Below are 53,786 nucleotides of genomic sequence, written 5' to 3'. Positions count from 1 at the left end.
CCCGGTGCCGGACAGCGTGCGCCCGGGCGACGCCCTGGAGGTGTCGGTCCGCCCGGAGAAGATCGGCCTCAGCCGCGACGAGCCTGCCGGCGCCGGGAACAGCACCCTGACCGGGGTGGTCGCCGACGTGGTCTATCACGGCACCGCCACCAGCTACACCGTGAAGACCGGCACCGGTGCCGACCTTGTGGTCTTCGGTCAGAACACCGCCTCCGCGGCGGACCTGGCCGGACCCGGCGACCGCGTCTTTCTCACCTGGAGCCCGCAACACTCGTACCCGATCGGAGTCCGATGACTCAGCACGACCTGCCCCGCCCCGCCCTGCTCCGCGGGCTGACCCGACGGCGGTTCGGCCGGCGCGCCGCCCTGTCGCTGGCCGGGTTGTCGGCGCTCGGCCCGGCCCTGGCTGCCTGCGGCGTCAAGGGCAAAGGCAGGCCCGCTGCTTCCGCGTCGGGTGCCGCCACCGAGTTCTGGAAGGGCCGCACCGGCACCGGCACCGGCACGGTCCGGTTCGCGAGCTGGCCGCTCTACATGGACCCGGCACACCCGGAGCTGACGAAGTTCACCGCCGAGACCGGCATCAAGGTGGACTACCAGGAGGTCATCCCGGAGATGGGTCCGTGGTTCGCCCGGATCCAGCCGCAGCTCAAGGCCGGCCAGGACATCGGCTTCGACCTGATGATCATCACCAACGGCGTGCAGTTCCGGCAGCTCGCCGACGCTGGGTTCCTCGCCCCGCTCGACCACAGCCGGCTGCCGAACTTCGCCGCCCAAGCCGGCCCGGCGTACCGGGAGGAGGCCTTCGACCGCGGCAACGTGCTCACCATCCCGTGGGCGTCCGGGATGACCGGGATCGCCTACGACCGCAAGAAGACCGGCCGGGACATCACCAAGCTCGCCGACCTGTGGGACCCCGCGTTCAAGGGCCGGGTCGGCATGCTCGCCGACCCCGCCGAGCTGGGCAACGCGGGCATGCTCGCCCTCGGCATCGACCCGGTCACGTCCACGCCGGACGACTGGCGCCGAGCCGCGAAGAAGCTCCAGGAGCAGAAGGACGCGGGCCTCGTCCGCAACTACTACGACCAGAGTTACATCGACGCCCTCGGCAAAGGCGAAGTGTGGGTCACCCAGGCCTGGTCCGGCGACATCTACCAGAAAAACCTTTCCGAGGGTACGGACTACACGTTCGTGATCCCTGAAGAAGGCGGCACCCTGTGGACCGACAACCTCGCCATCCCGGTCACGGCACGCAACCCGGTGGACGCGCTCACCCTGATGGACTTCTTCTACCGGGTGGACAACGCGGCGTCGCTGGCCGCGTACATCGCCTATGTGTGCCCGGTGCCCGCGGCGCGCGACCAGCTCGCCAAGGACGCGGCCAAGGCCAAGGGCGACGACCGCGCCGAATGGGAGGCGGCAGCCCGCAGCCCCCTGGTGTTCCCCGCCGCCGGCGACTACTCCCGGCTGCATTACTTCCGCGATTTCGCGACCGTCGCCGAACAGCAGGAATACCAGCGCATCTTCGACCCCATCGTGCTCGGCTGACGTGCTGCGCCGCCGACTCGCGCCGTACCTGCTGGTTCTGCCCGGCGGGTTGTGGCTGCTGCTGTTCTTCGTCGTCCCCACCGCGACGATGCTCTCGCTGTCGCTGCAAGAGGGCGACATCGTCGGCGGGTACGTCTTCACCGGCCACTGGCAGACGTACGCCGACGTGCTCGGCACCTACCGCACCCAACTCGTCCGGTCCCTCGTCTACGGGGTGATCACCACGCTGCTGCTGATCGCAGTGGCGTTCCCCGTCGCCTACTGGATCGCGTTTCACGCAGGGAAGCGCAAACCCGCGTACCTGCTGCTGGTCCTGTCGCCGTTCTTCGTGTCGTTCGTGCTGCGCACGATCTCGTGGCGTCAGATCCTCACCGACGAAGGCATCGTGTTCGGGCCGCTCCGGGACGCCGGGCTGCTGCCCGCCCAGTTCCACGTCCTCGGCACCCCGGTAGCCGTGATCGGCGGCCTGGTCTACAACTTCCTGCCCTTCATGGTCCTGCCCGTCTACGTCGCCCTGGAACGCATCGACCCACGCATCATCGAAGCCGCCCGCGACCTGTACGCCGGACCCGCCGCCGCCTTCCGCCGCGTCGTCCTGCCGCTGGCCCTGCCCGGCGTCTTCGCCGGCGTGCTGATGACGTTCGTGCCGGCCAGCTCGGACTACGTCACGTCGGCGGTGCTCGGCGGCCCGTCCACCACCATGATCGGCCAGGTCATCCAGGCGCAATATCTCACCAACACCGACTACCCGGCCGCCTCCGCCCTGTCCTTCACCCTGATGGCGGTCCTCCTCGCCGGCGTCTTCGCGTACGCCCGCGCCCTGGGCACCGAAGACGTGCTGCGGGTGGCGGCGCGATGAGCGGGCGGCTGCTGCGGGCGTACACCTGGGTGGTGATCGGTTGGTTGACCCTGCCGGTCGTGGTCATGGTGCTCTTCGGCTTCAACGACACCGCCGGCCGCTACAACCAGTCCTGGGAAGGTTTCACCCTCGCCTGGTACGGCCGCATCCTCGAGCTCGACGAACTGACCCGTGCCCTGGGCACATCGCTGCTGGTCGCGCTGACGACGATGCTCGGCGCCGGCGCGTTGGGCACCGGCATCGGCTATGCGCTGGGCCGCTACCGCTTCCGCGGCTCCGGCCCCCTCGACCTCGTCATGTTCGCCGCGGTCTGCTGCCCCGACCTGGTCCTGGGCGCCTCCCTGCTCACCCTGTTCGTGACGGTCGGCGCCGCACCGGGCACGGCAACCGTCACGATCGCGCACATCGCCTTCTCGATCTCATTCGTCGCCGTCGTCGTCCGCGCCCGGGTGCTCACCCTCGACCGCAGCCTGCTCGACGCCGCCGCCGATTTGGGCGCCGGCCCGTGGACCGCCTTCTGGCGCGTCACCCTGCCCCTGATCGCGCCCGCGGTGGTCTCCGGCATGCTGCTGGCCTTCGCCCTGAGTATCGACGACTTCGTGGTCGCCAGCTTCACCGCAGGCACGACCACGACGTTCCCGCTGTGGATCTGGGGCTCCACCCGGGTCGGCCTGCCTCCCCAGGTCAACGTGATGGGCACTCTGCTCTACCTGACCGGCCTCCTCATCGCCGTCCTCGCCGCGGTCCGCGCCCGACCCACCCGGATCCGCCCCCTCGACCGCTGAGGCCCGACCTCCCCGCAACCCACCGCGCCGAACGTCGGTGGGAAGTCCCTCGCGATGCGCTAGCCGGTCATGGCGGCGCCGACTCCCAGACCCTGGATGTGCGCAGCGCGCCGGGCGAGCCCGACGACGGTATGACCGTCACGCTCGATCTGTCGGAGCCGTCCTCGCCGGTGCGTTATGGGCCGGTTACGCCGCCCGCCGGCGACAACGTGCCGATGGGAGGCTGAAGCCCGGCTCCGTCAGCAGCGCCACGATCGCCGAATGGTTGTGCTCCACAGCGATATCGAGCGCGGTCTTGCCGGTATGCGCGTCGCTCCGAACAGACCGGTGCGGGACGGCGCCGGCGGCGAGGAGCAGCGCACCATATCGGCCTCTCCGCTGACTGCCGCCGCCATCAACGCGGTGCAACCGTCGTTCGTCGCGTCGTCGACGCCGAGGCCTTGCGCGAGCAGGAACTCGACGGTCCCTTGGTTGCCCGCGCCTGCGGCCTCCATTAGCCTGCGCCCCAATCAGCCGGAACCACGTGCCGTCCTACGGTCACGGGCCGCCCGTCAGTCATGTGTCTGAGTGGAGGCGGGCAGTCGCGGCGGCACGTACCGTGGCCGCCTCGAACGGGCCGCCGGCCAGGTAGCGCAGCTGCTGGCGGGTGGAGTCGTCGACTTGGACGTGTTCGACGGCGATCAACCGAACGCGCTCCTCGCAGTCACGCAGCCCTTCTTTCAACCGGAGGTCCAAGCGGTCGTGCGCGAACGCGAGCCCCGCGCGCAGCACCGAGGGCCGTTCAAAAGTGTGCGGGGTGAACCACAACCGCCGCACGTACGGTTCGGCGACACGGGCTGCGTCGTTGCCGCCGATGCGGGCCAACCCCGTCGAGCAGCACGTCGTAGCCGCACCACGTCCGCGCGTCATCGAGCATGCGCAGTCCCACCCGCGATCGCCGGCACGTCCCGCGCATCGCCGTGCTCGGCCAAGAGGTCCAGTGCGTGCTTGCGCAGCCGGTGCCCCACGGTGACCGCCCACCGGCGCGCCTCGGGCAGTACCATCTCGACGTCAAGCCGACCGATCCACGTGATCAGTCGCGTCGTCAGCGGATGGTCCGCGTAGCGCAGCACGATCGGGTCGGCAGGCCGCCGCCGCAGCTCACTGCGCCACGGTGCGGTCTCCATCGCGGTCAGGAGCCTGCCGATCAGTTGCTCTACGGGCAGGTCAGCATAAGGACGCGTGGTCTCCAGCGGAGGCTCGACCATTCGCGCGGCGACACGCGGATCGTCGGTTGCCCAAGACTGCCACGGCTCGCCGCGCCAAGGAAACGAGCGGTCCTCAGTCAGCATCCGCCGAGGAGCCGTCTCCCGCAGCTCGCCGGCATATCCGCCGGCCTGCGCCGCGGCGAGCGCCTCCTCCCAGTACGGACCCTCGCGCACCTGCCGCGCGAGGGCTTCCCGCTCGCCGAGCAGGCCCAGGATCTCGCACGGCAGCTCGGGATCATGGTCGTCGTCCAGCCCGGGGGCGTCGAGCACGTCGACCACCGGCCCACGCGGCAGGCTGCCGTCGCGGATCAGACGCACGAGAAACACCGCCCGCTCGTCCACCTGCCAGTCCCACCGCGGATCGACTTGCAGAAACCCGAACACCGCCGCTGGGCCGAGCTGCTCCATCGCGCCCCGTCCCAGGCCGAGCCGGACCGCCCTACTCATCTCCACCGCGTCACCATCGCGGCGATCGTAAATCCGTAAACGGACACCAGCGACCGGATTCGGCCGTCAGCCCGCGTGCAGTACCGGCGACGCGCCTCGGCCAACTACGACACCGGGTTACGAGACGTCGTAGTCAGCGTGACGGCCGGTCCGCTGGCTGAGAGCACTACTCGTACAGAGGGGAGGTGTCGTGTGTTCGGGGTGCGGACGGTGCGCCGGTTGCAGTCCAGGCGGCATCCGGATCGGGTCGAACAGCGGCGGTCCCGGGAACGGGACGGCCGGTGCTGTGGCCGCACGGAGTGAGAGTTTAGAGGCGTCTGGTGAGGAACAGGGTGGTCCCGTAGACCTCGACCACTACCTTCCGGTCGGTCTCGATGAACCCGAGCTTGGCCAGCACGCGGCGAGAAGCGGTGTTCCAATCCCAGACCGTGGCCCACACACGTTCGTATCCCGACGATTTAGCCCAGTCCAGAACCGCGTACGAGGCCTCGGTTGCGTATCCCTGTCCCCAGTATCGGCGTAGTAGCTCGAACGCCAGTTCCGGTTCTCCTTCCGGCACTTGTCCGCTGTCGATCAGCCCGCAGTACCCGATGACGTCACGAGCGGCGTTCCGCTCGATCGCCAGCAACCCGGTCGACGACGGCGGGTTGGTGCCAATCCAATCCTCGAGTTCAGCGACCGTGGGGTGTCCATCCGCGTCGATTCGGCGTCGCGGCGGCACCCGTGGATCACGTTCGGTCCACAGCTCCCGATGGACGACGGCCTCGGCCACCCGCGATGGCCTGAGCAGCAGGCGACCCGTCTTGAGTGCAACCTCGCGGCCCGACGTCAATTTAGCTCCCATGACAGCAACTCTCTCACGGGCAAACGCATCGTCGGGCCGCGCTCCGCGCCTGCCGAGCGCCAGCTTCACCCGGAGCGCGTCATCCCGAGTCTGACCGCGTTGTCGCCGGCGCGAGGCGTACGTGTCCCAGGTTGCTCCGGTCAGGATGGCGAAGACTTGTGTCACCGCGCCCCATCATCGTTGACAATTAGGGACTTCGGCCTGAACTCGTCGTGCCGCCGACGTCCTCGCCTCCATCGACCAGGTCCGGTCAGGGTGCAACGGCATCGCCGCGCGGCAGCGAATCGCCTTGAGCGGCGGTGAGTGCCCGCCATCTCTCCCATCCGCAGCCCGGATCGGCGGCTTCGAGCGCATCCGCCAGGCGGCGTTGGATCGACGCGGTGTAGGGACTGCCGGCTTATGTACCGCCGGGGTCTTCGAGTTTCGCCTCGAAAAGGAACCGGTGCAAAGTGAGCATTTCGCGGTCGCCTTCGAGTCGCCAGCGTTGCGACTTCGTCGACAAACTGAACCTGATGGCCGCGTCCCACTGTGGGCGCGGCCATCGAGGCTGTTCAGGTCACTTCTTCCAGGTGCCGTTGGTGCCGTGCTGCCAAGCCGAGCCGGACCACCCGCGACCCGACCAGGGCGCGCCGTCGACCAGCGTGTTCGACCAGCCGCGGCCGTTCCAGGTGGCGCCGGCCCAGGCGATGTCGGACCAGCTGCGGCCGCTCCAGTCGGTGCCGGACCAGCTGCGGCCGGCCCAGTTGGCCTGACCGTATTGGGTGCCGGACCAGCCGGTGCCGGTCATCGGGCGGCCCATCCACGAGCCGCCCTGCCAGGCCACGCGGGCCGAGCTGGCCGCCGCCCAGACGGACGACTTGAGCGGGCCGAAGATGTCGCGTTCGCCGACGAGCGGTACGCCGTTGAGGGTGACGATGGAGGTGCCGCGGGCGGCTTGGATGCTGCCGGTGCCCTGGGAGCCGGGGCCGAGGGCGAAGCACAGCGAGGGGAACGTCGTGGTCGCCTTGTCCAGGTCGATCGACTTGCCGCCGCTCTTGGCGCCGCCGAGGAAGCTGCCGGACTGGCGCAGCGTGCACTTGAGTGAGTCGGGGTTGAGCCAGGGGTAGCGGTCTAGCAGCACGGCGGCCGCGCCGGTGGCGACCGCTGCGGCCTGGGAAGTGCCGCTTCCGACGAAGTAGCGTTCGCCAACCCGGGCGTTGGGGTTGGCTGCGTCCACCATGGAGCCGGGGACTCGCAGCGACACGACGGAGCGTCCCGGGACCAGCAGGTCGGGCGTGCGGGAGGCTGTGCCGACACTGGTGAAGGACGCCACCTGGTCGTCGGCGGGGGAGGTGGTGCCGCGCATGTCGGTCGCGCCGACGGTGATGACGTACGGGTCGTAGGCCGGGTTGGTGATGGCACCGCCGGTGTTGCCGGAGGCCACCACGACCGCGATGCCGGCCCGGTAGGCGTTCTGCACCGCGTGCGACAGCGGGTTTTTCTGCCAGCTCAGCACGCCGTCGGTGCCGTACGACAGGTTGAGCACCCGGATCGGGTATTTGCTGTCGTCGTTGCGGTGCTCGACGACCCAGTCGATGGCGGCGATGACCTGGGTGACGTCGACGGCGCCGTTGGCCGCGCCGACCTTGAGGGACAGCAGTTTCGCGTCGGGCGCCAGGCCGCGGAATCCGGTGGTGTCGCGGCCGGCGATGATGCCGGCGAGGTGGGTGCCGTGGCCGTACGTGTCGCGCCAGCGCAGGTTGGTGATCTGGCTTTCGAAGGACAGGTCGGGTCCGTTGGCGACGTTGCCGGAGGTGAGGCCGTCGACGGGGGCGACGCCGGTGTCGATGAGGGCGATGCCGATGCCTTTGCCGGTGTAGCCGCGCTGGCTGGCGACGTCCGCGCGGGTGATCCGGCGGATGTCGGTCAGGGTGGCGCCTGCGGCGTCGAAACTGTAGTCGGCCGGCGCGGTGGCCGCCTGTGCCGGCGTCACCCCGGTCAGGGCTGTCGCCATCGTGGCTGCGGCGGTCATCGCCGCCGCCACCGCGTAGTGCCGCATCCGTGCTTTTCTGGCCGTCATGGCCAGGGGCATCGACTGGGATGGGTGGGACCTGAGAACTCTCGACGGTCAGGTTGCTGCGCGGGACGCCGTATGGTGCGATTCTGGAGCAACTTTCGCTCTGCGTAGCTATGTGATTCCTGTGAGTAGCGGATCAGATCAGCACGACTCGGGGCGGCGCGAAACCGTTGAACCGGGACGCGTACACGCTGGTGTAGGCGCCCGCGGAGCCGATCGTGAGCTCGTCTCCCTCGCGCAGGTCTGCCGAGAGCAGGACGTCGCGCGCGAACGTGTCCTGGCTGTCGCACGTGGGTCCGGTCAGATGGAAGCAGCGCCGCAGTCGGGTCCCGCGGGTGTCGTGGATCGGGTAGCGCAGCTCGCCGCCCGACTCGAGGACTTCCATCAGGCCGTGAAACACCCCGAGGTCGGTGTGTGCCCACCAGCCGGACGGCCGCTCGGCGACGCCGATCACCCGGCAACGAAACGTGCCGGCCTCGGCGACCAGGCACCGGCCCGGTTCGGCAAGAATCTCCACCGGGTACGGCAGCTGCGCGATCCCGGCCGCGGCGGCCCGCCCGAAGTCCGCTAACGCGGGCACCGGCTCGTCGTACGTCGCGGGAAAGCCGCCGCCGATGTCGACCATCTCGAGTCGGACCCCGGCCCGGAAGAGGCGGTCCATCGCGTGGGCCACGTCTTCCAGCGGTCGCCGCAGTGCCGCGGGCGCCAGCGACTGCGACCCCATGTGGAAGGTGATTCCGTACGGGGTCAGCCCCAGCTCCCGGGCCTCCAGCAGGAGCCGGACCGCCCCGGTGACGTCCACGCCGAACTTGCCTTCGCTGGGCACGACGCTGTCCTGGTCGTACGTGATGAGTCGGGCGTAGACCCGGGCGCCCGGCGCTTCTTCGGCGAGCCGGTGGAGTTCCTCGGTGGAGTCCACGCTGAACCGGTCGACCCCGACTGCCGCCGCGCGGGCGGTCTGCTGGCGGGCGCGGACCGGGTTGCTGAAGATGACCTCGGGACCGCTGACACCGATGCCGGCCAGCACCTCGATCTCATTCGTGGAGGCGACCTCGAAATCGCAGCCCGCGTCGCGCAGGGTGCGCAGGACGCCGGGGTGGGTGTTGCATTTGGTGGCGTAGTAGGGCCGAACGCCGGGGAAGGCGGCCCGGAAGGTGTCCAATGCGGCGACGATGCGCTCGGCGCGCATCTCGAGCACGGGTCCCGGACGGGGTGGCGTGATCGGGGCAATGGTGATGAGGCGCGACGACGATGACGGGCGCAACGGGAATCCCCTTACGCTAAGTATTCGATCCAATGCAGAGCGTGCAATTCAGTATGCATGGGATCCGGGAGGACGTCGATGACCTGCGCGCATGGAGATCAATGGGTGATCTCGGACGGTGCGCCGGGGAGTGGACGCGGTTCGGGGCGCCCCGCAAGGCGCCCCGAACGCGTGGTGGCCGAGCCTGATCAGGACTCTTTCACCATCTTGAATTAGATCATGAACCCCGGGAAGTTGACTTTGTTCATCCACTTCCCATCCGTGCGGACGGATCGGTAATCTCTCAGCGGTTGATATCGAACTGGCCACTCTGAAGCGAGTTCACAAACTCGATCCAGTGCGCTGATTCGAAGAAGAGAGCGGGACCGGAAGGGTTCTTGCTGTCGCGTACGGCAACGGCTGTGTCGAGGACTGCGACCTCGACGCAGTTGTTGCCGCCGTTTCCGTTGCTGCGACTGCTCTTTTTCCACGCGGCAGCGTCGAGATGGTGCGCTGGCATGCCATGCACCCCCCTTCGATATGCGATTGTGCGTGCCGGCCCGCTACGCGCGTAGCAGGCTTTCGATCATTTTGAGGCTCAGGCGCGGTTCCAATGCCCGTGCACTCAACGCCTCGAACTCCGCACGGTAACGTGCGACCTCTGAATGTTGCTCTTCGTAGAGGTCACCCGCAAGACCCTCTAGGTAAACTACATCCAAATGAGTGGTCTCGCGGAACTCCAAAAGCGCTGCTGAACCGCCGAGGAACGGATGTTCACCGGCATCGAACGGCAAGATCTGCACGGTCACGTTCGGTAATTTAGCCCTGTCGATGAGTTGGCGGAGTTGTCCGTCCATCACTGCGGGGCCGCCGACGACGCGCCGCAGCACCGACTCGTCGAGGATCGCGAGCAGTTGCAGCGGGTTGGCGCCGGTCAGCCGGCCCTGCCGCTTGAGTCGTAACGCGACCCGCCGGTCGATGTGCTGCGGGGTGTCCGTCGCCCGCCCCGTACGCAGCAAGGCGCGGATGTAGGCCTCGGTTTGCAGCAGGCCGGGCACGATGATGGGGTTCCAGTCGCGCAGCGACGACGCCTCGGCCTCGAGGCCGATGAAGTTGCCCGGACGCATGATGTCGCGGTAGTCCGTCCACCAGGTCTTCTGCCGCGATGAGCGGGCCAGTTCGAGGAGGGCCTCGCGGTACTGCTCGTCGTCGACGCCGTAGAGGACCAGCAGATCCCGGACGTCGCGTGGCGTGACTGCGACCCGGGCTGTCTCGATCCGGGTGACCTTGGCGGCGTGCCATTCAAAATGACGCGAAACGTTTTCCTGGGTCAGGCCGGCCCGCTCCCGGCAGCGTTTCAATTCGGAGCCCAGCCGGCGTCGGCGCAGCGTAGGTCCCTCGTCCATGGACACGATGACTCCCTCGATCTTGCCGGTGGCGGCGTCCCGTTGCGTCGTTTCATGATCCATTGAGGACGATCGGGACCGCTGCGAGTCTAGTACTTCTTGCATTGACCTTCCGGTGCGGTACATGATGCTTCGAACAGCGAGTTTATTGCCTTCTATACGGGTAGTTACCCGCCGAAGTATCGGGACATTTGTCTAAGGAGTGGCGGCGTGCTGGCTGACCAGTTCTTCTTGATCGCACACGAGGACCGGACCGGCCGGTCACGCCTGCATCCCCGGGCCACCGGTCTCGGTCTCGCCGCCGCACTACTCGGCGAACTGATGCTCGAGGGGCGCTTACGCATCTTCGATGGAGATCTTTACATCGAGAGCCGACAACCGCCACGAGATTCGCTGTCACATTCCGTACTGGAATTGCTCATCGCGCAACCACAGCACCGCGAGGTACGCACCTGGCTCGCTTATCTCTCGCAGGACGCCGCCGAGCGGGTGGGGGAGCGGCTGATGCGCGTCGGCGCCGTGGAATCAGTGACTCGACGCCGGATGCTGAGCACCCAGACTTTCTACATGCCCAACAACGAGGCCCAACGCAATGCGGCCGCGTGGGCGCCGATGCGGCTCGCCAACATCATGGTGCGCGGACTGCAGATGTCGGTCAGCGACCGGCTGCTGGCCGGCCTGGTCGTCGCGACCGGCCTCACCCGGCACGTCCTGTGGGACTTCGAGGTTCATCGTCACGCCCTGACCCAGCTGCCCACCGCCATCGGCACCCTGCCCGAGGACTTCCGTCAGCTCATCGAGCAAACCGAGGGGTCCGTGGGCTCGGTGCTCGCCGTCGGCCGCAGGTGAGTGCCGTCGGCCGTCACCACCGCCGCCGGGACAACATCGATCAATGGGCTGGGAGGCTCTTGATGGCGCGTGACCGCTCCGAGCCGGACATCGTCTCCACCGCTCTGGCCCGTAACCGGCTCGGCGTCCCGTCGGTGGTCTTCTTCGGGGTCGCGGGCGCTGCCCCGCTCACCGTCGTCATCGGCGCCATCACGACGATCTATGCGGTCGTCGGCAACACCGCCGTGCCCGTGGTCTACCTCGTCGTCGCCGCCATCCTGTCGATCTTCACGGTCGGCTTCGTCGCGATGAGTCGGCACATCGTCAACAGCGGCGCCTTCTACTCGTACATCAGTCACGGGCTGGGCCGGATTCCCGGCGTCGGTGCGGCCTTCGTGGCACTGCCGGCGTACGCGTTGATGCAGATCGGTCTGTTCGGTCTCTTCGGTGTCGTCGCGTCCGGCGTGCTGGCCGGGCTCGGCCTGGCGGTCGGTTGGTTCACCTGCGCCATCGTCGCCTGGGTGCTGGTCGCCGTGCTCGGCCTGCTGTGGGTGGATCTCAGCGGCAAGGTGCTGGCCGTGCTGCTGATCGCCGAGATCGTCATCGTGCTGGTCTACGACGTGGTGATGGTCGCCAACCCCGCGGGCGGCTCGGTGTCCTTCTCGACGCTGGCCCCGGCGCAGGTCTTCACGCCCGAGGTCGCCGCGATGATGGTGCTCGCCATCGGTGGTTTCGTGGGTTTCGAGGCCACGGTCGTGCTCTCGGAAGAGGCGAAGGACCCGCGCCGGACCATCGCCCGGGCCACCCACTGGGCGGTCATCCTGGCTGGACTGCTGTGCGGGCTGTCGGCGTGGGCCATGTCGGTGGGCGCCGGCCCAGGCAACATCGTCGCGGCCGCGCGCACCGAGCAGACCGATCTGGTCTTCACCCTGGTCGGTCCGCATCTGCCCGCGGCGCTGATCAACCTCGGCTACGTCCTGTTCATGACCAGCATTTTCGCCGCGCTGCTGGCCTTCCATGCCGCGGTGTCGCGCTACCAGTTCGCGCTCGGTCGTGAGGGTGTGCTGCCCCGTGCCTGGGGTTACACGCATCCTCGCACCGGCGCGCCCATCGTCGGCTCGGTGTCGCAGAGCCTGCTCGCCCTGGGCGTGCTCATCGTCTACCGGATCACCGGCGCTGACCCGCTGGTCTACCTCTTCGCCTGGCTGACGGTCGTGGGTGGCCTGGGCGTCCTCGTCCTGATGTGGAGCGCGTCGGCCGCGGTCATCGCGTTCTTCCTGCGGCACCGCGGGAAGGAGAACGTGTGGCGCGCCCAGGTGTCGCCGATCATCGCCTTCCTGCTGCTGAGCATCATTCTGTTCGCGACCATCTACGGCCTGGGTGACCTGCTGCAGGTCGAATCCGGCTCGATCTTCCACTGGCTCTTCCCGACCGGCTACGCCGTCTTCGCGGTCGTGGGATTCATCTGGGCCGTCGTGATGCGCGCGGCCCGCCCCGAGGTGTATGCCGCGATCGGCCGCGGCGCGGACGGCGGATTTGTCGCGGACGCCCCGCGCCTCAAGGGTTCCCACACCGAGCCGATCAGCGCCCGCGCGATGCTTGCCGCCCACGATGTCGCACCCGACTCGGCCCCGCCGTGGGACGACGGACCGCAGTGGCAGAGCGCTGAGGGCGACCCCGGCCCCTGGCCGCCCGCGCCGGCCGACACCGAGCAATGGCAGATCCCGTCCCAGGCGACGCCGCACTGGGACAGCCCGTCCCCCGCCACCCCGCCGTGGGAGGACGCGCCACAGCCACCCCGGGACGGCTCCTCCCCGCCGTCCTGGGGCGGCCCGCCGACGGCCTCGTGGAATGCGCCCACCGCGCCGTCGTGGGGTCCGACCGCTGGCCGACGCGAGCTGCCACCCGAACAACCGTGGGAGACCCCGCCCGAACCCTCCCGCTGGAGATAGCCCTCCCCACGAACGCGCCCACTGTCCCGCAGGAAAGGAGGTCACCGAGCCGGCCGGACCGTCAGCCCCCCAAGAGCGCGGATCCGGCCGGTGGGGCGTGTGTGCTCAGGCCGCCTGCGGGAAGCGGTAGAGCCAGAACTGCTGCGCGTCCATCAGTTCGGCCTCGCAGTTGCCGGAGAACCGGTGCAGCATCAGGCGAATCACCCGGCTCATCTTGCGCTTCTCGTCGTTGTGCTGGCAGAAGTCCAGCCCGATGATGCCGTTCTGCGCGGCCGCGAGGAGGTACATCGCCTCGACCAGGTCCGAGAAGGACGAGCCGGCCCGGTCCTGCGGCAGCACCGCGACGAACCCGCAATACCAGATCTTGCGCTGGGCATAGAGGTCCGGCCAGCGCCGCTCGAAATACTGCGGCGAGATCAACGGCATCGCATCCAGATCATTGGTGTACGTGGACAGCCCGCACAGGTAGCCCTCGTCGTCGAGACTGAGGTACTTCTGCACCCGGCCGTCGCGCATCACGTCCTCGAACTCGTGCCGGAACATCAGGTGCCGCTGGACGGCCAGGGCGTTCAGGCCGCGGAACGACTCCTCGTACATCTTCCACGCGGTTTCGATGAGCTCGTCGTCGTTGATCTGCTCGACCACCTTGATAACCATACGAAGCTCCCCGATTCGCTACAGGTGCGCGCCACCCCGCCGGTTGCACTCACGCCGATCGATGGTCTTTCTGACCACAGCGTACGGAGCGTATTTGTCGGATTACAAGGCGTGATTCATGCCAAGGTCAACGTGTCCTGAAATGACAATTTCCGGTGCTCAGTCCGGTGGGGCGGCTCGCGTTCCCGCTGGTAAGGGCGCGGCAAGCGATCGAGCCCCGACGCGGCAGGTGGCGAAACGGTCGGGGCAAAACCGGTGTCCACAACGCCGAGTTCAGGCCTCGTGACCGTTTCTGCACAGCCTGATCGATCCCACGTATCGATACACAGCGATAAAGTGTGGCTCCGATCCCAAGCCCGGAGGTCCGATCCACCATGCGAAACTCCCGGGGCGCGGCGCGGCTGACCGCCGCCTGCGCCGTCCTCACCGCACTCATGGCCGCGGCGCCCACACCCGCTGTCGCCGCGGCACCACGCGGCACCGAGCCGACCTACGACTACACAAGTGCGATCCGGGAACGGGTCTGGGTACAGGTGCCGGTGGACAGCGACGCCGACGGAAAACCCGACCGGGTCGCCGTCCGCATCATTCGACCCCGGACCCCGGACACCACGAAAATCCCGGTGATCTTCCAGCCCAGTCCCTATTACGCCGGGCTCAACGACGTACCCAACCATGACGACATCGACCGCGACGGCGCCGCCGCGCGTCGCCTTGCCGCTCCCGGCACGGACCGGGCGGAGACGATTGTCTTCTCCGGCTATCTCGACAACTACTTCGTGCCCCGCGGCTACGCGGTCGCCTTCGCCGACAGCCTCGGCAGCGGCGGCTCCACCGGCTGCCCCACTTCGGGCGGCCGCAACGAAACGCTCGGCATGAAGGCCGTCGTGGACTGGCTCAACGGCCGCGCGGAAGGCTTCGACGAGACCGGCGCCGCGACCCGGGCCACCTGGTCCACCGGCAACACCGGCATGATCGGCGTCTCCTACAACGGCACCCTGCCCAACGCGGTCGCCGCCACCGGCGTCCCCGGCCTCAAAACCATCGTCCCCATCGCCGCCATCTCCAGCTGGTACGACTACTACCGCGCCAACGGGGGAGTGGTCGCCCCCGGCGGCTTCCAGGGCGAAGACACCGACGTCCTGGCCAAGGCGGTTCTCACCCGAGAGAACTCCGAAGTCTGCGCCGACGTCATGGCTGACCTCGAACGCGAGCAGGACCGCGAGACCGGCGACTACAGCCGCTACTGGTCCGAACGCGATTACACCCGCGACGCCGGCAAGGTCCGCGCCAGCGTCCTGCTGGTGCACGGCCTGCACGACAACAACGTCCGCACCCAGCAGGCCGGCCAATGGTGGGACGCCCTCGCGAAGCACGATGTGCCCCGCAAGATTTGGCTGCACCAGGCCGCACACACCGACCCGTTCAGCATCCGCCGCGACGCGTGGCTGACCACCCTGCACCGCTGGTTCGACCAGTGGCTCTACGGCATCGACACCGGCATCATGCGCGACCCGATCGCCGACATCGAAGTCGCCCCCACCCAGTGGCGCACCTCGACGACCTGGCCCATCCCCGGCACGAAGCCCACCACGTTCACCCTCGGCGGCCCGTCCGCCGACGGCCGCCCCGGCACCCTCGAGGCGACCTCCCGTCGCCCCGGTGCCCGACAGACCTACGTGGACGACCCGTCCCGCACCGCCGAGGACCTGGTAGCCGAGGAACTGACCACCGACCCGGCCCGGCTGTCCTACCTGACCGCCCCACTGACCACCGAAACCCGGCTCTCCGGCACGGCATCGGTCTCGGTCCGCGCTGACATCACCGGCAAGTCTCCCTACCTGACGGCACTGCTGGTCGACTACGGACCCGCCGACCGCTACGCCGGGGTCCGCACCATCCCCGGCCAAGACTGCATCGGCCCCGGCATCCCCGAGGACCCGGGCTGCTTCAACCGCCGCGAGTACGTGACCGCGCAGACCCCGTACGAAATCGTCAGCCGCGGCTGGCTCGACGCCCGCAACCGGCTGTCCCCGTCCCGCACCACACCCATCGAGCCGGGCAAGACCTCCACGTTCACCTGGAAGCTGCAAACCCAGGACCACGTCTTTGCCCCAGGCCACCGCATTGGTCTCGTCCTCACCTCCACCGACCGCGACCACACCCTGCGCTACCCCGCCGGCACCGAGGTGGGCGTCCGCCTCGGCGTCTCCAAACTGGTCCTGCCCCTAGCCGGCTGATCCCGATCATGCTGCGCCGCCCCACCACGAGGCGGCGCAGCAGGAGGCTGGCGCTTCGCGAAAGGCGGAGCGCGTGCGGCGGATCGCAGTTAGTTCGGCCTTCCCGCGCTGCCCTTCTGATCAGCGGCGGAGCTGACATGTTGACCGCACCGAAGCCGCGCATCCGGGCCGCCGCCATAGGGTCCGCGGCAGCGCTGACAGGCCGCACTTGCTGGTCTTCGACCACGCCGATGACCAGCTACCGGGTCACGCCGCCGGATCGAAGGCGATGCCGGGCGGCATGGCCTCGGTGATGAGGCCAACGAAGGAGGAGTCCTTGAGCCCGAAGTGGGCGCTGCCGAAGTCGTAGGTGCTCAACGTGTCCCGAATGCCTGCGGACGGGTATCCGTTCCACCCCACCAGAACTGGTTGCTGCCAAGCACCGGACGCGTTCTCGGGCGGTTCGTCGCCGCCGTTGGCGAGGCGGAACGCGTGGGTGCCCAGGCCGTCCTTGTGATAGACGACCTTGGGATGGTTGCCGCTCCAGCGAACCTTGCTGCTCGGCTGGATGACGAAGTCGCCGTGCGCGGAGGTGGCGACGTACTCGGCGACGTCATCGTGCACCCAGACCACCACGTGTTCCCAGTCGTGCCGGTGCCCGCCGATCGGGATGTACGGCACCGCCTGGTCTTTCTCGAAGTAGAGCGCGTAGGCGATGGCGCACCAGCCGTTGTTGCACTTGTGCCGGGCGTACCCGTTGGTGTTGTTCAGGTCTGACACGTCGTGGCACCCGCCGTGCAGCGGCCCGGTGGGTTTGAGGCCGCCGTTGATCTCTCCGGATGGGCCGATGGCGGGCGTCGGGTAACAGCCGTCGGGGTCGTAGTCGTACGCCGGCTGCCACTTGCTTTCGACAGCCTCGGCATTGCCGGGTAGCTGCATCGGCGGCGCTGCGAGTGCGGGCGTGGAAGCGGCGAGAAGCAGCACGAGGGCAGTGCCCGCCACAGTGACCGTCCGGAGGAACGACCGGTTTCCCGGTGGTCTGTCGGCGGCGGCGCGGCGACTGGTACGCAGGGCCATGAGCTGCTCCTCAGGACTGGTGGGGACCGGCAGTTGGTCCATCATGGAGCACGACGATGCCCTATGTCACCACCGCTACGGTGCTGATATCACCGCGATCGGCGTGCCGACCGGGGCGGTCTCGCCGGCGGCGACCTGAATCTCGCGGAGTACGCCGGAGGTGCCAGCGGGTATCTCCACCGCGGCCTTCGCGATGGCGATCTCGACCAGGGGCTCGCTGGCGTGGACCGGGTCGCCGACCCGCTTGAGCCACCGGGTCACGGTTCCCTCGCAGACATCTGTCCCCAGCGAAGGCATCGTGATGAAGGTTGCGGGGCTGTCGTGGTGCGTAGTGCGCGTCGCCGTGTCTCGTCGGCGTTCGCGGTGGTGCTTCACGAACTGGACGACGGCAGCCAGGGCGAGTAGGAGGGCGGCGACGCCTTTCCATTGACGTTCGGCCATCGGTCGGTGCTCGCCGAATGCGGCGTCCCCGGCCAGCATGAGCCATAGCAGGGCGGCCAGGCACAGGAAGGGCCGGGTGACTGGCGCCGGCCTGCCCCGGCTCAGCACGGCGGCGATCAGCACCCCGAGGCTGACCACCAGCACCGCTGAGCCGACAAGATCCACGCTCGCAGTATGCCGTTTTGTCAGGTGGGTCGGTCGTGGGTTCGAGCAAGCGGCTGTTGCTCAGGTCGCGCAGTCACTTCGCCTTATCAAGTCGATAGCGTCAGGTAGGTGCTGTTCGGGTCGTTGGTGTAGTCGCCGAACGGCGGGCAGGCGACGAAGCCGTGCCGGGCGTACAGGCGCCGGGCCGCGGCGAAGTAGTCGTGTGTGCCGGTCTCCAGGCTGATGCTGCGATATCCGCGCCGCCGGCTTTCGGCGATGAGGAACGCGAGCATGTGGGCGGCCACGCCGCTGCCGCGCGCTTCCGGCCGGGTGCGCATCGTCTTGATTTCTCCCGCGTACGGACCCAGCTCCTTCAGTGCCCCGCAGCCGAGCAGGGTGGCGCCGTCCCACACCGTCCAGAACGACACTCCGTCGGCGCGGAGGGCGCCGGGGTCCAGGGCGTGCACGCTTTCCGCGGGGGAGGTCGCGTGCATGTCGGCCAGGTGTTCGGCGATCAGGTGTTGTACTTCCGCTCGGCTGAGGTCGTCGGGCTCGATCCGCATGATCATGGCAGGAAGTCTCTCATCAGGCCTGGACCGTGAAAGCCGAGATATGGGAGCCCTCCGCCGAGCCGGGCCGGCCACCCCGACACCTGTACCGGCTGAGCAGCGACGGCCTGGTCCTGGCCCGCCAGCGGTTGGCCGATCGGGCCGCGGCGAACGCAGCCGCCGCCCGGCGTCGCCCCGGCGTGATTGCCCAGGCTCGCACCGCCGGCGGTGCACTATGAGCACGTCCACCACGAGCCGTGACGAGACAGCGGTCCGCCGGTTGGCTTACCGGGTGCTGACCGCGGCGGTACGGGGGCGCCGCGGCCGGCCCGGTGGGATATGGCCTGCTCTATCTGCTCAGGTGACCACCGTGCGGTGTCCCTCGATTCTCGGAACGACGTCGCCTATCGCGCGGACGACGTCCAGGGTCGGATCCTCGGGCGGGTGTGGCCGACCGCCCGATGATCAGGCCGCGCGGCGGGTCCTGATGAGGATCGCGATGGCGGCCGCCGCGGCGAGGAGCAGGACGCTGCCGGCCGTGGTGGCGAGGGCGAGTCCGTCCGTGAAGGCGAACCGGGCGGCAGTCAGCATCGCAGTCGCCTGTTCCGGCGGCAGCGCGCCAGCCACCTGCGCGGCACCGGCCAGCGAGTCCTGTGCCGTCGCGGCGAGTTCGGTGGGGATCCCGGCGGGCAACGTTACGTCCCGGTACACGCCGGTGACGACCGTACCCAGTGTGGCGATGCCCAGGGCCATGCCAAGCTCGTACGCCGTCTCCGACACCGCCGACGCGGCACCGGCTTGCCGCTCCGGCACGACGGTGAGGATGACGTCGCTGGCAACGGTGAACGCGAGGCCCATGCCGGCACCCATGAGGAACAGGGCCACGCCGAGCAGGGCGTACGGTGTCGCCGGGTTGATGGTGCTGAGCGCCGCCATCGACAGGCCGGTCAGGGCCATCCCGCTGCCGAGGACCGTGCGGACCGAGGTGCGCCGGGTGAGTGCCCCGGCCAGAACGCCGAGCAACATGGAGCCGATCGCGGCGGGCAGCTCGGCCAGGCCGGCCTCGAGCGGACCGTAGCCCTCGACGAGTTGGAAGTACTGGGACAGGAAGTACAGCAATCCGGAGAGACCGAGGACGGACAACATGCCGGCCGCGATCACTGCGCTGAAGGAGCGATTGCGGAAGAGGCGAACATCGATGAGGGGATGCGGCAGGCGCAGTTGCCGCCGGGCGAAGGCGATGAGGGCTACCGCACCGACGACTGCGGCGATCGCCGTGTCCACACCGAGCCCATGCGCGGCAATTTCCTTGATGGCGTAGACCGTGCCGAACATGCCGGCCATGGACAAGGCGACGCTGGACAGATCCCACGGGCCGGGTTCGGGGTTCTTGGACTCCGGCAGCAGTGTGCCGCCCAACAGCAGCAGGACGGCCATCACGGGCGCGTTGATGAGGAACGCTGAGCCCCACCAGAAGTGCTCGAGCAGAAAGCCGCCCAGAACGGGCCCCAGTGCGGCGCCCGCGGACATGGCGGCGCCCCAGATGCCGATGGCGGTGCTGCGTTCGCGGGCGTCGGGGAACAGTGTGCGGATCAACGCGAGCGTGGCGGGCATCAGGGTGGCGCCGGCGACGCCGAGCAGGATCCGGCCCGCGATGAGCCATTCGGCGCTGGGGGCGTACGCAATGGCGGTGGAGACCAGGCCGAAGCCGGCGGCGCCGATGAGCAGCAGTTTGCGGCGGCCGATGCGGTCGCCGAGGGTCCCCATGGTGACCAGCAGTCCGGCGAGGACGAAGGAGTAGACGTCGCCGATCCACAGCATCTGGGTGCCGGTGGCGCCGAGGTCCTGGCTGATCGAGGGCATCGCCAGGGCGAGGACGGTGCCGTCCACCGACACCAACAGCACGGCGAGGATCAGCGCGCTGAAGCCGAGCCAGCGCCTCATGACGTCGCCTCGGTGCGGACGGCGCCGTGCAGCAGCAGACCGGTGATCATGTGCGGGAAGTCGCGGGCGGCGGCCCGGCCGGTCTGTACGGACCAGGCCGCGCCGGCGGTGAGGGTGTAGAACGCGTCGGCCAGCCAGGCGGGGCTGAGGTCGAGGCGGAATTCGCCGGCTTCCTGGCCGCGGCGGAACAGGGCGGCGATCTGTTCGTCGAGCTCGGCCCAGGCCGCCTGGGACTCGTCCGGGTCGTATTCCTGGCTCTGGCTGTACATGAGGGCCAGGTAGGGGGCGGCGGTCTGGCTGGCGGTGACGAGGCGACTCAGCGCTGCCGTCGCCGAGCCGTCGGCGAGCCGAGCGCTGTCGAATGCCTCGCGCATCTGTGCCACGGCGAGTTCTTCGAGGGCGGCGAACAGCGCGGTCCGCCCGGCGAAGTGCCGGTGCAGGGTTGCCCGGCTGACTCCGGCGGCCTTGGCGATCTCGTCTTGCGTGGCGTTCGGGCGGCGACCCAGGAACTCGGCCGCCGCCCGCAGGATGCCGTCTCGTTGCGTCATGAGACGAAGATAGCTCGCATGAGACAAGTTTGTCTCATGCGAGTGGAAACTGTCACAGCATGCCCTGGCGCGCACCCTCCCACAGGTCCACCGAGGCGGACGTGGCGTCGAGGATCTTGTCGATGGTGCTCAACTCGTCGTCGGTGAAGGCCAGGTTGTCCAGGGCCGCCACGTTCTGCTCGAGCTGCCCGACACTGCTGGCGCCGACCACCAGCGACGTCACCCGCGGGTCGCGCAGCGCCCAGGCCAGCGCCAGTTGGGCCAGGTTCTGCCCGCGCGAGCGGGCCACCTCGTCGAGCTCCCGCAGCCGGCCGAGCATCGTCTCGTCGATCGAGTCCGGGTTCAGCGATTTGCCCTGGGTCGCGCGGGAACCCTCCGGGATGCCCTTCAGGTACTTGCCCGTGAGCAGCCCCTGGGCCAGCGCGGTGAAGCCGATGACCCCGGCGCCCACCTCGGCCGCCGTGTCGAGCAACCCCTCGGTCTCGATCCAGCGGTTCAGCATCGAGTACGACGGCTGATGGATCAGCAGCGGCGTGCCGAGCCCGCGCAGCAGCTCTGCCATCCGCCGGGTGTGCTCGGCATCGTAGGAAGAGATGCCCACATACAGGGCTTTGCCCGAGCGTACGGCCGTGTCCAGCGCGGCGGCGGTCTCCTCGAGCGGAGTGGTCGGGTCGTACCGGTGCGAATAGAAGATGTCGACGTAGTCCAAACCGAGCCGGCTGAGCGACTGGTCCAAGCTGGCGAGCACGTACTTGCGCCCACCGCCGCCCTGGCCGTACGGGCCGGGCCACATGTCCCAGCCGGCCTTGGTGGAGATCACCAACTCGTCCCGGTAGGCCCGGAAGTCCTCCCGCAGCAACCGGCCGGCGTTGACCTCGGCCGCGCCATACGGCGGTCCGTAGTTGTTGGCTAGGTCGAAGTGGGTGACGCCCAGGTCGAACGCACGCCGGGCGATGGCCCGCTGCGTCTCGTACGGCTTGTCGTCGCCGAAGTTGTGCCAGAAACCGAGCGAGAGCACGGGCAGATCGAGGCCCGAGCGCCCGGTGCGGCGGTACTGCATGCCAGAGGTGTAACGGTCCGAAGCGGCGACGTAGATCATGAAGCCACTATGACGGATCAGTGGCCGCGGCCCTCGCGGACGGCATTCTTGACGGCGTCCACGTCACGCTTCGCGCTGTCGACCGCGGCCGTCGGCGCCGGGGGAACCGCCTGCTCCACCTGCTTCTTGCCGATCAGCGCCGCGATGCCCGCCGCGGCGAAGACCACGACCATCACCGTCAGGGCGGCCAGCCACACCGGCCACACCAACGCCAGCGCCGCGCCCGCCGTCAGCAGCAGAGCCGAGACGCCGTAGAGAGCGAGCACGCCCGCGCCGCCCAGCATGCCGATGCCGGTTCCGGCCCGTTTGCCCTTCTCCGCCATTTCGGTACGCGCGAGCGCCAGCTCCTCGCGGACCAGGGTGGAGACCTGCTCGGTCAGCTGGGTGACGAGCACCCCCGCGGGCGCCTCGGAGCCGTCCTGCCGCATTCTCGTGTCGCTCATGCGATCCCGGTTACCCCAGCTCAGCAGAGGTTATGCGGGGGTACTGCTCAAGTCGCCCGATCGGCGGCCGATGCCTGCAAGCACGCCGATGATCAAGGGCGGGGATGGCCGGCCCGGGTAACTGGCGTCACCCGGGCCGGTGCCCTTGTCACTCGTAGGTGTACCAGGCGGTGTGCGAGAGCAACTCGCTCGGCTTCATGGTCGGCACGGTGAAATTGTCGGGAATGACCTCGCCGACTTCGTTCCTCCGCTCCGGCGGCGCCATCGCCTTGTCGAGGTGCACGATGTTGTCGCGGTTGTCGCGGTTGGTGCGGGGATCGCGGTTGTCGAAATCCCGATCCAGCTCGGCCTTGGTCGTGTACGACACGTTCGGGTTCGTCTGCTGCCAGTCCGACCAAATCTTGTCGATGAAGCAGTGGTGTAGCCAGAAGACCGGGTCGTTCGGGGAGGCGCCGCCGGCCATGTTGCCGCCGACCCAGACGTGCACGGCGTTGTGCATTGCGGAGGGTTGCGGCCGTGGACGCCAACCCTCGAGCGCGTTGCGGAAACCGGTGGTGAAGGAGGAGGCGCTGTTCCACGGCGTGACGTCGTAGGTCTTCAGAGCTTTCACTCTGTCCAGGTCGGCGACGGTCGGCAGGGTGCCACCGACACCGAGGGAGCGGCGCAGGCGTGGGTTGCTGTCGGTCGTGCGGGTGATGTTCCACTTGCCCTTGCTGTGGGCGAACGGACCGTTGGTGACCCGGCCATCGGTCCGACGGTCGCCGTTGCCGCCCATGAAGTCTTCATTCCAGATCGGCGCGCCTGCGGTGCGGTCGACGGTCCAGTTCCAGTACGGCAGGTTGACGGTCGGGTCGATCGTCTGTAGCGCACGCTCGAATGAGCGCAGGTACTCGCGATGCCAGGGCAGGAACGACGGCGAGCGGTGGCCGATCCGCCTACCTTGGTCGGTGTCGCTGCCGATGAACCTGTTGTGGGTCAGCACGAAGTCGTCGTACCAGATCCTGACGCCGTCGAGGACAACTCCGTCGTTCTTCAGCTTGAGGACTGCGTCGACGAACGCCTTCCGCTCGGCGGTGGTGAGCTTGCTTTGGTCCTTGCGTACGCCCATAGTGGGTGCGGTCGCCTTTCGCGAAGAGGAGGGAAGGTCAGCCGTGCTGGATCGGCAGCAGGCGGGCGTTGCCGAGCGAGTCGACGGCCGCGCGGGCGACCTCACGCAGGGACGTGAAGGTCTCGTAGTGGTTCTGGATGCTCGTGTAGCTGCCGTCGGCGTTCTGCATGATGTGCAGCTCGACGCCGTCGATCTTGACGGCGGTGGCCGACGCGTGGGCAGCGCTGTCATGCTGGGCCAACATCCGGCCCTGCGGCGCCGGCGTGGTGGCGCCGATCTCGATCTTGCGGCCGCGGTAGGTCTCGCTGAAGCCTTGCGGGCCTCCGGCGGGAGCCTTCGGGCGCTCTGCGGCCTGCGCGGCCTGCGAACCGGCGGTCGTGACCTGCATGATGAGCGCACCGGTGCCGGCCGCGACGGCGGCCGCACCCGCGAACTTCAGAAGTTCGCGGCGATTGGTGGTAGTCATTTCCTCCCCCTTCTCCGCGCACCGGGCACAACAAAACTTCACGCGCAATGGCGTAAGGGATGAAGGATTTGTTGTGCTGCTCGGCATTTCCTAAGTTTTTCCGGCGCCGGAAGCGGGGGGAAGGTAACAGCGGTGCTCGATGCGGAGCAAGGCGAGCGACGGCCGCATGCCGGGTGCAGCTTCGCGGAGAGTGATCTTGCACCGACGGTGCAGGAGCGGCTGCGCAGGGATTGGCCTCGATAAGATCAATAACTGATCGTCAACTCTCGATGGGGGACGTGCGCACTGCGTCATCGCCACGACGGCGGGGGTGATGTGGTTCATATCGGCGGCCGGGAACTAGCCGCGTTATCGCAGGCTGAGCAGGTGTGACGCGGATTTCATCGCACTGTCCGATGTGGACATTCAGAGTGCCAGCCGTCACATCGAGCAACTTCTGGAGATCATCCGTTCGGCCGATCCGGGCCACCGTTTCGGTGGTCAGCGGTAACCGCGTCGGCGAGGGCGGGTGGCCGCTCGGAGGAGCGACCGGCTGCCACTCATCGAGTGCAAGGCGAGTCGTGCGGCCGCCATTCGAGGCAAGCGGCACCGTTCACCATGCAGCGAAAATGGCGCCTGACTAGGTATGCAGACGGTCGGGATTAAATCCGGTGGTACCGCGGCGCGGCACGATCGGAAAGACGCTCGAATGCACCTGCCACGACGGCGGCGCCGGGGGCTCGCGGCGGGCAAGTGCCCGGTCGAGGGCGCGGAGCTGGTCCTGCACCGCTTCCTGCAGACGCGGATCGATGCCGACGCCGCCGGCGGCCGCATGTGGTCCGAGGGGCACCCGAATGCACGCCGGCTTCAAGACCCGGGCTTGGGCATACTCCAGCACGGTCTCCAACGTGGCCAGGGCGGCTTGGTCCTGCGCAGCGGGGCTCAGGGAGAGCCAGGCCGCCGGCTTACCCGCCAGATCACCGCTGTCCACCAGCCAGTCGAAGAGGTTCTTGAGGCTGCCGGGCAGCGACCCGGCGTACTCGGGCGTGCTGACCACCAACGCCTCCGCGGTCGCGGCCCGATGCCGCAGCAATGCCACGGCGGGTGGCGGCACCGGCTCACCGGGCACGAACGCCGGCAGTGTCCGCAGGCCGTCATACAGCGTCGCGGCGATGCCTGCGGGCGCGTTCCGGACCGCCATCCGCAGCGCGGACGTGTGCAGGGCTCCCTCCCGGGTGTCGCCCGAGATCAGCAGGATGCGCGTCATGACGCAGACGATAGAACCCCGAGCGCGCCTCAGCCCGCCCGTGCGTCCAGAACCCCGCGTCGCGCATGTCGATCTCGCTCCGGCCGTTCCCGGCAGCCGTACCGAGTCGTTGCCGCCCGCGACCCGGGCGGCTCAGCCCTCGAGGATGCCGTACCGGGTCATGATCGCCGCCCGCCGGGAGTGGTTCACCGCGCGCACCCGGCGCCCGACGACAACCACGTCGAGCAGCGTCCACACGCCGAGCCCGCCGAGTGTGAAGAGCATCGCGATGGAGCGCGCGGTGTCGCCGAGATAGAACCGGTGGCCGCCGATGATCCCGGTCAGGCACCACAGTGCGTACGCGACCCGGGCGTCTTTCTTCACCGAGTCGTATTCGGCCTCGGCCTGACGCACGCGCAACTGCTCCCACTTCGGCAGCGCACTGGTCTCCACCGGCGCCACGATAGCCGTCTGGGATCATCGCCGCATGCGCCTGCTGCGAGCCCTCCACGACCCCGCGGACGATGAGCGCGCCGTCGTAGCCGCCGGATCGGTGCTGTCCCGGCACGAGTTGCTGGGCCGGGCCGCCGCACTCGCCGCCGAGCTGCGCGGCGTACCCATGGCTGCTGTGCCTGCCGTCGCGACCGAAGCGACCATCGTGGCGGTGACCGCCGGGCTGCTTGCCGGTGTGCCGATCGTGCCCGTGCCGCCGGACGCCGGCGAGCTGGAACGGGCACACGTGTTGCGGGACTCCCGGGCGACGGTGCTGCTCGCCGACGATCCACACGCCGCCGACGACAGCGGCCTGCCCGTCGTACCCGTCTCCGGGCATGCCGGCGGGACCGTTCCCGCCGAGCCGGACCCCGACAGCGCCGCTCTCGTGCTCTACACCAGTGGTACGACCGGTCTGCCGAAGGGTGTCGTGCTCGCTCGGCGGGCGATCGCGGCCGGGCTCGATGCGCTCGCCGACGCGTGGCAGTGGACGGCGGGGGACACCCTCGTGCACGGGTTGCCGCTCTACCACGTGCATGGGCTCGTGCTGGGCGTGCTGGGCGCGCTGCGGACCGGGTCGCGGCTCGTGCACACCGGAAAACCCACCCCGCAGGCGTACGCGCAGGCCGCCGGCAGCCTCTACTTCGGTGTCCCGACCGTCTGGTCCCGGATGTGCGCCGACCCCGCTTCGGCTCGTGCCCTGCGCGGCGTCCGACTGTTGGTTTCCGGCAGCGCCCCGCTGCCCGTGCCGGTCTTCACCGAGCTGGCGGCGCTGACCGGTCACGCCCCGCTCGAGCGGTACGGCATGACGGAAACCCTGATCACGGTCAGCGCCCGCGCGGACGGTGAGCGCCGGCCCGGCCGCGTCGGCGTGCCCGTCGCTGGCGTGGAAACCCGGCTCGTCACCGACTCCGGTGCACCGCTGCCCGCCGACGGCGAGACCATCGGCCACCTCGAGGTCCGTGGCGCGACGCTCTTCGACGGTTACCTGCGCAAGGACGGCGCCGCGGACCGGGAGCTTGCCGCCGGCGGGTGGTACCGCACCGGCGACGTCGCCACGATCGGGCCGGACGGCTGGCACCGGATCGTGGGGCGCGCTTCCACAGACCTGATCAAGACCGGTGGCTACCGGGTCGGCGCGGGTGAGGTCGAGGACTGCCTGCTCGCTCACCCCGGTGTCCGCGAGGCCGCGGTGATCGGCACCCCGCATCCCGACCTGGGCGAGCAGATCACCGCCTTCGTGGTTGCGGACGGCGGCACCGCCGACTCCGACGAGTTGATCGCTTTCGTCGCCACCCGCCTGTCCGCACACAAGCGGCCCCGTGCGGTGCACCTGGTCGCCGAGCTGCCCCGCAACGCCATGGGCAAGGTCCAGAAGGCCCGACTGAAGGGAACCCCCCAACCATGATCACCCTCTCCGACGTCCGCGACGCTGCCGAGCGCCTCCGCGGGGTCGCCCACCGGACGCCGGTGCTGCGCTCCCGGACGCTCGACGCCCTCGTCGGCGCCGAGGTGTTCATCAAATGCGAGAACTTCCAGCGGGTGGGGGCCTTCAAATTCCGCGGCGCGTACAACGCCTGTTCGCGGCTGAGTCGCGAACAGCTGGACCGGGGCATCGCCGCGTATTCGTCGGGCAACCACGCGCAGGCTGTCGCGTTGGCCGCCCGTGAGCTCGGCAGCTCAGCGGTGATCCTGATGCCCGAGGACACCCCGGCCTCGAAGGTCGCCGCCGCCGAGGGCTACGGCGCCGAGGTGCGCACCTACGACCGCTACACCGGGGACCGGGTCGCGCTGGGTGCCGCGCTGGCCGCCGAGCGGGGCGTCACGCTGATCCCACCGTACGAGCACCCGCACGTGATGGCGGGTCAGGGCACCGCGGCGCTGGAACTCATCGAGGAAGTCGGCGAGCTCGACGCGCTCGTCGTGCCGGTGGGTGGCGGCGGGCTGATGGCCGGCTCGGCGACCGCCGCGAAAGCACTGCAGCCGACCATCCGGATGGTCGGCGTGGAGCCGGAGGACGGCGACGACACCCGGCGTTCGCTGGCGGCGGGCGAGCGGGTGAGCGTGCCAGTGCCGCGGACCATCGCCGACGGCCAGGCGGCCGCCATCCCGGGCGAGCTGACCTTCGCGGTCAATCGGCGGCTCGTGGACGAGATCGCTCTGGTCAACGACCACCACATCCGCGACGCCATGGGTTTCGCCTTCGAGCGGATGCGGATCGTCGTGGAGCCCAGTGGCGCCACGGGAATCGCCGCACTGCTCGCGGGGCGCACGCGTATCACCGGCCGGGTGGGTGTGATCGTCTCCGGGGGCAACATCGACACCGCCCGATTCAATGAAGTACTGTCTCGCTGACCGTGGCGGCGGCGAGTTCGGCTGAACGGACCCTTGTGTCGGGAAGCCGCCCGGAGGCTGGTCAACCACGGCGATCATCAGCAACGTGGACGACCGACGGGGAAATTTCGGGGGCTGGGGGGCCACCATGACCACGACGACGACTTTCGACCGCATCGGTGTGCAGAGCAGTGCCCAACTCCTTCGCGAGGAACGCCGGCGGCTCGCGCCCGACGAACCCGGGCTGGTGCCAGCCGGCCAGGGCTGGGCACCAGCGGCCCGCGAAATGGCCGAGCTCTGCGCGGACTGCCCGCAGACGATCGGCGAGGTCCTGCGCATGTTGACCCGGGCGCAGGAGATCATGAACGAGCTGCCGCCGCCCGCGAAGAACCGGGTCGCCGCCTTCAACTCGCTCTACTTCACCATCACCGACCGGGTCGCCACCGCACTACGCGGCACGAGCGTGCGCGACGGCGACTTCCTAGAACTGCTCGACATCGAGTTCGCCAAGCGTTACTTCGACGCGCTGCGCCTGTGGGGCGAGGAGAACCAAGCCACCCCGGACGCCTGGGAGGTGCTGTTCCGGCGCGCCCAGGACCACCGGATCAGCAAACTGGCGGCCGCCATGCTCGGCGTCAACGCCCACATCAACCACGACCTGGCGCTGGCTCTCCTCGCCACCTGGGACCAGCTCGGCCCGCCGCGTGACGACCTGGTGCACCCGGACTACCTGCTGGTCAACGAGATCTTCTACGCGGAGATCCCGCCGCTGCGCCGCCGCTACTCCACCCGCTGGCAGCTGCGCATCGACGGCCTCGTCGGCGACCTCGACGACTGGAGCCAGAGCGTCCTCGTGGCCGCGACCCGCGCCCGAGCCTGGGAACAGGCCGAACGGCTCTGGGCCCTGCGCGCCGACGAGGAAGACCTGGCCCGGGCGCTGCTGGTGATGGACCGCGCCTCCGCGTACGTGGGCGAGCTCCTCATCGCCGGTGACAGCGTGGTCAACCGGGTCGGCGCGGTCCTGCGCGCCGGCCGTGACACCGCCCGCTCCGGCTTCAGCCGCCTCCTGCACCGCGACCGGGTGAGCTGAGCCGGACCCTTCGACACAGGCCGCCGGAGCGTTCGGCGAGGATGGCGCCATGTCCTTTCTCGCCGACCGTTCCGGCCGCCGTTACACCTTCGACGAGCCGCGGTGGCGCGGCGACGACGGCTCGCCGCTGGCCGTGGCGCCCCTGCCCGGCATCACGCGGGCCGACGTCAACTCTTCCGTACGCTCGCAGTGGCGCTACGCCGCTGCCCTCCCCGTGCCGATCGAGCGGCCGGTCAGCCTCGGCGAGGGGCTGACTCCGCTGCTCGACGTCGAGCTGAATGGCTTGCCGCTGCGGGTCAAGCCGGAATGGATCAACCCCACCGGCAGCTTCAAAGACCGGGGCACCTCAGTGCTGGTCTCCTTTCTCCGGCAGCAGGGCGTCACCGAGATGCTGGAGGACAGCAGCGGCAACGGCGGTTCCTCGATCGCCGCGTACGCGGCTGCCGCCGGAATCCGCGCCACCATCCTCGCCCCCGAAGCCACCTCACCGGCCAAGATCCAGCAGAGCCGGGTGCACGGCGCCACCGTGGAGCTCGTGCCAGGCAGCCGGCAGGACACCGCCGACGCCGCCGTGCAGCGCTCCGCCTCCGTGTTCTACGCCAGCCACAACTGGCACCCGTTCTTCTTGCAGGGCACGAAGCTGCTCGCGTACGAAATCTGGGAAGACCTGGATTTCACCGCGCCGGACGCTGTCCTGCTGCCGTGCGGTGCCGGCAGCCTCGTGCTGGGCCTGCACCTCGGCTTCGGCGAGCTGCTCGCCTCCGGGGCCATCACCCGCCGGCCGCGCCTGCTGGTCGCCCAGCCGAGCCATTGCAGCCCACTGGTGGCCGCCTTCGCAGCCGGCGCCGCCGAGGTGACACCGGGACAGTGGCGGCCCACCATCGCCGAAGGCACAGCTATCGCCCGCCCGGTGCGCGACCGTGAGGTGCTCGACGCGATCCGGGTCTCCGACGGTGACCTCGTGGCGGTGGCCGAGTCGGACATCGCCCCGGCCGCCTTCGAGCTGGCCGGGCGCGGTCTCTACGCCGAGCCGACCAGTGCCATCGTGGTGCCGGCCGCCCGCGAATTCCTGCGCCGCGGCACCCTGCGCCGCACCGAGACCACCGTGACCATCCTGACGGGATCCGCCCTCAAAGCCGCCGACACCGTCGGCCGGCTCCTCGCCGAAACGCGCCTAGCCAGCGACGACAGATAGACGCCGTGTTTGCGGAAGGCTGCGGGTGCCCATACCAATGCTTCCATCCGCTTGGATGGCAGAGCGGAAGGGAACCATTCGAGGAACTCCCAGAGGTGCTTCCACCTGATCTTGTCGTCCTGGGTGCGTCGCAGGCGTTCGGCGAGGTCGGCCATCGTCATGGGCGGATAGGCCATGCTGCCTCACCCCGGTTCAGGTATCCGCTGGATCCGATGGTCCTGATCATACGAGGCCGGATGACCTGCGGGTCGTCGGGCGTGTGCCGCCCGGCTGATCGCCGGGCTCAGGCTGGCCGGTGTTGTGCCGATGGGACGGGTGTGGCGTTGGTGGATGACATCCGGGACCGGCTGGCGGAGATCACCGGGCCGGAGCCGGCCGATGCGGAGCGGGCGTTACTCGTCCGGCTGCTGACTTCGTACACCACGAAGACGCCGCCTGGGCTGGACCGGCTTGCCGTGGCCGTGGCCGCCCAGGACGTTGAGGCTGTCCGGGACCAGGCCCATGCCTTGAAGGGCTCGGCGGCCAATGTCGGTGTCAGCACGGTCAGCCACCTGTGCGGCACACTCGAGGATGCGGCTCGCGCAGGGGCGGTCGACGGGGGCAAGGCGATGGTGGACGACATCCGTGCGGCCTATGCGCAGGCCGCGCCGGTCTGCGTCGCGCTCGCCGCGGAGCTGACCGCTCAGTAGTCGGAGGCAGCCTGCGGGGAGCTCGGCAGAACGCCTTGCACGAGATTGGCCAGCACGTTGGGCTGGGCCGGCTTTTGCAGGTAGGGCGCTTCCGGCCGGACGAGGCCCTGGGACAGGGCAACGTGCCGGGGGATCGCGCTGACGTACACGACCTGGATTTTCGGGTACGCGGCAGTGACGTCCCGGGCCAGGTCTCCCCGGCTGTCCCCGGGCATGGAAAGGTCGGCGACCAGGACATCGATCTTGCCTTGCTGCGCGTGACAAATTTCCATCGCCGAGGCACTGTCGAGTGCCGTGTGCACACGGAAACCGCGGACCTTCAGCATGTGGGCTGTGGTGTCGAGGATGTCGGGGTCGTCGTCGACGACGAGCACACCGGGTGCGTTTGACAGGGGACTGGTCATCGCTGCCTCCTTCCTCCCACCGTACGGCAGCGGATCTTGCCGGGGTCGAGAAGCGGAGGAATCGGGTCCGGGCGCATTATCGGCCGCGTACCGTACTAAAAAATGAGGAAGCTGGCGGTGACGGTCCGCCGCAACCCGCTTATCGGGTGGCTGTCGGATCGCAGTGTGAACGTCAAGGGCCTGCTCGCTGCGGGGGTCACCGCGGTGGTGGCGCTCGGCGTCGGTGCGCTGTCGGTCAATCGGATGTCGGTCCTGAGTGACGACCTCGGCACGACGACGAGTGTGCACGTCGCGAGCATGAAGCACCTGGGTGACCTGCGGGGCGCCCTGGGCGACATGTACAGCGGCTTGCTGCTCTACAGCCATGGGGACCGCGATCCGGCGCTGCGTACTCAAGGTCGCAAGGACGTTGCCGCAGCCGATGCACAGGTTGACGCGGCGCTGGGTGCGTACACGCAGCTGGTGCTCTCCGGCCCGCAGGGCGGACACGGACACACCGGCAGGGTGGCAGAGCGCCAGGCGGCGGTCCAGACGTTGACCAAGGCGATCGCGGATTACCGGCTGATGCGCGACACGCTCGACTTCGGTGATCCGCCACCGGCCGGGTTCACCCCGCCGCCGACCGGGCAGATATCCGTGGTGTTCGCCGACATCGCGAAACGCATGGCCGACTCGATCGCGACTCTGCGCAGCGCCGAGGACGCGGCCGCGGCTGCGATGGCGCGCGGTGCGGACGGCAAGTACCGGGGCGCCACAACCGTCACGATCGCGGTCCTGCTGCTCGGTTTGATCCTCGCAGCAGCGGTGGGAGTCACCGTTGCGCGATTGATGGCACGGCAGCTGCGGGTCACCTCTGTCGCCCTGCAAGCCGTCGCCGCAGGGGATCTGACCCACCCGGCGGAAGTCCGCTCCCGCGACGAGCTGGGCCGGATGGCCGCGGCGGTCAACGAGGCCAGGGACGGTATCCGGCGCACGGTCGAGACACTCGCAGCCGGGTCCCGCACCTTGGGCGACAGCTCCCAGCGGCTCTCCGGCGTGACCGGCCGGATCGCCAGCAACGCGCAGGGATCCGCCGACCAGGTCAACATGGTCGCGGCCGCCGCGGACGACGTGTCGGGCAACGTGCAGACTGTCGCTTCCGGGTCCGAGCAGATGCGCGCCTCCATCCGGGAGATCGCCCAGAACGCGCAGGACGCCGCCCGGGTCGCGGCGGACGCGGTCGGGGTCGCCGACGTCACCAACAAAACCGTCGCCCAGCTCGGCGAGTCCTCCGCCGAGATCGACAACGTGGTCAAGGCGATCACGTCGATCGCCGAGCAGACGAACCTGCTGGCGCTGAACGCCACGATCGAGGCGGCCCGCGCCGGCGAGTCGGGCAAAGGCTTCGCGGTCGTTGCCAGCGAAGTCAAGGACCTCGCCCAGGAAACCGCCCGGGCCACCGAGGACATCTCGCGGCGGGTCGAGGCGATCCAGGCCGACACGGTCAAGGCCGTCGACAGCATCGGCGAGATCGGCCGCATCATCGCCCGGATCAACGACTATCAGCTCACCATCGCCGCCGCGGTCGAGGAACAGACCACGACGGCCGGGGAGATGTCCCGCAGCGTCACCGAGGTGGCCGGCGGCGCTTCCGAGATCGCCGCCAACATCCGCGGCGTCGCAGCGTCCGCCGAACTGACCACGTCGGAACTGACCGAGGCGGACCGTACGGCAGCGGAGCTGGCCCGGCTCGCCACCGACCTGCAGACCGCGGTGGGGCGATTCCAGGTCTGAGTTCGCAGCGCGCTCACCACGTTGTCGTGGTTCTGCGGCACACCACGCCTAGGCGAGATGGTTGTCCACGGCCGTTGCCACCATGGGCCACAGCGGAAGGCGGGGGCCGAGCGTGGCCTGGAAAGCGTGGTAGAGGTCGGCTTTGCCCGGCCACACCGTCGCGACCGGCCGGTTGGCCGGGTCGAGCTGGTGGAACCACGACCCGTGCTCGTGGTCGATGAGGTGCTCGTCGATGTAATCCCACCACGTGCGGTACCACTGCGCGTAGGACTCGGCCCGGGTGTACGCATGAAGCGCCGCGGCGGCGTGCACTCCTTCGGCGGCCACCCAGTGCATGCGGTCGCGGACGACGGGGCGGCCGGTCCAGTCGGTGGTGTAGACGAAGCCGGGTTGACCGTCGACCGCCCAACCGTCGGCGACGGCGCGGGCGAACAGTTCCTTGGCGGCTGTGGTGAGCCAGGTCGATTCCCCGACCGTGGGGGCTGCGGCGGTGTGCAGCAGCAGGCGGGCCCACTCGAGGCCGTGCCCGATGGTGGCCCCGTACGGCTTGAAGGGGTGGTCGGGTTCGTCGCGGTGGTAGTCCGGTAGCGGCTGCCAGGCGGCGTCGTAGTGTTCGGGGATGCGCCACTGGTGTGCTTCGGCGACGGTGACGACGAAGCGGCAGATCCGCAGGGCACGGGAGATCCAGGCGGGGTCTCCGGTGACGCTTGCCGCGGACAGCATCGCTTCGACGGCGTGCATGTTGGCGTTCATCCCGCGGTAGCCGTCGAGCGCCGTGAACGTGGTGTCCCACGTGTCGGCGCACAGCCCGGCTTCTTCGTCCCAGAAGCGGTTCAGCAGCACCGCTGCGGCCTCGTCGAGCAGGTCGGTCGCTCCGGGCAGTTCGGCCTGGACCGCGGTGGATGCCGCCAGCAGGACGAAGGAATGGTCGTAGGCGGTCTTGCCCGGCTCCGGGGTGCCGTCGGTGTGGACGGCCGGGAACCAGCCGCCATGCCGGGCGTCGCGGAGCCGTCCGGTGAGCCCGGCCATCGCCGTCGCGGCGACGCGGCCCGCGCCGGGCACTCCGAGCAGCGCGCCGATGCCGTACACGTGGGTCATGCGGCTGCTGATCAGGGTGGAAAGCGGGCGGTCCGCCATCGGCTCGCCGAGGTTGTCCAGCCAGCGGGCGCCGCCGCCGGGGTCGGCGGTGCGGCGCCCGAAGGCCAGCAGGTCGCGGCTGTGCTGGTCGAGCCAGCGGTGGTGGGCGGGACTGCTCGGCCAGGCGGACATGTGGATCACTCTAGGTCAGCCGGGCCGGGGCTCTCCTCAGGTACGGCTGTCGGAGCGCGCGGTGAGGAACAGCTCGGCGAGCTCGGCGAACTCGTCGGGGCGTTCGATCTGCGGCATGTGACCGGTGTTCGGGTACAGGTGCGAGCGGGCGTCCGGGAATGCCGTCCGGGCCGCCGCAAGGTGCGCCGCGGGCAGGATGAGGTCGCGGTCGCCCCACACGATGAGCGTGGGCCGGGGGTGTTTGGCGACCTCGCTCAGCAGGGTCTGCCGCCACGGGCCGTGGATGCCGCGCAGCCCGCCCATCGACTGGGCGGTCTCCAGGAAGACGGCCGCATAGTCTGGCCGGGCGGCGACCCGCAGGGCGAAGTCGACGCGTTCCTGGGTGGCGTGCACCCGGTCGGCGAACAGCGCGCGCTCCACGCGCCGGGCCACGCGGGCGTCCATCCGGCGCATGAGCGGCTTGCCGAGCCCCGGGATCGCCAGGGCGCGCAGGAAGAACGCCACTTCCTTGCCGAAGCCGGCGCTGTTGACCAGGGTCAGCGTGGCGACCCGCTCGGGTGCCGAGACCAGCAGTTGCATGGAAACCGCGCCGCCGAGCGAGTTGCCCATCACATGCAGCGGGCGGCGTTCGCCGAGCACGTCGAGGGTCTCGCGGACGCCGCTGGCGAGGGTGGCGAGGGAGATGGGCTCGGGGAGCCGCTCGGACAGCCCGAAGCCGGGCAGGTCCACGCTGATGACCCGCCACCGCTCGGAGAGCCGGTCATGCTGCGGCAGCCAGTCTTCGAGACTGCGCCCGATGCCGTGCAGGAGCAGGATGGGTGGGTGCTCCGGGTCGCCCGTCTCGTGCACGCGCACCGCGGATCCGCGTACGTTCAGGTATCTCATTTGCGCACTCCGGCCTTGGCCTGACCGCGGCGCGCGACCAGTCCGGTGAGGGTGGTGATGACGCGCATGTGCGTTTCCGGCAGCAGCCGGGCGAGCAGGTCGGGCAGCTTGGCGGTCGGCGCGATGAGCGCCCGACCGCGGCGGCGCCGCACGGCATCGAGGATGTCGGCGGCGGCTTTCTCCGGCGGATACGTGAGCAGCGCGGCGAAGATGCGCTGGTGTTCCTCGACGTCGTCGGCGGGCACCCCCGCGGCGATGCGCGCGCTTTCCGCGATGCGGGTGCGGACGCCGCCGGGATGCACGGTGGTCACCCCGACGCCGAGGTCGCGCAGCTCGCTGCGCAGCACCTCGCTCAGACCGCGCAGGGCAAATTTGCTGGAACTGTACGCGGACTGCCCGGGCGGCGCGATCAGGCCGTACAGGCTGGAGGTGTTGACCAGGTGCGAGCCGGGCTCGGCGACCAGCGACGGCAGCAGGTGATGGGTAAGCAGCATGGGCGCGGTGAAGTTCACCGCCATCACCCACTCGAATTCCTCGATGGACACCTGGTCGAAGCGGCCGCCCAGGGCCACTCCGGCGTTGTTGATCAGCAGTCCTAGCCGCGGATGCCGCTCGCGAATGCCCTCGGCGAGCGCGATCACCGCCGCCCGATCGGCGAGGTCGGCGACCAGGGTTTCCACGGTCAGGCCGGGATAGCCGGCGCGGATCGACTCGGCCACCTCGTCGAGACGCAGCGCGTCCCGGTCGACGAGCACCAGCTCACTGCCCCGCGCGGCGAGGCCGTGGGCGAGCTGTTCACCCATGCCGCCGGCGGCGCCGGTCACCACGGCGGTACGCCCGACGAAACGGTACGGGGTCAGTCCGGTCATCGGATCTCCTCGAGCACGGGGGCGGGCTTGCGGCTGAACGTCATGTCCCGGCGTACGTCGGCGCGGGGGGTCATGAAGGCGTCACGCAGGTAGTTCTGTCGCATGATCCACGGGTCCCGCTCGCCCTGGCTCGGGAACCGGTCCAGCGCGCGCTGCACATAGCCGGAACTGAGGTCGAGCAGCGGCCGGCGCGGTCCGGGCCGTTCCTGCGGGGTGGCACTGGTGAAGCCGTTGCGGTCCATGTAGGACAGCAGTTTGAGGACGTACCGGTGGGAGAGGTCGGCGCGCAGGGTCCAGGACGCATTGGTGTAGCCGATGCAGTACGCGAAGTTCGGCACGCCGCCGAGCATCACGCCGCGGTAGGCGACCGACTTGCCGGGCTCCACGGGCGCGCCGTCCACGGTGAGTTGCACCCCGCCCAGGGGCAGCAGCGACAACCCGGTGGCCGAGACCACCACGTCGGCCTCGAGCACCCGGCCGTCGGTGAGCTTGATGCCTTCCGGCACGAACCGGTCGATGTGCGCGGTGACCACCGAGGCGGTGCCCGCCTTGATGGCGGCGAACAGGTCGCCGTCCGGCACCACACACAACCGCTGGTCCCATGGCTGGTAGGTGGGCGTGAAATGCGCGTCGAACAGCGCCCGGTCGCGCAGGTGGGACAGCGTCATCCGGCGCAGCAGCGACTTGACCCGCTCCGGCCGCCGCCGGGCGAGCTGGTAGAACCCCTGGGTGAGCAGGATGTTCTTGGCGCGGACCACGGAGTTCGCCGCCTTCGCCGGCAACCCCTTGCGCAGGACGTCGGCGATCACGTCCTTCTCCGGCAGGACCGTCATGTACGTGGGGGAGCGCTGGAGCATCGTCACGTGTGCCGCAGTCGAGGCCATGGCGGGCACCACGGTCACCGCCGTGGCGCCGCTGCCGATGACGATCACTCGCTTGCCGGTGTAGTCGAGGTCCTCCGGCCAGAACTGCGGGTGCACGACGGTGCCCTGGAAGTCGGCCAGCCCGGCGAAGTCCGGCTGGTAGCCCTCGGCGTAGTCGTAGTAGCCCGAGCAGGCGTACAGGAAATTGCAGGTGTAGGTGCCCTGGTCGGTGGTGACGGTCCACCGGGAGTCGGCCCAGCTCGCCGCGAGCACCTTGGTGCCGAAGCGGATGTGCGGCAGGACCCCGCCGTCCCGGGCGGTCGCGTTGATGTACGCCCGGATCGACTCGCCGGAAGCGATTGCCTTGGCGCCGCGCCACGGCCGGAACGGATAGCTGAGGGTGAACATGTCGGAGTCGGAGCGGACCCCGGGGTAGCGGAACAGGTCCCAGGTGCCGCCGATCGCGGTCCGGGCCTCCAGGATCGCGAACGTCGTGCCGGGCCGCTCCCGGCGCAGCCGCCATGCCGCGCCGATACCGGAGAGACCGGCGCCGATGATGAGGACGTCGAAGTGTTCGGCCATGGGGACAGTGTTTCGCCCGTACCCATATCGGGACTTGCCTTTGCGCGACAGGGATTTACCCTTGCACGCCATGGACTCGATGGTGCGCGCCGCCTGCCTGCGGGGACTGCCCGCGCTCGTCGACGGCCTCGGCGGGAACGCCGGCGAGCTGTTCGGGCGCTTCGGGGTGAGCTGCGCGGCGCTGGAAACCGACGACGCGGTCATTCCCGCGGAGGCCACCGCGGCGCTGCTCGAAACGGCCGCGTACGAGCTGGGCTGCCCGGATCTGGGCCTGCGGCTCGCCGGTACGCAGAACGCGTCGGTGCTCGGGCCGCTCGCGCTGGCGATCGAGAACTCCCCGACGTTCGGGGCGGCACTGGAGACCACGCAGCGGTTCCTGTTCGTGCACAGCCCGGCGCTGACCGTGTCGCAGATTCCCGACCCGTCCGGGCGTCGCGGCGTGGTGGGGCTGCTCTACAAGACCGCGATCGCCGAGGTGCTGCCGCCGCAGGCCGTCGACCTCGGGCTCGGGCTGGTGCACCGGATCATCGTGCTGCTGCACGGCGGCCCGTACGGCCTGCGCTCGGTGCACCTGCCGCACCCGGCCCTCGCACCCGTCGAGGCGTACACCCGGTTTTTCGGCGCGGAGGTGCGCTTCGGCCGGCCGGATGCGGTGCTGCGGGTGCCCGGCGGGCTTGCCACGACCGCGGTGCCGGGCGGCAACCGGGTGTTGCACGACTTGGCGGTGGACTACATCGCCAGCCACTTCCCGGCGCCCGGAGAGCGCGTCGCGGACCGGGTGCGCATGCTGCTGATCCAGGCACTGGGGTCCTCGCCGGTGGAGGTCACGGCGGTGGCGAAGGTGCTGCGCACCCATCCGCGGACGCTGCAGCGCCGGCTGGCGGACGAGCACACCACCTTCGAGGCGATCCTGGACGAGGTCCGCCGGATCGCCGCACACCGGCTCATCACCCAGACGGATCTGCCGCTGACCCAGGTCACCGCGATGGTGGGGCTGGCCGAGCAGTCGGCGCTCAGCCGTGCGGTGCGCCGCTGGTACGGGCTCACTCCGCGGCAGTTGCGCTCCAGGGTGGCCGGCCCACTCCGCTGAGGCGTACGCCGCCCCACGGGTCCGGTTCGCCCAGTCGGGCCGGGGCTTCGCGCTCGCCGATGCGTACGGTCACGTCCCGAGCGCCGGCACGCAGCTGCGCGCTGAGGGCGTCGTCGGGGGCGGCCCGCCCGGCCCAGCGGTAGCGCCCCTCCATCGGCTCGAACTGGACCGACAGGCGGACCGGCACGGTCACCGCCGTGTCCCCGGCCCGGATCTCGGCCTCGCCCCGGTATTCCTCGTCCGCGTCACTCATATGTCGCCGCCAATCCGCCAGGTATGTCCGCGGCGGCCCGGATTCCGGTGATCCCGCCCCAGAGCAGTGTTGTCAGGTACTCCGCGAGAGCTTCGCGGCTGATCGGTTGCTGGTGGCGTAACCACCAGTCGCCGACGGTCTGGACGTAGCCGACAACCCCGTACGCCCACGGCAGGGCGGGACCGGAGTCGAGTCCCATCGCGCGGAGCCGGTCGCCGAAGAGTCGAGCCAACGCGCTGGCGACACTGTCGATGGCGTCGGCAACCACGTCGCGTTCCCGCGCGATGCCGCGTTGGTGCACGACGAACCGGTAGAGCTGCGGGTCGTTCTCGATGTACGCCAGGTAGGCGTCGACCACCGCGAGGACAACCTCCCGGTCCTCGCCGACGACCGCCGCCACCGCGGGGACGATCGCCGCGACGACGTCCGAGGCGGCCCGCCGCGCAACGGCCTCCCACAGTCCCGGTTTGTCGGTGAAGTAGCGGTACAGCACGGGTTTGCTGACCCCGGCGTGCGCGGCGACCGCGTCGACGCCGGGCTCGGGTCCCAGCTCGCGGATCGCCTCGATGACGGCGCTGATCAGTTCTTCGCGCCGCTGCTCGCGGTGATTCGCCCAGCGCGCACTGCGGCCGTCGGGACGGTTGACGGGCTCATCGACGGAGGCCATAGTACGAGAAGTAGCTGTTACTTCCGGTAACGTCAACCCCTCGGAGGCGGCGACGTGGATCTTTCCGACCGTTCCCAGACTGCGACCCGACTGCTGCGCTCCTCCGCGGCGCACTCGTACGACCCGGGGGTGGAGATCGACTGGGATGCGCCGCTGGTGCCCGATCTCTGGTTCGTGCCGGAGCGCCGGTGCTCGCTCTACGGCACTGAGCTGTGGGAGAAGCTCACCCCGGACCAGCGGCGCATCCTCACCCGGCACGAAGTCGCCAGCGTCGCCAGCCTGGGCGTCTGGTTCGAGACCATCCTCATGCAACTACTCGTCCGCGACTACTACAAACAGGACCCCACCTCGCCCCACGCCCAGTACGCCCTCACCGAGGTCGCCGACGAATGCCGCCACTCGGTGATGTTCGGTCGCATGATCGCCAAACTGGAAACCCCGGTCTACCGGGTCGGTGCGTGGGACAACACCCTCGGCAAGTTCATCGCCACGACCGCGACCGGACCCCGCATGTACGCGGCCATCCTCATCGCCGAGGAAATCCTCGACACCCTGCAACGTGAAGCATCCGCGGACGAGACCGTGCAGCCGCTGGTCCGGATGGTGTCCCGCATCCACGTCATCGAGGAGGCTCGGCACGTCCGCTACGCCCGCGAGGAGTTGGCCCGCCAGGTGCGGGCGGCGGGCAAGAAACGGCTCGCGTACGACCGGCTCGTCATCGCCCGCGCGGCGTACATGATCGGCCGGCGGTTGATCGCTCCCGAGGTGTACCGATCGGTGGGCATCGACCCGCAGCTCGGCTCCCGGGTGGCCCGCACGAACCCGTACTACACCGAAACGCTGAAGTGGGCGGGGGAGAAGGTGGTCGCTTTCCTGCGGGACCTGGACCTGATCGCCGGGCCTGGCATGGCGCTGTGGCGCCGCTCCGGGCTGCTCTGACCGGTCCTGACAACGCCAGGAGCGCCGACCCCTGCTGGAGTCGGCGCCCTTGGCGTTACTCGCCGGGCTGCGGCGAAGCGTGGTTCTTCAGGACGTACTGCTCGCCGGGTGCGCCGTGACTGACCGGCGTGCCCGGAGGCAGCGGCGCGATCTCGGTGCGGTCCAGGTCGCCGGTGACCGCCACGGGCCAGCCCGCCAGCTCAGCCCAGCTGGACAGCCCCTCGACGTAGACCGGCGTGCCGCCGTCCAGCACCAGCACCGCCCCGCTCGCGGCGTCACCCGCGATCCCGCGCAGCGTCACCCGCTGACCCACGAGGTGGTCGATCGTCACGGGTGGACTCGGGCGAACGTTACCGTGAAGACCTGACGGTCGAAATCGAGCAGCGGCCGGGAATAGTGCTTCAGCGTGCTCTGGTAAACATTCATGCCGGGCTCGGCGTGGTTCGCGTGCCACCAGTTTCCGGTGCCCTCGTCCAGCCAGCCGTAGTCGAAGTTGACATATCCCGGCTTGGCGAGGTAACGGTATGCCGACATGTCGACCTGATTGGTGGTCGGGTTCGGCAGGAATGCGCGGGCGGCCTGCTCGTCGGTCCACGCCGGGTTCTGCTTTGAATAGAAACGCTTCGAGAAAATGACCGCGGTCCACTGCGACGTCGGGCCGCTGGGCAGCGAGCTGGTGACGTTGCTGATCCGGCTCAGCAGCGGGTGCCGCTGCACGGCCTGGGTGAACTGCGCCGTGGTCGGGTTCGTCGCGAGAATGTCGTTGAGCGCGTTCTGCACGCTGCGCGAGGTGTTGAACGAGCCGAACGACATGCCGAGCGGCGGGTTGATGTTGCCGCGCTCCAGGTTGACCGTGGTGACGCCGATGCAGCCCCGGGCCAGGGCCTGCTTCTCGGTCGCGGTCATCGGGCGGCCGTACTTGGCCTCGAAGAGCTGGATGAACGCCGGCACCGACCAGGTCTTGGTGCTGACGTTCGGCGGCAGCGCCGGAGCCAGCGGCGCGAGCTCCACGGCGGTCGCCCGGTTGGCGTTGGACAGTGCCCGCTCCGAGGGCGCCACCTCGGAGATCGGCGCCCGGGACGCGCCGGCCGGAGCCGGCGTGCGCGGGTCGTCCACGGTGGTCGCCTGCGCGGGAGCCGCGAATGCGGCAGCCATGCTCAGGCCTGTGGCGAAAATGACAATTGAACGTGCGAAGCCTTTTGGCATCGATGCCTCCCCATCTGTGCGAAAGGAAAGCTACACCATTCGGCGCCGCTATTCTTGCGGGGGTCCGTCCGAACTGGAGAGCCGTTCTTAACAATCGTTTCGAACGTCAAATTCCTAGACGATTTTCGGCCCTTACCGGGCGCCCTTTACCGACCTGCCGCTTGTGCTTCGCGCCCTGATCAGCGAGCCTGTGCGGGCGTACGGAAGGGGAAGCAGCATGGGACGGACGGCCCTGAGCCTGGCCGCGGTTTTGACCCTGGCCGGCGGCGTCGCGGCCTGCGACGGCGACCACGGCACGACGGGCCGGGTCGGCGTGATCCTGCCCGACACCAAAAGCTCCGCCCGCTGGGCGACCGCCGACCCGCGCTACCTCAAGGCGGCGTTCGCCAAGGCCGGGATCGAGGCCGACATCCAGAACGCGCAGGGCGACAAGAACCGGTTCCAGACCATCGCGGACGGCATGATCGCCAGCGGCGTCACGGTCCTGATGATCGTCAACCTCGACTCGGGTACGGGCAAAGCGGTGCTGGACAAGGCGCGCCAGGCCGGCATCGCGACGATCGACTACGACCGGCTCACCCTCGGCGGCGGTGCGGACTACTACGTCAGCTTCGACAACGTCGCGGTCGGCAAGCTCCAAGGCGAGGGCCTGGTCTCGTGCCTCGCCGGCAAACCGCGCAGCACGCCGAAGGTGGCCCGGCTGCACGGCGCGCCCACCGACAACAACGCCACCCTGTTCCGGCAGGGCTACGACGCAGTGCTGGAACCGAAGTTCGGCTCCGGCGAGTACGCCAAGGGCCCCGACCAGGCCGTGCCGGAGTGGGACAACGCCCAGGCCGGCACCATGTTCGAGCAGATGCTCACCTCCCACCAGGACATCGACGCGGTCCTCGCCGCCAACGACGGCCTCGCCAACGCGGCGATCGGGGTGCTGCGCAAGAACCGGCTGAACGGCGAGGTGCTCGTCACCGGTCAGGACGCCACCGTGCAGGGCCTGCGCAACATTCTGACCGGCGACCAGTGCATGACCGTCTACAAGGCGATCGAACAGGAAGCCGACGTGGCGATCGGGCTGGCCGTCGACCTCGCCCGCGGGCAGCGCCCCAGCACGGCCACCACCGCCGTCCTCGACCCGGAGACCGGCAAGAACGTGCCGGCAGTCCTGCTCACCCCGAAAGCCGTCACCCGGGACACCATCGCCGACGTCATCGCCGCCGGCTTCGTGACCGAACAGGAGCTGTGCGCCGCCGAATACGCCGCCGCCTGCGCAGCTGCCGGCATCAATCCCGGCTGAGCGGACGGAACACGACGAGATCGTCACCTCGGCGACTGCCAAGGTGGCGATCTCGTCGAATCGGCCGCTGACCCGTCAGGCGGCGAACTTCAGGTACATCCAGGAGCCGGCCGTGGCGGCGTTCGTCGAGTCCCCCGCGAAGCCGCCGCGGATTCGGTAGATCAGGCCCTTCACCCGCGGGGCATCCAGGTAGCCCGTGGCGACGCTGTCCTCATTGAGGGTGATGCACTTGGCCGACCCCAGAGCCTTCCACTTGCCGCCGTAGTAGACCTGGGCGTCGGCGGTGGCGCAGCCACCCACGTGGTCCGGCGACACTCCGATGCCGAACACGGGGACAGCCGTCGTCCGGTAGAGCTTGTACTTGCCCGAGCTGCCGTAGTGGTTGCCCAGCAGCTGAGTAATACCGGCACGAGTCGCGACGGTCCTCGACGCGCTGGCCGGCAGGAACCACTGGTCGCCGGCGTACGCAGCACTGAACGTGGTGCGCCGGGTCGGCTTGTAGGTGGCGGTGACCGTACCCGTGCCGCACTTGACCTTGGTCTTGGTGCCGCCCCGCGGCGTCGCATAGACGCACAGCGCGCGCGAATCGTGGGTCGTACCCACCGCAGCGGTGATTGTGGCGACGCCGCGGTAGTTGTAGGTGCTGGCGTCGGTCTTGATCGTCACCTTCGTGGCCCGGCGCGACACCACCACGTTGGCCTGCGCGGTCGCGGCGTCGGCGGTGCCGTCTCCCGCCCAGCTGACCGTGTAGGTGTTCGACCCGCCCACCGCGGGCTTGTCCCGCACCGTGAATGCCCCGGACGCGTCGGCGCTGACCGACGGCAGGGCATGCGTACCGGTCAGGTCTTTACGGCTGACGGTGAGCGTGCCCGCGCCCACCCCGAGCGTGCCGCTGAGTGTCAGTGCACCCAGCCGCGCGACAGTCGCCGGACCGCCCAGCGAGAGTGACGTGGCCGCCGCTGCCGACACGGGCGCCGGGCTCACCCCGGCCGCTTGGGCACCCGCGGGTGTGGTCAGTGCCACAGCGCTCCCAGCGGCCACCGTCGCGACCCATGCCCACCCTTTGCTCAGCACTCGTGACCTCCCCGTATCCGCCCGAGACCGTCTCGGCGGCGATCCGAGCCGATTCGTCGGCCGACCCCGAGCTTTTGTGAGGCATATCCGGTACGTGTTAGCCAGCCCACTCGACGAGCCGAGGTCCGCTAGCGTCGTCGCGTCGGACGCAGTGAGCGAGTGCGGGGGAGGGGCTGTGGCGAAGGTCGGCGGAGTGTTCTGCGTCGAAGGCCAGTGGGAGGACGACCTCACCGAGCGTGGCTCGGTCCTGCCCACCCTCGAGCTGCTCGAACGTCTGGGCAGCATCCGATTCATCCACCGTGACACCGCGACGACCGAAGAACTGCATTACTACCTCGACACCTGGCTCTCCCGGAAATACCAGGACTACAAGGTCGGCTTCTTCGCCCTGCACGGCCAGCCGTCCCAGCTCTGCCTCACCGCCAAAACCACCGTCGAGCTCGACGAGATCGGCGCCTGGATGTCCGGGCGGTGCGGCGGTCGCAGCCTGTACTTCGGCAGCTGCTCGGTGCTGCGGGCATCCGATCGCGTCCTCAAGGAATTCCTGCACGAGACCAAAGCCAGCATGCTGTGCGGCTTCACCAAAGCAATCGACTGGGTCGAATCGGCCGCCTTCGAGACGGTCGTCCTCAACGCCCTGGTCAACGGTGCCCGCATCGACAGCGTGGAGCGACTCATGCGCTCCAGCCGCTGGAAAGCGCTGGCCGACCACCTCGGGTTTCGCGTCGTCTACGCCAACGGCCGCTCCGGCTGAGTCTCAGCCACCCGCCGCTGCGGCCCGAATGATTCGTAGCCGTTCGGCTCGGTGACGCGAGTCGGAGCCGAGGGCGGCAATGATGGCGGCCGGAGTGCCGTCCGGACCGATCAGGACCGGGCCGTGGATGGGCCGCCACGATCCTTTTGATCGATCTCGGCGCGATCAGACCAGGTCGTGCACGGCGCTACACCAGCCGAGAGTTTCGGGAGTATGCCACGCCGGCCGGTTCAGGCTGCCGTCCGCACCGAGTGCACGGCCCTCCTCGAACGCCTCACGCTGCTGAGGCTCCAATGCGACAACTCGCTCGACCAGCCGCCGGGCCTGCTCACGCTCACCCCGGCTCAGCAGGAACTCCACCAGGTCCAGCGTGAACGCGAACGGCCCCAGCAGCGCCTCCGGCACCGCCTCGGGCAGAGTCGCCGGATCTCTGGTCGCCATGAACCACGGCACCACGATGTCGTGGACCTGGTTGCACAATGCCTTCAGGCGGGCCGCCCGAGTCTCTGACCGCGTCAAGACCACGGTGTTCTGGAACCCGACCCGACTCATGTCATAGCAGCTGGTCGCGCAGAGCGTGTCGACCACATCATCGTGGCGGACGACGGTAAACAACTGGTTGGCCGTACGCCATTTTCCCAGCACCACGTCCTCAACTGTCAACGAAGCGATCGAGAACCCCATGAACTGCCCTGTCCGATTCCGAGGGCTGGGCTCCAACCGGATGCGCTCACACCGCCCAGCACCGTCCCGCCGTTCGAAGCTCTTGCGTGACTTAACCCAGCGGAATCCCTCCGGGGCCAGCTCCTCAGCGATGCACAGCGCCGCCGCCTGAAACACCTCGCCAGGACCCTCAGAGCTGACAAGCAAGGCCACAAGGTCCCTGCCCCATCGAGAATCCGCACTCGCCACGCTCACATGATGCCCGACTGACCACCACCGCTCCCATCTGGCCCGAGTCGCCAGGGCGTCAAGGTCAGTGGGGACAGCCGACAGGGCAGCAACACGGTATGTGAGTGAGCCGATCAGGGCGCGTTTCAGGTCCGGTCCGGACTGCGGTTCCTGGGTGAGGTTACTCGCGGCGCAGGACCTGACCCCGCTGACCTGGATCCGCAGCGGGCGGGTATCAGCTGGTGACTGATCTGGCCGACTGGATCGCCTATGAACGCGCCGTGCTCAGCGCCGCCGAATCCGGGTCGCTGACCGGCCTGGCCTTGTCGGCGGCGCTGGCCGAGGTCGCCATCATGCTGCCGTACCTGGGCGGGATCGGCCTGCTAGCTGCTGCCAGTTGCCCGGCTGTGGTTCCCTCAATTGCTCGGAGGCTCTGGAAGACTCCTGGATCTGCTTGGTAGCTCAGGTGCGTGACTGGTCTCCCGCGCCAGGCTCGCGGCCCGAGGTTACTTTCGGTCGCCTCGACGTCGCCCTGGCCGATTTCGGCTCGCTGCGGCGCGCCAACCGGCGACAACGCGATCAGGTTCCCCATTGGTCGATGTATGTGGCCTCCCAGTTTCGAGCAGCTTCAGCGAGGGATGGCGACGGCGCCGAGCATTCGGACCGGGCCCGATGAGCCCACCGCTGGCGCCGTCCTGACTATCGCTGGGCAGGGCGTAGAGCCGTAAGCCGAGCTTTGACGGCGGGGAGTCGCTCGCGCTCGGTGGCGGTGAGCGACGGGTTGTGCCGGCGCATCGTCAAAGCCTGCTCCACCGCGGTGAACAACTCGTTGCCGACGGCATGGACGAACGCTTCCACCATCGTGGTGGCAGACGATGCCAGCGGATGTTCCACGTTCGTTGCCACCTCGGCGAGGATCACCGCGGTGAGTGCGATGTCGAGTGCTGCCGGCCCCTCGGCCGCGTTGCGCCAATCGATCACGACCGGGCCTCTCGACGTCATCATGACGTTCTCCGGGTGCAGGTCGAGGGTGCAAGATACTCATGTTCTTGCTCCTCATGCCGCGCGGCGGCAGCGCGTGCAGTCGATGATGCAGCTCGGCCAGGCAAGCGGCCGCTTCGCGGGCGTCGAGCTCACCCGCGAGGAAGGCAGCCAGCATGGTGTGCCCGTCTAGTCGTTCCATGACGAGCTCGGCACCGTGGGCTTCGTACACCGTGGGCACCGGGAAGCCGAGGCTTGCCACATAATCCATGGTGGCGGCCTCGTTCGTCATGTCTGCGCCATCGCGATAGCGGCGCAGCACGCAGCGATCGTCGACGGCGTAGACATCGGCCTCTCGGCCCGATGCTAGGAGCGGCAAATCGATCACGCCGCGACACTAGCGCCAGCCGCTGGCTGTCGTGACGACCGCTGATGCGTCCGGAAGCGGCGATTCGCCGTACGGGCGTACCTGCGCAGGCCACACTGGGGGGATGAGGCTCGGTCGGCTGGCGGTTGGCGTGTGGCTCCTGAGCCCGCTCATGGCGGCGGGGTGCGGCGGCGAGGGGGCATCGTCCGGTAAGGCGGTGGTCTATACGTGCTGCAAGCAGGAGGACGTGGGCAAGGAGTATCGGCCGGGGGAAACGTTGACGCTGCACTGGACCGCCGAGGAGAAGGACGGGGCGCCTGCCTCGGGGGCGACGGATCTGCGGGCGCGGATGGTGGGTCCGTTCGACAGTGCCAGCGCGGTCAAGGAGGTGCCGGTCGGCGGGTCGACCGGGTCGCTGAGCTTGACTGCTTCGCCGGTGCGGATCGACGGTGGCGGGAAGACCGAGCCGGTCAGTGAGATTCAGATTCCGCGGGATGCCACGCCCGGTTACTACAACCTCAACCACATCAGTACGGCTGGCGGTTCGTCCGTGTCGGGTAACGCCGTGATCCGGATTGTGGCGGCCGGCTAGGACTCGTCCTCGTGGGGGTAGGAGCGCAGGGCGTCGTCGATCATGCGGGGGGCCTGCGGCATGGTCTGGTGGAGCAGCTGGTCGGCGATCGTGACGAGGTGGGCTCGCTGCTCCGGCGTCAGCACGTCGATGACTAGGCGGCGTGCTTCGCGTACGTGATCGGGCGCCGCCGTGCGGAGCTTGGCTAATCCGGCTTCCGTGAGGACCGCTTCGACTGCGCGTACGTCACCGGCGTGGGTGCGGCGCTCGACCCAGCCCTGTTTCTCCAGGCGGGAGACGGCGTGGGAGATGCGGGAGGCGGACCCGAACGAGAACTGCGCCAGCGAGCAGAGCTGCTGTGCGTGTCCGGGTGAGCGCTCAAGGGACACCAGGATCGAGTACTCGAAGAAGTTGATCGAGGCATCGCGGCGGAGTTGGGCGTCGATGGCGCTGGGCACGGTCGTCAGGACCGCGATGAGGCGCATCCAGGTGCTGAGTTCCTCCTTGTCGAGCCAGGCGGTGTCATCAGTCACAGCGGAAGCATACCTCCGGGGTATTGAACGTTCAACTCGACGTGTGTCAAGCTGTTGAACGTTCAACTCGAAGCTGTCCCGTCTGAGGAGAAACGCCATGACCCTGTTGCGCATCGACAGCAGCATCCAAGGTCCCCGCTCGGCCAGCAGCGAGCTTGCCGACCTGGCGGTGGCCGAGTTCGCCGCCAACCTGCCCGACGAGACCGTGGTCAAGCGGCACCTCGGCACCGACCCGCTGCCCGCCGAGGCCTGGGCGACCGCCATCGCCGGTGCGTTCACGCCGGCGGAGGATCGTTCGGCGGCTCAGCAGCAAGCCATCGAGCTGGCCAACTCCCTCGCTCAGGAGTTGCGGGACGCCGACGCTGCCGTCTTCGCGTTCCCGCTGTACAACTACGGCGTTTCTCAGCACGTCAAGACCTGGATCGACCTGGCGTTGGCGGGTGGCGTGCACGGTGAGCGCCTCCTGGACGGCAAGCCGGTCGTTCTGCTCACGACCCGGGGCGGTGCCTACGGCCCGGGCACCCCGCGCGAGGGCTGGGATCACAACACGGCCTACCTCGTCCGCATCCTGGCCGACATCTGGGGCGCGAACGTGACCGTGATCGAGCGCGAGTTCACCCTGGTCGGCGTGAATCCGGCGCTGGACGAGTTCACCGAGCTTGCCGCGCTGCTCAAGAAGACCGCCCACGAAGCCGCTGTCGCCGCGGGGAAGGCTCTCGCGACCCGCTGATCCGGGCTTACCAGGAGCGATCACGGATGGTGGCCCAGACGAGTTTGCCGCTCCGGCTGCGCCGGGCTCCCCAGGCATTCGCCACGGCCTGGACTACGCGCAGTCCTTGGCCGCGGGCCAGCGTGGGACTGCCGGGCTCGTGCGGCGAACAGGGCAGCAGCTTGGGCAGCCGGGGGTCCTTGTCGTGCATGGCGAGATAAAGTCCCTTTCCACGCCGCGGCAGGGTGATGCGGATGTGGGTGGCGGCATGTTCCACGCTGTTGGCTACCAATTCCGATATCACGGTGAGTGTCGCTTCTCGGATCGCTTCCAGCCGCCAATCGAGGCATGCTTGGGCGGCCAAATCCCGGGCGCGGGACGCCGACTGCGGTTCAGGTTGCACAATGAGCTGCGTCTGATAGGGAAGCGGTAGTCCGCAGGCCAGTGCCGCCCGCGCCTCAGGCATGCTCGCGAACACCGACAGCACCCGGAGTCCCCTATTTCTGCGGAGCCGGGTGGCAAGCATGGTGGCCGCCGGCAGGCAGATGGCAAGTTTGACGGGTGGCTGCTGCAAGCCGCAGGCCCGATGGGCGGCGAGCCACAAGCCCGTGCTGCGACCGTCGGGATCGCCGAGATCCGTCAGGTCGACGAGGATCGCCGGGGGCTGCTCGGCCAGGCATTTGTGGATGTTGGACCGCAGTGTGGCAGCAAACGGGGAACTCCAGCGACCGTGGACACCCAGGACCAGCGCATGGCCGTCGGTGTCGCTGACGATGTCCACGGGGGAATCAAAGGAGCTGTCGCAGAAATACGGGATAGCCATAACCATGATCCACCCTTCGGCACTGTCGCCGCGTTGCGTGCGTGCAGGGAAGGCTGCACAATCGTCGGGAAGAAAGTGCTGTCCCATCGCTTGCCGTCCAGCAACAGGTTTGGCTCCGGAAAATTAGTCCCGCGAAAATTGTCCGAGATCGCTGTCACGCAAAGATTTACCTGCAATCTGCAGGATGCAGTGAGAAAGGGAAACTGTCACTCGCCGCGCAGGCCACGAGCGGCGAATTGGTCCGCGAGCCGATCAGCGTGGCCGGATTAGCCTACGGCTCATGGCGGACACGCGGGTTATTGGCTTTCTCGGGCTAGGAGTGATGGGCGCACCCATGGCCTCGCGCCTCGCGCGGGCCGGCACGCCGCTGGTGGTCTGGAGCCGGCGGCGCGACCGGTGCTTCGCCGTACGCGAGCAAGGTGCCCGGGTGGCGCACAGCGCGACCGGCGTTCTCGAGCAGGCGGACGTGGTCCTGATGATGCTCGCCAACGATGCTGCCACCGATGCCGTTCTCGGGCGGGAGACGCCGGCGTTCTCCGCCGTGCGGGGGCGCCTCATCGTGCAGATGGGAACCACGTCGCCGGAGTACTCCCGGGGGCTTGCCGCTTCCGTGGCGGCCGCCGGCGGGCGATACGTCGAGGCACCCGTTTCCGGGTCGCGCGGCCCTGCCGAGGCGGGGCAACTCGTGGCGATGCTGGCCGGGGATCCCGCCGACGTCGCGGTGGTGCGGGCGGTGATCGCGCCGATGGTGCGGGAGTCGACCGATTGTGGGGCCATCCCGCAGGCGTTGCTGACCAAGCTGGCCGTCAATCTTTTCCTGATCAGCATGGTGACCGGGCTGGCGGAGGCCTACCACTTCGCCACGCGCTCGGGGGTGGATCTGCAGCGGTTCGCGGCAGTGTTGGATGCCGGGCCGATGGCGAGCGCCGTCTCCCGGATGAAGAGCGCCAAGCTGCGGGAACGCGACTTCGCGGTGCAAGCCTCGCTGCGGGACGTGCTGATGAACAACGAACTGATCGCCGCTGCCGCCCGCCGGGCGGGCATCCCGTCGCCCGTGCTCGACGCCTGTCACGCCCTGTACGCGGAGGCGGTGGCGATGGGCCACGGCGATGACGACATGGCCGCTGTCGTGCGGGCCTTGGAGAAAGAAGATTCGCATCAGCTCTAGCCCCTAAACTCAGACCGTAACGGTCTGACTACGCCGGAGGTGCGGGTGAAGCTCGAAGGTGTCGAGCTGCGCCGCGTCGCCATGCCGCTGGTCGCGCCGTTCCGATCCGCCTCAGGCGTCGAGACCACCCGGGACGTGCTGTTGCTGCGGGTGGTCACCGACCAGGCCGAAGGCTGGGGCGAGTGTGTGGCGATGGCCGGACCGCACTACTCCAGCGAGTACGCCGAAGCGGCCGCAAGCGTGGTGCGCCGCTTCCTGATCCCGGCGGTCGCTGCCACGCCCCGCCTGGACGCTTACGCGGTCGCCGCCGCGCTGGCGCCGGTCAAAGGGCACCGGATGGCGAAGGCGGCGTTGGAGACCGCGGTCCTCGACGCCGAGCTCCGCGCCGAAGGCCGGTCTTTCGCGCGTGAGCTCGGTGCCGTCCGCGCCCGGGTGCCGTGTGGCGTCTCCATCGGCATCCTGTCGTCGATCGGCGAACTGATCGACGCTGTCGGCGGTTACCTCGACGCTGGCTATCTCCGCATCAAGCTGAAGATCGCACCGGGCTGGGACGTCGAACCGGTCCGGGCGGTCCGGGAGCGATTCGGCGCCGACGTGCTCCTGCAAGTCGACGCCAACGCTGCGTACGCGCCGGCCGATGCCCGGCAGCTCGCCCGCCTCGACCCGTACGACTTGCTGCTCATCGAACAACCGCTGGCCGAAGACGATCTGCTCGGACATGCCGAACTAGCCAAGCGGATCACCACTCCGGTGTGCCTCGACGAGTCGATCACGTCGGCGCGGACGGCCGCCACGGCGATCGCCCTCGGCGCCTGCGCGGTCGTCAACGTCAAGCCGGGCCGGGTCGGGGGCTATCTCGAAGCCCGCCGGGTGCACGACGTCTGCGCGGCCCACGGTCTGCCAGTGTGGTGCGGCGGCGAGCTGGAGACCGGCCTCGGGCGGGCCGCCAATGTCGCGCTGGCCGCACTGCCCGGCTTCACCCTGCCCGGCGATATCTCGGCCTCGGACCGCTACTTCGCCACCGACCTGACCGCGCCGTTCGTGCTGGAGGACGGCCACCTGCCCGTCCCGGCCGGTCCCGGCCTGGGTGTGGAACCACTCGCCGGAGTCCTCGACGAGGTCACCACGGCCACCGAGTGGCTCCCGCTCTAACTTTTCCGCCGGCCCAGGCAACCTTTACCGGCGTCGTCGACCACTGACTAGCCATGACCCGAACCCGCCCGTTCTTCCGCTGCGCCGCCCGGCCGGAGCCGTTCTTCGCGTTCTCCGTCGAGACGCCCGCGCTTACCGCGACACTGCTCGACGAGGCGTATGACATGCTGCGCAGCTTCGACGCTGTGCTCGGTCCGACCAGTGCCGGCGGCTGGTACGTGCTCGGCCTGCGGGAACCCTCCCACGCCGCCGATCTTCGCATGCTGCCGGACTCGACCGCCCTGGCGCTGGCCGCGTTGCGTCGTGGACTCCGCGTCGCGATGCTGCCGGTCCTGCCCGAAGAAATTTCTGGACCAGCAGGCAACCTTTCCCGCCCGGACGAGCACTGAAGGGGTGTCCGCCCGCGGGGAGGCCGTTCCCGGACCTCACGGCCTCGTCGCGGGCGGCCGCCCGTACCCATGCTGAAAGGCCCGCATGCTCCGCAAGCGTTTTCTGTTGCCCGCCGCCGTGCTGACCGCAGCGGCCGTCGCCGCCGTCACCGGACTGCGCGGCCCGACCGACTCGATCGCTGGCACCGTGCCAGCTCCCGCCGCCCCGGCGCCCGAAACCATCGCGGTGCAGGCCGCACCCGGCGGTACCCGCAGCTGTACGCCCGGAGCCGAGATCCCGCGCGCCAAGTTCTGGCTCAACAACAACCAGTGGGGCAAGGAATCCGGCACCGGCACCCAGTGCATCTGGGACACCGGCACCCGCGGCAACCTCAGCTGGGGCACGAGCTGGAGGTGGGCCGGTCAGGCCAACTCCGTCAAGACCTACGCCAGCGTCGTCCGCGGCTGGCACTGGGGTTGGAAGGCTCAGCGCACCGGACTGCCCACCCAGCTGTCGGCCCGCAAACCGATCAAGACCAGCTGGACGTACGCGGTCAGCCCGCAGAACCCCGGCACCATGAACGTCGCGTACGACCTGTGGTTCCACGCCCTGCCCCAGCCGGACTGGATGCACCAGCCCACCGACGAGGTCATGATCTGGCTCTACCGCAGCGGCGGCGCCGGCCCACTCGGCACCAAGCAGGCGACCGTCACCATCGCCGGCACGACGTGGGACCTCTACCGCGGCGACATCGGCTGGAATGTGTTCTCGTTCGTGCGTACGGGCAACACCACCTCCGCCGACCTCGACCTGACCCGCTTCACCGATGACCTCACTGCCCGCGGTTGGCTGCCGCGCACCAAATACCTCTCCGGTATTCAGGCGGGCACTGAGGTCTTCACCGGCCAAGGCGCGCTGCACACCTCGGCGTACTCGGTGAAGATCGGCTAAGACCCCGGCTGCCCCGGCCCCCACAGCCGGGGCAGCCGGCCCGCCGCAGGCGGTGCCGTGCTGGCCCGAACGACAAGTTCCGGTGCTACGACGAGGTGGGTCGCGGATGCTGCCTCGTCCTGGTCGGACATGCGCTCGAGGAGGAGGGCGAAACTGCGGCGGCCGACCTCCGCGAAATCCTGGCGGACGGTGGTGAGCGGCGGCAGGAAGTTGCCGGCGTCCGGCAGATCGTCGCAGCCGACCACGCTGACGTCCTCGGGAATCTTTCGCCCCGCTTCGTGCAGCGCGCGCAGCACGCCCAGGGCGATGCGGTCACTGGCGCAGAAGATGGCGGTGACGGCGGGGTCGCAGGCAAGGTCACGGCCCCGGCGGTGGCCCCATTCGCTGGTCCAGGCGCCGAATTCGACGGCGGGGATCG

Annotated in this window: 60 protein-coding genes (2 of these 60 cut by a window edge); 25 read left to right on the top strand and 35 right to left on the bottom strand. The window is 69.1% G+C overall.

Features of this window, described 5'->3' with window-relative positions:
* The 4 genes in view from ACIA1L_RS21355 to ACIA1L_RS21340 are tightly spaced (at most 1 nt apart) and all read left to right on the top strand, a layout consistent with a single transcriptional unit that may run on beyond the window.
* On the top strand, positions 1 to 295 hold the 3' portion of the coding sequence (locus ACIA1L_RS21355) for an ABC transporter ATP-binding protein (RefSeq protein ID WP_396074595.1). 812 nt of this gene lie to the left of the window's left edge; the window shows 295 of its 1,107 coding nt (coding positions 813-1,107); its start codon lies off the left edge, out of view; the stop codon is at positions 293 to 295.
* Positions 292 to 1,545 (top strand): spermidine/putrescine ABC transporter substrate-binding protein, encoded by a 1,254-nt coding sequence (locus ACIA1L_RS21350; protein ID WP_396074594.1) that lies wholly within the window; start codon positions 292 to 294, stop codon positions 1,543 to 1,545. Before ACIA1L_RS21355 ends, ACIA1L_RS21350 begins: the two co-directional genes overlap by 4 nt.
* 1 nt (position 1,546) lies before the next feature.
* Positions 1,547 to 2,404, top strand: coding sequence for an ABC transporter permease (locus tag ACIA1L_RS21345; RefSeq protein ID WP_396074593.1), 858 nt, complete (start codon positions 1,547 to 1,549; stop codon positions 2,402 to 2,404).
* Positions 2,401 to 3,189: an ABC transporter permease gene (locus ACIA1L_RS21340; protein WP_396074592.1), complete on the top strand. Its 789-nt coding sequence runs from the start codon at positions 2,401 to 2,403 to the stop codon at positions 3,187 to 3,189. Before ACIA1L_RS21345 ends, ACIA1L_RS21340 begins: the two co-directional genes overlap by 4 nt.
* 239 nt (positions 3,190 to 3,428) lie before the next feature.
* Here the strand turns inward: ACIA1L_RS21340 and ACIA1L_RS21335 are convergent, their stop codons facing one another.
* From ACIA1L_RS21335 to ACIA1L_RS21300, 8 genes are all read right to left on the bottom strand, one after another.
* On the bottom strand, positions 3,429 to 3,683 hold the full coding sequence (locus ACIA1L_RS21335; RefSeq protein WP_396074591.1) for an ankyrin repeat domain-containing protein: 255 nt from the start codon (positions 3,681 to 3,683) through the stop codon (positions 3,429 to 3,431).
* A 61-nt stretch (positions 3,684 to 3,744) separates the two neighbouring features.
* Positions 3,745 to 4,098: a hypothetical protein gene (locus tag ACIA1L_RS21330; RefSeq protein WP_396074590.1), complete on the bottom strand. Its 354-nt coding sequence runs from the start codon at positions 4,096 to 4,098 to the stop codon at positions 3,745 to 3,747.
* Positions 4,095 to 4,883: a hypothetical protein gene (locus tag ACIA1L_RS21325; protein WP_396074589.1), complete on the bottom strand. Its 789-nt coding sequence runs from the start codon at positions 4,881 to 4,883 to the stop codon at positions 4,095 to 4,097. The genes ACIA1L_RS21330 and ACIA1L_RS21325 overlap by 4 nt, the downstream gene beginning before the upstream one ends.
* Before the next feature lie 307 nt (positions 4,884 to 5,190).
* The gene (locus ACIA1L_RS21320) at positions 5,191 to 5,892 is read right to left on the bottom strand and encodes a GNAT family N-acetyltransferase (RefSeq protein WP_396074588.1); all 702 of its coding nucleotides are present in this window, start codon (positions 5,890 to 5,892) and stop codon (positions 5,191 to 5,193) included.
* Between the two features lie 391 nt (positions 5,893 to 6,283).
* Positions 6,284 to 7,786 (bottom strand): S8 family serine peptidase, encoded by a 1,503-nt coding sequence (locus ACIA1L_RS21315; RefSeq protein WP_396074587.1) that lies wholly within the window; start codon positions 7,784 to 7,786, stop codon positions 6,284 to 6,286.
* A gap of 133 nt (positions 7,787 to 7,919) precedes the next feature.
* Complete coding sequence (locus tag ACIA1L_RS21310; RefSeq protein ID WP_396074586.1) at positions 7,920 to 9,047, bottom strand: type III PLP-dependent enzyme; 1,128 nt, start codon at positions 9,045 to 9,047, stop codon at positions 7,920 to 7,922.
* Positions 9,048 to 9,330: 283 nt separating this feature from the next.
* On the bottom strand, positions 9,331 to 9,546 hold the full coding sequence (locus tag ACIA1L_RS21305; RefSeq protein WP_396074585.1) for a DUF397 domain-containing protein: 216 nt from the start codon (positions 9,544 to 9,546) through the stop codon (positions 9,331 to 9,333).
* Between the two features lie 43 nt (positions 9,547 to 9,589).
* Complete coding sequence (locus tag ACIA1L_RS21300; protein ID WP_396074792.1) at positions 9,590 to 10,432, bottom strand: helix-turn-helix domain-containing protein; 843 nt, start codon at positions 10,430 to 10,432, stop codon at positions 9,590 to 9,592.
* 210 nt (positions 10,433 to 10,642) lie between these two features.
* Between ACIA1L_RS21300 and ACIA1L_RS21295 the strand changes: the two genes are divergently transcribed.
* Together ACIA1L_RS21295 and ACIA1L_RS21290 are read left to right on the top strand one after the other, a co-directional pair.
* Positions 10,643 to 11,281, top strand: coding sequence for a GPP34 family phosphoprotein (locus ACIA1L_RS21295; RefSeq protein WP_396074584.1), 639 nt, complete (start codon positions 10,643 to 10,645; stop codon positions 11,279 to 11,281).
* A 62-nt stretch (positions 11,282 to 11,343) separates the two neighbouring features.
* Positions 11,344 to 13,212 carry an amino acid permease gene (locus ACIA1L_RS21290; protein WP_396074583.1) on the top strand — a complete coding sequence of 623 codons (1,869 nt, stop codon included), beginning with the start codon at positions 11,344 to 11,346 and terminating at the stop codon, positions 13,210 to 13,212.
* A 105-nt stretch (positions 13,213 to 13,317) separates the two neighbouring features.
* Here ACIA1L_RS21290 and ACIA1L_RS21285 read toward each other — a convergent pair whose 3' ends face one another.
* A complete protein-coding gene (locus ACIA1L_RS21285; protein ID WP_396074582.1) occupies positions 13,318 to 13,869 on the bottom strand; it encodes a hypothetical protein in 552 nt (183 codons plus the stop codon).
* 374 nt (positions 13,870 to 14,243) lie between these two features.
* Here ACIA1L_RS21285 and ACIA1L_RS21280 point away from each other — a divergent pair, with 374 nt between their 5' ends.
* Positions 14,244 to 16,109, top strand: coding sequence for a Xaa-Pro dipeptidyl-peptidase (locus ACIA1L_RS21280; protein ID WP_396074581.1), 1,866 nt, complete (start codon positions 14,244 to 14,246; stop codon positions 16,107 to 16,109).
* Between the two features lie 246 nt (positions 16,110 to 16,355).
* Here ACIA1L_RS21280 and ACIA1L_RS21275 read toward each other — a convergent pair whose 3' ends face one another.
* From ACIA1L_RS21275 to ACIA1L_RS21265, 3 genes are all read right to left on the bottom strand, one after another.
* Positions 16,356 to 17,210: an NPP1 family protein gene (locus ACIA1L_RS21275; RefSeq protein ID WP_396074580.1), complete on the bottom strand. Its 855-nt coding sequence runs from the start codon at positions 17,208 to 17,210 to the stop codon at positions 16,356 to 16,358.
* A 30-nt stretch (positions 17,211 to 17,240) separates the two neighbouring features.
* Positions 17,241 to 17,771: a biotin/lipoyl-containing protein gene (locus ACIA1L_RS21270; protein WP_396074579.1), complete on the bottom strand. Its 531-nt coding sequence runs from the start codon at positions 17,769 to 17,771 to the stop codon at positions 17,241 to 17,243.
* Positions 17,772 to 17,857: 86 nt separating this feature from the next.
* On the bottom strand, positions 17,858 to 18,319 hold the full coding sequence (locus tag ACIA1L_RS21265) for a GNAT family N-acetyltransferase (protein WP_396074578.1): 462 nt from the start codon (positions 18,317 to 18,319) through the stop codon (positions 17,858 to 17,860).
* Positions 18,320 to 18,348: 29 nt separating this feature from the next.
* On the opposite strand from ACIA1L_RS21265, the gene ACIA1L_RS21260 reads away from it, so the two are divergent.
* Positions 18,349 to 18,537, top strand: coding sequence for a hypothetical protein (locus ACIA1L_RS21260; RefSeq protein ID WP_396074577.1), 189 nt, complete (start codon positions 18,349 to 18,351; stop codon positions 18,535 to 18,537).
* A 226-nt stretch (positions 18,538 to 18,763) separates the two neighbouring features.
* Here ACIA1L_RS21260 and ACIA1L_RS21255 read toward each other — a convergent pair whose 3' ends face one another.
* The 8 genes from ACIA1L_RS21255 to ACIA1L_RS21220 all read right to left on the bottom strand — a co-directional run bounded on the left by ACIA1L_RS21255 (position 18,764) and on the right by ACIA1L_RS21220 (position 25,584).
* Positions 18,764 to 20,242, bottom strand: a complete 1,479-nt coding sequence (locus ACIA1L_RS21255) for an MFS transporter (protein WP_396074576.1) — start codon at positions 20,240 to 20,242, stop codon at positions 18,764 to 18,766.
* Positions 20,239 to 20,790 (bottom strand): TetR family transcriptional regulator, encoded by a 552-nt coding sequence (locus tag ACIA1L_RS21250; RefSeq protein ID WP_396074575.1) that lies wholly within the window; start codon positions 20,788 to 20,790, stop codon positions 20,239 to 20,241. The genes ACIA1L_RS21255 and ACIA1L_RS21250 overlap by 4 nt, the downstream gene beginning before the upstream one ends.
* A gap of 52 nt (positions 20,791 to 20,842) precedes the next feature.
* Positions 20,843 to 21,889, bottom strand: coding sequence for an L-glyceraldehyde 3-phosphate reductase (mgrA, locus tag ACIA1L_RS21245; RefSeq protein ID WP_396074574.1), 1,047 nt, complete (start codon positions 21,887 to 21,889; stop codon positions 20,843 to 20,845).
* A gap of 17 nt (positions 21,890 to 21,906) precedes the next feature.
* Positions 21,907 to 22,332 carry a phage holin family protein gene (locus ACIA1L_RS21240; protein WP_396074573.1) on the bottom strand — a complete coding sequence of 142 codons (426 nt, stop codon included), beginning with the start codon at positions 22,330 to 22,332 and terminating at the stop codon, positions 21,907 to 21,909.
* A gap of 148 nt (positions 22,333 to 22,480) precedes the next feature.
* Positions 22,481 to 23,440, bottom strand: a complete 960-nt coding sequence (locus ACIA1L_RS21235; protein WP_396074572.1) for a tyrosinase family protein — start codon at positions 23,438 to 23,440, stop codon at positions 22,481 to 22,483.
* Between the two features lie 37 nt (positions 23,441 to 23,477).
* Positions 23,478 to 23,906, bottom strand: coding sequence for a tyrosinase family oxidase copper chaperone (locus ACIA1L_RS21230; protein ID WP_396074571.1), 429 nt, complete (start codon positions 23,904 to 23,906; stop codon positions 23,478 to 23,480).
* Between the two features lie 619 nt (positions 23,907 to 24,525).
* A complete protein-coding gene (locus tag ACIA1L_RS21225) occupies positions 24,526 to 25,152 on the bottom strand; it encodes an NADPH-dependent FMN reductase (RefSeq protein ID WP_396074570.1) in 627 nt (208 codons plus the stop codon).
* Between the two features lie 132 nt (positions 25,153 to 25,284).
* Entirely contained in the window at positions 25,285 to 25,584 is a 300-nt protein-coding gene (locus tag ACIA1L_RS21220; protein WP_396074569.1) for a TM2 domain-containing protein, read from the bottom strand.
* Between the two features lie 34 nt (positions 25,585 to 25,618).
* On the opposite strand from ACIA1L_RS21220, the gene ACIA1L_RS21215 reads away from it, so the two are divergent.
* The 5 genes from ACIA1L_RS21215 (at position 25,619) to ACIA1L_RS21195 (ending at position 30,931) form a co-directional block, all read left to right on the top strand.
* Positions 25,619 to 27,031 carry an AMP-binding protein gene (locus ACIA1L_RS21215; protein WP_396074568.1) on the top strand — a complete coding sequence of 471 codons (1,413 nt, stop codon included), beginning with the start codon at positions 25,619 to 25,621 and terminating at the stop codon, positions 27,029 to 27,031.
* On the top strand, positions 27,028 to 27,978 hold the full coding sequence (locus tag ACIA1L_RS21210) for a pyridoxal-phosphate dependent enzyme (protein WP_396074567.1): 951 nt from the start codon (positions 27,028 to 27,030) through the stop codon (positions 27,976 to 27,978). The genes ACIA1L_RS21215 and ACIA1L_RS21210 overlap by 4 nt, the downstream gene beginning before the upstream one ends.
* Before the next feature lie 127 nt (positions 27,979 to 28,105).
* Entirely contained in the window at positions 28,106 to 29,047 is a 942-nt protein-coding gene (locus ACIA1L_RS21205; RefSeq protein ID WP_396074566.1) for a DUF5995 family protein, read from the top strand.
* 49 nt (positions 29,048 to 29,096) lie between these two features.
* Positions 29,097 to 30,242 (top strand): threonine synthase, encoded by a 1,146-nt coding sequence (locus ACIA1L_RS21200; protein WP_396074565.1) that lies wholly within the window; start codon positions 29,097 to 29,099, stop codon positions 30,240 to 30,242.
* Between the two features lie 326 nt (positions 30,243 to 30,568).
* Positions 30,569 to 30,931, top strand: coding sequence for an Hpt domain-containing protein (locus ACIA1L_RS21195; RefSeq protein WP_396074564.1), 363 nt, complete (start codon positions 30,569 to 30,571; stop codon positions 30,929 to 30,931).
* On the opposite strand, the gene ACIA1L_RS21190 is transcribed toward ACIA1L_RS21195, so the two are convergent.
* On the bottom strand, positions 30,925 to 31,335 hold the full coding sequence (locus ACIA1L_RS21190) for a response regulator (RefSeq protein WP_396074563.1): 411 nt from the start codon (positions 31,333 to 31,335) through the stop codon (positions 30,925 to 30,927). The two genes, ACIA1L_RS21195 and ACIA1L_RS21190, sit on opposite strands and share 7 nt — an antisense overlap.
* Before the next feature lie 102 nt (positions 31,336 to 31,437).
* On the opposite strand from ACIA1L_RS21190, the gene ACIA1L_RS21185 reads away from it, so the two are divergent.
* The gene (locus ACIA1L_RS21185) at positions 31,438 to 33,108 is read left to right on the top strand and encodes a methyl-accepting chemotaxis protein (protein ID WP_396074562.1); all 1,671 of its coding nucleotides are present in this window, start codon (positions 31,438 to 31,440) and stop codon (positions 33,106 to 33,108) included.
* A 48-nt stretch (positions 33,109 to 33,156) separates the two neighbouring features.
* Here the strand turns inward: ACIA1L_RS21185 and ACIA1L_RS21180 are convergent, their stop codons facing one another.
* Genes ACIA1L_RS21180 through ACIA1L_RS21165 form a run of 4 tightly spaced genes read right to left on the bottom strand, consistent with a single transcriptional unit; the run spans position 33,157 to position 37,576 of the window.
* Positions 33,157 to 34,377, bottom strand: a complete 1,221-nt coding sequence (locus ACIA1L_RS21180) for an AGE family epimerase/isomerase (protein WP_396074561.1) — start codon at positions 34,375 to 34,377, stop codon at positions 33,157 to 33,159.
* 36 nt (positions 34,378 to 34,413) lie between these two features.
* Positions 34,414 to 35,262, bottom strand: coding sequence for an alpha/beta fold hydrolase (locus ACIA1L_RS21175; protein WP_396074560.1), 849 nt, complete (start codon positions 35,260 to 35,262; stop codon positions 34,414 to 34,416).
* Entirely contained in the window at positions 35,259 to 36,122 is an 864-nt protein-coding gene (locus ACIA1L_RS21170; RefSeq protein WP_396074791.1) for an SDR family NAD(P)-dependent oxidoreductase, read from the bottom strand. The genes ACIA1L_RS21175 and ACIA1L_RS21170 overlap by 4 nt, the downstream gene beginning before the upstream one ends.
* Positions 36,123 to 36,127: 5 nt before the next feature.
* Positions 36,128 to 37,576: a flavin-containing monooxygenase gene (locus ACIA1L_RS21165; RefSeq protein WP_396074559.1), complete on the bottom strand. Its 1,449-nt coding sequence runs from the start codon at positions 37,574 to 37,576 to the stop codon at positions 36,128 to 36,130.
* Between the two features lie 70 nt (positions 37,577 to 37,646).
* On the opposite strand from ACIA1L_RS21165, the gene ACIA1L_RS21160 reads away from it, so the two are divergent.
* Positions 37,647 to 38,666 carry an AraC family transcriptional regulator ligand-binding domain-containing protein gene (locus tag ACIA1L_RS21160; protein ID WP_396074558.1) on the top strand — a complete coding sequence of 340 codons (1,020 nt, stop codon included), beginning with the start codon at positions 37,647 to 37,649 and terminating at the stop codon, positions 38,664 to 38,666.
* Here the strand turns inward: ACIA1L_RS21160 and ACIA1L_RS21155 are convergent.
* Both ACIA1L_RS21155 and ACIA1L_RS21150 read right to left on the bottom strand, forming a co-directional pair.
* Positions 38,620 to 38,919: a DUF4873 domain-containing protein gene (locus ACIA1L_RS21155; protein ID WP_396074557.1), complete on the bottom strand. Its 300-nt coding sequence runs from the start codon at positions 38,917 to 38,919 to the stop codon at positions 38,620 to 38,622. The two genes, ACIA1L_RS21160 and ACIA1L_RS21155, sit on opposite strands and share 47 nt — an antisense overlap.
* Positions 38,912 to 39,586, bottom strand: a complete 675-nt coding sequence (locus ACIA1L_RS21150; protein ID WP_396074556.1) for a TetR family transcriptional regulator — start codon at positions 39,584 to 39,586, stop codon at positions 38,912 to 38,914. Before ACIA1L_RS21150 ends, ACIA1L_RS21155 begins: the two co-directional genes overlap by 8 nt.
* Before the next feature lie 54 nt (positions 39,587 to 39,640).
* Here ACIA1L_RS21150 and ACIA1L_RS21145 point away from each other — a divergent pair, with 54 nt between their 5' ends.
* On the top strand, positions 39,641 to 40,525 hold the full coding sequence (locus tag ACIA1L_RS21145) for a diiron oxygenase (RefSeq protein ID WP_396074555.1): 885 nt from the start codon (positions 39,641 to 39,643) through the stop codon (positions 40,523 to 40,525).
* A 55-nt stretch (positions 40,526 to 40,580) separates the two neighbouring features.
* Here ACIA1L_RS21145 and ACIA1L_RS21140 read toward each other — a convergent pair whose 3' ends face one another.
* Together ACIA1L_RS21140 and ACIA1L_RS21135 are read right to left on the bottom strand one after the other, a co-directional pair.
* Positions 40,581 to 40,856, bottom strand: a complete 276-nt coding sequence (locus ACIA1L_RS21140) for a hypothetical protein (RefSeq protein WP_396074554.1) — start codon at positions 40,854 to 40,856, stop codon at positions 40,581 to 40,583.
* Complete coding sequence (locus ACIA1L_RS21135) at positions 40,853 to 41,680, bottom strand: hypothetical protein (protein WP_396074553.1); 828 nt, start codon at positions 41,678 to 41,680, stop codon at positions 40,853 to 40,855. Before ACIA1L_RS21135 ends, ACIA1L_RS21140 begins: the two co-directional genes overlap by 4 nt.
* A 268-nt stretch (positions 41,681 to 41,948) precedes the next feature.
* On the opposite strand from ACIA1L_RS21135, the gene ACIA1L_RS21130 reads away from it, so the two are divergent.
* Entirely contained in the window at positions 41,949 to 43,025 is a 1,077-nt protein-coding gene (locus ACIA1L_RS21130; protein ID WP_396074552.1) for a sugar ABC transporter substrate-binding protein, read from the top strand.
* Positions 43,026 to 43,100: 75 nt separating this feature from the next.
* Here ACIA1L_RS21130 and ACIA1L_RS21125 read toward each other — a convergent pair whose 3' ends face one another.
* A complete protein-coding gene (locus tag ACIA1L_RS21125) occupies positions 43,101 to 44,048 on the bottom strand; it encodes a hypothetical protein (RefSeq protein WP_396074551.1) in 948 nt (315 codons plus the stop codon).
* A 226-nt stretch (positions 44,049 to 44,274) separates the two neighbouring features.
* On the opposite strand from ACIA1L_RS21125, the gene ACIA1L_RS21120 reads away from it, so the two are divergent.
* Positions 44,275 to 44,853: a DUF6642 family protein gene (locus tag ACIA1L_RS21120; protein ID WP_396074550.1), complete on the top strand. Its 579-nt coding sequence runs from the start codon at positions 44,275 to 44,277 to the stop codon at positions 44,851 to 44,853.
* A 165-nt stretch (positions 44,854 to 45,018) separates the two neighbouring features.
* Here ACIA1L_RS21120 and ACIA1L_RS21115 read toward each other — a convergent pair whose 3' ends face one another.
* Positions 45,019 to 45,516 carry a hypothetical protein gene (locus tag ACIA1L_RS21115; RefSeq protein WP_396074549.1) on the bottom strand — a complete coding sequence of 166 codons (498 nt, stop codon included), beginning with the start codon at positions 45,514 to 45,516 and terminating at the stop codon, positions 45,019 to 45,021.
* 470 nt (positions 45,517 to 45,986) lie between these two features.
* On the opposite strand from ACIA1L_RS21115, the gene ACIA1L_RS21110 reads away from it, so the two are divergent.
* A complete protein-coding gene (locus ACIA1L_RS21110) occupies positions 45,987 to 46,205 on the top strand; it encodes a hypothetical protein (protein WP_396074548.1) in 219 nt (72 codons plus the stop codon).
* Between the two features lie 238 nt (positions 46,206 to 46,443).
* Here ACIA1L_RS21110 and ACIA1L_RS21105 read toward each other — a convergent pair whose 3' ends face one another.
* Positions 46,444 to 46,749, bottom strand: coding sequence for a hypothetical protein (locus tag ACIA1L_RS21105; protein ID WP_396074547.1), 306 nt, complete (start codon positions 46,747 to 46,749; stop codon positions 46,444 to 46,446).
* Between the two features lie 467 nt (positions 46,750 to 47,216).
* Here ACIA1L_RS21105 and ACIA1L_RS21100 point away from each other — a divergent pair, with 467 nt between their 5' ends.
* Positions 47,217 to 47,684, top strand: a complete 468-nt coding sequence (locus ACIA1L_RS21100; RefSeq protein ID WP_396074546.1) for a hypothetical protein — start codon at positions 47,217 to 47,219, stop codon at positions 47,682 to 47,684.
* On the opposite strand, the gene ACIA1L_RS21095 is transcribed toward ACIA1L_RS21100, so the two are convergent.
* Positions 47,681 to 48,196: a MarR family winged helix-turn-helix transcriptional regulator gene (locus ACIA1L_RS21095; protein ID WP_396074545.1), complete on the bottom strand. Its 516-nt coding sequence runs from the start codon at positions 48,194 to 48,196 to the stop codon at positions 47,681 to 47,683. The genes ACIA1L_RS21100 and ACIA1L_RS21095 overlap by 4 nt on opposite strands.
* Positions 48,197 to 48,293: 97 nt before the next feature.
* On the opposite strand from ACIA1L_RS21095, the gene ACIA1L_RS21090 reads away from it, so the two are divergent.
* Complete coding sequence (locus tag ACIA1L_RS21090) at positions 48,294 to 48,926, top strand: FMN-dependent NADH-azoreductase (RefSeq protein ID WP_396074544.1); 633 nt, start codon at positions 48,294 to 48,296, stop codon at positions 48,924 to 48,926.
* Positions 48,927 to 48,933: 7 nt separating this feature from the next.
* On the opposite strand, the gene ACIA1L_RS21085 is transcribed toward ACIA1L_RS21090, so the two are convergent.
* Positions 48,934 to 49,815: an ATP-binding protein gene (locus ACIA1L_RS21085; protein WP_396074542.1), complete on the bottom strand. Its 882-nt coding sequence runs from the start codon at positions 49,813 to 49,815 to the stop codon at positions 48,934 to 48,936.
* Between the two features lie 193 nt (positions 49,816 to 50,008).
* On the opposite strand from ACIA1L_RS21085, the gene ACIA1L_RS21080 reads away from it, so the two are divergent.
* The 4 genes from ACIA1L_RS21080 (at position 50,009) to ACIA1L_RS21065 (ending at position 53,368) form a co-directional block, all read left to right on the top strand.
* The gene (locus tag ACIA1L_RS21080) at positions 50,009 to 50,896 is read left to right on the top strand and encodes an NAD(P)-dependent oxidoreductase (RefSeq protein ID WP_396074541.1); all 888 of its coding nucleotides are present in this window, start codon (positions 50,009 to 50,011) and stop codon (positions 50,894 to 50,896) included.
* 45 nt (positions 50,897 to 50,941) lie between these two features.
* The gene (gene menC / locus ACIA1L_RS21075; RefSeq protein WP_396074540.1) at positions 50,942 to 52,048 is read left to right on the top strand and encodes an o-succinylbenzoate synthase; all 1,107 of its coding nucleotides are present in this window, start codon (positions 50,942 to 50,944) and stop codon (positions 52,046 to 52,048) included.
* Between the two features lie 53 nt (positions 52,049 to 52,101).
* Positions 52,102 to 52,437, top strand: a complete 336-nt coding sequence (locus ACIA1L_RS21070; RefSeq protein ID WP_396074539.1) for a DUF2064 domain-containing protein — start codon at positions 52,102 to 52,104, stop codon at positions 52,435 to 52,437.
* Positions 52,438 to 52,522: 85 nt separating this feature from the next.
* Positions 52,523 to 53,368, top strand: a complete 846-nt coding sequence (locus ACIA1L_RS21065) for a hypothetical protein (RefSeq protein ID WP_396074538.1) — start codon at positions 52,523 to 52,525, stop codon at positions 53,366 to 53,368.
* Here the strand turns inward: ACIA1L_RS21065 and ACIA1L_RS21060 are convergent.
* Positions 53,365 to 53,786, bottom strand: the end of a protein-coding gene (locus ACIA1L_RS21060) for a LacI family DNA-binding transcriptional regulator (protein ID WP_396074537.1). 643 nt of this gene lie beyond the right edge of the window; only the last 422 of its 1,065 coding nucleotides appear in the window; the start codon falls outside the window, past its right edge — the gene reads right to left on this strand; it ends in the stop codon at positions 53,365 to 53,367. The genes ACIA1L_RS21065 and ACIA1L_RS21060 overlap by 4 nt on opposite strands.

The organism is Actinoplanes sp. NPDC051859 (genome assembly GCF_044452725.1).
GTDB lineage: Bacteria > Actinomycetota > Actinomycetes > Mycobacteriales > Micromonosporaceae > Actinoplanes.
The sequence above is the reverse complement of the archived record's forward strand: the minus strand, read 5'-3'. Positions and strand labels throughout refer to the sequence as shown.

What these genes read in the sequence shown, in the direction of transcription:
- ACIA1L_RS21350 (WP_396074594.1), top strand. Translation starts at nt 292, where the DNA reads ATGACTCAGCACGACCTGCCCCGCCCCGCCCTGCTCCGCGGGCTGACC.
- ACIA1L_RS21340 (WP_396074592.1), top strand. Translation starts at nt 2,401, where the DNA reads ATGAGCGGGCGGCTGCTGCGGGCGTACACCTGGGTGGTGATCGGTTGG.
- ACIA1L_RS21335 (WP_396074591.1), bottom strand. Translation starts at nt 3,683, where the DNA reads ATGGAGGCCGCAGGCGCGGGCAACCAAGGGACCGTCGAGTTCCTGCTC.
- ACIA1L_RS21330 (WP_396074590.1), bottom strand. Translation starts at nt 4,098, where the DNA reads ATGACGCGCGGACGTGGTGCGGCTACGACGTGCTGCTCGACGGGGTTG.
- ACIA1L_RS21325 (WP_396074589.1), bottom strand. Translation starts at nt 4,883, where the DNA reads ATGAGTAGGGCGGTCCGGCTCGGCCTGGGACGGGGCGCGATGGAGCAG.
- ACIA1L_RS21315 (WP_396074587.1), bottom strand. Translation starts at nt 7,786, where the DNA reads ATGACGGCCAGAAAAGCACGGATGCGGCACTACGCGGTGGCGGCGGCG.
- ACIA1L_RS21305 (WP_396074585.1), bottom strand. Translation starts at nt 9,546, where the DNA reads ATGCCAGCGCACCATCTCGACGCTGCCGCGTGGAAAAAGAGCAGTCGC.
- ACIA1L_RS21300 (WP_396074792.1), bottom strand. Translation starts at nt 10,432, where the DNA reads ATGGACGAGGGACCTACGCTGCGCCGACGCCGGCTGGGCTCCGAATTG.
- ACIA1L_RS21290 (WP_396074583.1), top strand. Translation starts at nt 11,344, where the DNA reads ATGGCGCGTGACCGCTCCGAGCCGGACATCGTCTCCACCGCTCTGGCC.
- ACIA1L_RS21285 (WP_396074582.1), bottom strand. Translation starts at nt 13,869, where the DNA reads ATGGTTATCAAGGTGGTCGAGCAGATCAACGACGACGAGCTCATCGAA.
- ACIA1L_RS21280 (WP_396074581.1), top strand. Translation starts at nt 14,244, where the DNA reads ATGCGAAACTCCCGGGGCGCGGCGCGGCTGACCGCCGCCTGCGCCGTC.
- ACIA1L_RS21275 (WP_396074580.1), bottom strand. Translation starts at nt 17,210, where the DNA reads ATGATGGACCAACTGCCGGTCCCCACCAGTCCTGAGGAGCAGCTCATG.
- ACIA1L_RS21265 (WP_396074578.1), bottom strand. Translation starts at nt 18,319, where the DNA reads ATGATCATGCGGATCGAGCCCGACGACCTCAGCCGAGCGGAAGTACAA.
- ACIA1L_RS21255 (WP_396074576.1), bottom strand. Translation starts at nt 20,242, where the DNA reads ATGAGGCGCTGGCTCGGCTTCAGCGCGCTGATCCTCGCCGTGCTGTTG.
- ACIA1L_RS21250 (WP_396074575.1), bottom strand. Translation starts at nt 20,790, where the DNA reads ATGACGCAACGAGACGGCATCCTGCGGGCGGCGGCCGAGTTCCTGGGT.
- mgrA (WP_396074574.1), bottom strand. Translation starts at nt 21,889, where the DNA reads ATGATCTACGTCGCCGCTTCGGACCGTTACACCTCTGGCATGCAGTAC.
- ACIA1L_RS21240 (WP_396074573.1), bottom strand. Translation starts at nt 22,332, where the DNA reads ATGAGCGACACGAGAATGCGGCAGGACGGCTCCGAGGCGCCCGCGGGG.
- ACIA1L_RS21235 (WP_396074572.1), bottom strand. Translation starts at nt 23,440, where the DNA reads ATGGGCGTACGCAAGGACCAAAGCAAGCTCACCACCGCCGAGCGGAAG.
- ACIA1L_RS21230 (WP_396074571.1), bottom strand. Translation starts at nt 23,906, where the DNA reads ATGACTACCACCAATCGCCGCGAACTTCTGAAGTTCGCGGGTGCGGCC.
- ACIA1L_RS21225 (WP_396074570.1), bottom strand. Translation starts at nt 25,152, where the DNA reads ATGACGCGCATCCTGCTGATCTCGGGCGACACCCGGGAGGGAGCCCTG.
- ACIA1L_RS21215 (WP_396074568.1), top strand. Translation starts at nt 25,619, where the DNA reads ATGCGCCTGCTGCGAGCCCTCCACGACCCCGCGGACGATGAGCGCGCC.
- ACIA1L_RS21210 (WP_396074567.1), top strand. Translation starts at nt 27,028, where the DNA reads ATGATCACCCTCTCCGACGTCCGCGACGCTGCCGAGCGCCTCCGCGGG.
- ACIA1L_RS21205 (WP_396074566.1), top strand. Translation starts at nt 28,106, where the DNA reads ATGACCACGACGACGACTTTCGACCGCATCGGTGTGCAGAGCAGTGCC.
- ACIA1L_RS21200 (WP_396074565.1), top strand. Translation starts at nt 29,097, where the DNA reads ATGTCCTTTCTCGCCGACCGTTCCGGCCGCCGTTACACCTTCGACGAG.
- ACIA1L_RS21190 (WP_396074563.1), bottom strand. Translation starts at nt 31,335, where the DNA reads ATGACCAGTCCCCTGTCAAACGCACCCGGTGTGCTCGTCGTCGACGAC.
- ACIA1L_RS21185 (WP_396074562.1), top strand. Translation starts at nt 31,438, where the DNA reads ATGAGGAAGCTGGCGGTGACGGTCCGCCGCAACCCGCTTATCGGGTGG.
- ACIA1L_RS21180 (WP_396074561.1), bottom strand. Translation starts at nt 34,377, where the DNA reads ATGTCCGCCTGGCCGAGCAGTCCCGCCCACCACCGCTGGCTCGACCAG.
- ACIA1L_RS21175 (WP_396074560.1), bottom strand. Translation starts at nt 35,262, where the DNA reads ATGAGATACCTGAACGTACGCGGATCCGCGGTGCGCGTGCACGAGACG.
- ACIA1L_RS21165 (WP_396074559.1), bottom strand. Translation starts at nt 37,576, where the DNA reads ATGGCCGAACACTTCGACGTCCTCATCATCGGCGCCGGTCTCTCCGGT.
- ACIA1L_RS21160 (WP_396074558.1), top strand. Translation starts at nt 37,647, where the DNA reads ATGGACTCGATGGTGCGCGCCGCCTGCCTGCGGGGACTGCCCGCGCTC.
- ACIA1L_RS21155 (WP_396074557.1), bottom strand. Translation starts at nt 38,919, where the DNA reads ATGAGTGACGCGGACGAGGAATACCGGGGCGAGGCCGAGATCCGGGCC.
- ACIA1L_RS21150 (WP_396074556.1), bottom strand. Translation starts at nt 39,586, where the DNA reads ATGGCCTCCGTCGATGAGCCCGTCAACCGTCCCGACGGCCGCAGTGCG.
- ACIA1L_RS21135 (WP_396074553.1), bottom strand. Translation starts at nt 41,680, where the DNA reads ATGGCTGCCGCATTCGCGGCTCCCGCGCAGGCGACCACCGTGGACGAC.
- ACIA1L_RS21130 (WP_396074552.1), top strand. Translation starts at nt 41,949, where the DNA reads ATGGGACGGACGGCCCTGAGCCTGGCCGCGGTTTTGACCCTGGCCGGC.
- ACIA1L_RS21105 (WP_396074547.1), bottom strand. Translation starts at nt 46,749, where the DNA reads ATGATGACGTCGAGAGGCCCGGTCGTGATCGATTGGCGCAACGCGGCC.
- ACIA1L_RS21100 (WP_396074546.1), top strand. Translation starts at nt 47,217, where the DNA reads ATGAGGCTCGGTCGGCTGGCGGTTGGCGTGTGGCTCCTGAGCCCGCTC.
- ACIA1L_RS21090 (WP_396074544.1), top strand. Translation starts at nt 48,294, where the DNA reads ATGACCCTGTTGCGCATCGACAGCAGCATCCAAGGTCCCCGCTCGGCC.
- ACIA1L_RS21085 (WP_396074542.1), bottom strand. Translation starts at nt 49,815, where the DNA reads ATGGGACAGCACTTTCTTCCCGACGATTGTGCAGCCTTCCCTGCACGC.
- ACIA1L_RS21080 (WP_396074541.1), top strand. Translation starts at nt 50,009, where the DNA reads ATGGCGGACACGCGGGTTATTGGCTTTCTCGGGCTAGGAGTGATGGGC.
- ACIA1L_RS21070 (WP_396074539.1), top strand. Translation starts at nt 52,102, where the DNA reads ATGACCCGAACCCGCCCGTTCTTCCGCTGCGCCGCCCGGCCGGAGCCG.
- ACIA1L_RS21065 (WP_396074538.1), top strand. Translation starts at nt 52,523, where the DNA reads ATGCTCCGCAAGCGTTTTCTGTTGCCCGCCGCCGTGCTGACCGCAGCG.